Source organism: Gloeocapsopsis crepidinum LEGE 06123 (genome assembly GCF_015207655.1).
Lineage (GTDB): Bacteria > Cyanobacteriota > Cyanobacteriia > Cyanobacteriales > Chroococcidiopsidaceae > Gloeocapsopsis > Gloeocapsopsis crepidinum.
Genome location: NZ_JADEWN010000054.1, coordinates 1 through 43646 on the forward strand (window position 1 = coordinate 1; position 43646 = coordinate 43646).

Sequence of the window (43646 nt, forward strand, 5' to 3'; positions counted from 1 at the left end):
CAGTAATTCCCATTGTTCATCTGTGAGATCGGTACGATATGATTGACCCATGACTCTCGTTCTCTGTCATTTTTTGCTATTGACAGGTTATTGTAACGAGAGCTTTTTTACTTTTCAGACCTCCTCTTAAAATAGAATTTACGTTTAAGCATAGAAACGTGAGGATATGCTTGTTTAGCCAGAAAATAGCTTAGTTAAAGTATTAAGAAGAGATTAATTTTGCGATCGCCTCCTTTAAGCTTCTCTAAATAAACTTAAATTGAGATCATCCTTTTTGGATTTAGTTTCGTATTACCTAATACAGACTGAATTAACGAGTATGTTAAGCCGCAGATGTAGAAAATAAACTCCTACTGTGTTCATATTTTCCATCACATTTTCCTAAAAATTTGTATTTTTGCTAGTACAAATTTAGAAACAATTATTTCATCGGTTTTTCCTATGGAAAGAATTACAACTGCCATTACTAAAATTTCTATCATTGGCTTATTATTAAGTACATTAGTCATTCAAGCTGATGGATTAGATAACTTTAAACTGCGTTACTTCTCTCTTACCAAGCACTTTCATAATCAAAATCAAGAGTTAGATGACCTCCGCAAGCAGAACATTGATCCTACAAAGAATACACGTATTGATTTAACTGAACTTTTAGACGGTGGTCCACCAAAAGATGGTATTCCTAGTATTGATAATCCTCGCTTTGATACTGCCGAAAATACGCCATTTGATCGAGACGAATTAGTTATTGGTGTGGTCATTAATGGTGAAGCCAAAGCCTACCCTTTTGGGATTTTAAACTGGCACGAAATTGTTAATGATACCGTCGGTGGAACTAACCTTACTGTCTCCTATTGTCCATTGTGTGACACTGCGGTTGTTTTTGAGCGAGGAAACACAACTTATGGAGTATCTGGTAAGCTCTATCAAAGTTGCTTGATTATGTATGACCGAGCCGATGATACCCTTTACTCTCAACCTTGGGCTATTGGTATTATTGGTCCGAAAAATAATCGTTCTTTAAACAGATTACCTGGGGTTAAAACAACTTTGGGTGCATGGTTAGCTAAGCATCCTAGCAGCAAAATTCTTTCCACAGTGACTGGTTACAAACGCGACTACCTGCGATATCCCTATGGTAGTTATTACACGAACAATGAGATTCTTTTTCCCGTTCGCAATCAAAACCAGCGTCAACTGCATCCCAAAGCAATTATCAACTATGTGTGGGAACCAGATCATCTAACACTAAAAAATCGTTTTTCTGGTGTTAGCCACCAGTTTTCTCATCAAGAACTAGAGAAAGTTGGTACAAAGGTTGTAGATTTTAATGGTCGCAAAATTAAAGCTATTTGGGATAAAGAATTGAAAACTGTTATTGTAGAAGAAATAGATGGAAAGCCTATTCCTAGCTCAACAGCTTTTGCTTTTGTTTATCCAGCCTTTTTTTAAAGTACAAGTATAAGTATTACTCTGAAATTGAGTAGATTTAAATGGGGAACATAGCTTTTGAATTTGCAAATGACGTAAAAGAAAACTATCAACGTTTACCAAAGCAAAAATCCAAATTTTCTCTAGATGTTAGAAAAAAAGTTGTAGTTATTCTCGAAACTTTAGGATTAGCTTGGTAGGTTAAAGTTGTTACTAGAAATCCGAATTACACGTATTAATTTGATCCTTTTGCCAGTGTCAAAAAGGCTTAATTGAAAAAGGAATACTATGTAGAAGATTTGATTCAAAAAGGAGCAATTACTGTTAGTGTTGAAATTAATCATTGCCGTCCTAAATTTCTCAATATTTCTGAAAAAGAAGAATTTTAGAGAGAAATTGAGCTAAGCAAATAAACTTAAACATCACAATACCGTAGATTAGGTTATTTTTTTATATCCGGTCTACATGATTTTTTATTGATCAATGTCAAAGTATTTAGCTTATGTATATTCTTAACAGAAGTTATTTTGGAGTTTCTATCACAAAAACAATTTTATAAGATATCTAATTTTTTCGCTATTAGATTATTTGAAATAATAATACCTAATTTAATGAATCTATGAAAGATATTAAAATTCTGCGAGGAATTAGACATGACAGATTCCATTCAAGCATCTCAGCAAGGGTTAAATATTGTCGAGCGAGCAAGACGTAAGAAAGGATGGAATAAACTAGCATACATTTGGTGCGATCGCGCGTCTATTTCTCAAGCTACACTACGTCGATTTTGGGCAGGTCAAGCAATCCGTAGTGAAAATTTTTTTTCTATTTGTGACGCTGTTGGTGTGAACTGGGAAGAAGTTGCAGACCAAAGTATTTTCGAGGAAACATCTTTAGCTTCTATAGAGGAGCAATTACTTCTACCTTACCTTGTAGAAGCAGATGATATCAGTAATAACAAAGTGAAAGCCAATATATTTTCATCCAGCTATGTCGAGGAAACAACCAGACTCAAGCAAGTTGTCATACGAGAGAATCACCATTTAGTAGCACTGCTTTGTAACAAAACTGAAATTGAAGCAAAGCAGACTCAAAATATTGAAAATTTTCTGCCTATACAAGAAATTCTACTTGAAATAATTCAGTTGATTTCAAGCGAACAAAAAACAAATTTGCCTAATTTCTTAAATAGTAGAATCTTGCAATTAATTAAGCATTTATCCGTTTCATGCTGTTTGCTAATTTTAGATGATAGTTCCACATCAGACATGACCAAAAATCTCATCGAGCAACTATTTAGTCATCGTGATTGACTTTTCCAAATCTATTTAAGTCACTTTTTTTTCTTGAGATAAACGCCTTGGAATATTAGAGAATTGAAAAAAGTAAAAACACGTAGAGCATTTAACATTTACTAAAGAAAAGTAGCCTAAGGGGGATGATAAAGCCATGTTGTTGCACTTCCATTTCGTTACAGGCTTAGGCTTAGGATATACCAATTTTAAAAGATCCCCTTACAGGTGAGACAATATTCATGCTTTGACCAATCTTTTCTATATAGTTTTGTACTCAACTGAGCAAAACTGAGCAAAAACTGAGCATTTAGAAACTTATATTTCTCGTTAATATACAAATAAGCAGAAACGCATTGAACATTGTGTGATTTTATAGAAAGTCAGTCATAATTCATGAGCTATTGATAATAAACAGTTCATGAGTTAATGAAATAGATATATTTAAAATACATCTGTTCTGGCAAGAAAAATAAAAGTATGCAATCTGTTTAATGCACAATGCTTAAAAAACGATAAAAGCTAGTTTCAAGAGGTATAAAATTATGTCAGAACTAAACATTCACTCCAAGTTATTGACTAATCTAAGCGAAGAGCAACAAGAAGCTCTTTCTGGCGGTATCAGTCTTCAAGATTTAGTTTCTTCTGCCTTCAGTCAAGAGGCGTTAGTACTTGGTAGTACAGCGAAAACTGGTAGAAATGGTAGTGATGTAACACAGGTTCTAGCAGCTGAAGATATTGTCACTGAGGCGCTTAAAGATGTCAATTTGAACATATAATTCGCTATTCTAACTAGGCAAAATTAACGTAATTGCTTAGTTAAGATCCAGCAGTTAGTATTCACTTTGAGAAGGTAACACAAAAGATAGTTCATGCCAGTTTTATTACAACTGGTAAAGTCGGAAGTTAAAGCAAATTGAGTTTTGCGAATCAAATAAGGCTGATTATTAGTCACGAGTTTTATTTACTCGTGACTATACAGACAACACTATATCTGTAAGAAAAGCTCAAGTAAAAGGTTGCAAAATAACAATGAGTTTTAGCTGAACATTAACACCTTTAATTACAAGTTTGAGGTAAAACTATGTCTGATTCCATCATGCAATCCCAGTTTATTATAGAGTTGACTAATGATCAACAAGAATCTCTTGCTGGCGGTATTAGCCTTCGAGATATCGTCTCCTCTACCTTTTCTGAAGAAACACTATTATTTACAACACGCTCATCTTCCAATAGAAATGGTAGCGAGATAACGCAAGTAGTTGGAGCTAGTGATATTTTCACTGGTGCTGGTCAAAACCTCAATTTGACTCTCTAATCTTCTAATAAGATTGGGTAATTAATCTAAGATTAATTACCCAGTTTAGTAAGATGTCATAAAAATTAATTGTGTTTATTAGTTTTTAGTTCTTTGATAAGTTTCTAGGTTTAATAACTATGCTAGGTAATCCCACTCCAGAACAACTTCCTACTATCAGTAGCAATGAATTTCTTCCTCGGATTAATCCTTGGGCAATTACTGGTGGGGGATTCATAGTTGTGATTCTTGGTGGTGGAGTTATCCTTGCATCTGTGCTGGAGTACAATGTTGCTGTCAAAGCACCTGGGGCTATTCGTCCGGCGGGAGAACTGCGTTTAGTTGAAGCTGCATTTGAGGGGACGGTGGAGCAAATTGCAGTAGAAGAAAATCAAGTGGTCAAACGTGGAGATACCATAGTTAGAATTGATGACTCGCGTCTGCAAACTCAGAAAAGTCAATTACAAAGCAGGATTAGGCAAATTCAATTACAACTGAGTAAATTTTATACTCAGATTGAAGAACTCCAGGCACAAGTAGAAGCACAAACTCGCTTAATAAACCGCAATATTGTAGCTGCACAAGCCGAATTAAGAGGTGTCGAACGCAACTATCAAGACCAAACAACTAAGGTACAAGCTGATCTCGCAGAAGCACAAGCCAGCTTGGAGTTAGCTAGAGTGCAGCTAGAACGATTACAGCAGGAAAAAGTTTTGACAGCAACTGTGGAAGAAGCACAAGCTGCTTTACAGGTAGCTAGAGTGCAACGGGATAGATTGTTGCAGGTACTACAATCAGGAGCAATTTCTCGCAATCTATTTGAAGAAAGAGAACAAGCAGTAAAATCTGCTCAAGCAAAACTCGAACAAGCAAAAGCTAGTACTGCGAATCTCTTGGAAGAAAAACAGCAAGATTTAAGACTCGCCCAACTAAAATTAACAAGGTATAAAACAGCAATTAATCCGAGTGATGCACCTATTGTTATAGCAACTGAAAGAATCAAGCAGGAAAGGGCGAAGGGAGAAGCTACTTTAGCTGCTTTAAATAAAGAACTCCAAGTTCTACTGCAACAACAACTTGAACTGCAAACACAACTCAAACATTCTCAAAAAGAATTACAGCAGCTAGAACACGATCTGACTCGAAGTTTAGTCCGCGCCCCTATTTCAGGAACAGTTCTAAAACTCAATCTTCGCAACTCAGAACAGGTTGTGCAACCTGGAGAAGCGATCGCTTATATTGCTCCAGTTAACGCACCTTTGCTAATTAAAGCCCAAGTCCCAATTCCAGATATTGACAAAGTAAAAACAGGACAGAAAGTTCAAATGCAAGTGTCAGCTTGCCCTTATCCTGACTATGGCACTCTCAACGGTGTAGTGAAAACGATAGCACCAGATATTTTGCCAGTGGCAAGTAATCAAGCCAACAGCCCTTCTTTACCTATATACGAAGTTAGCATCGAACCGCAGACTTTGGTGATGGAAAACGGTTCTTCTAGATGTCAATTACAACCAGGAATGAATGGAAACGCGAGCATTATTTCTCGTAAAGAGACAATAATGAAGTTTATTTTCCGTAAAGCTCGGTTTATATCAAATATTTAGTACAAAAACCGAGTTTTTCACTTTCTTTCCAAGAATGTTAATTTCCGTGCTGCAATCAAGCACAAAGCTTATGTCTCTACCACAATTTCGCCGTAATAGTTATCAGTGTGTTTTGCAGTCAAGCGAAGAAGACTGTGGAGCCGCCTGCTTAGCTTCAGTTTGCAAGTATCATGGACGCTTTTTGAGCATGATTCGCAGTCGAGAAGCCGTAGGGACTGGACAACTAGGAACAACAATGTTGGGTCTAAGACGAGGATTTGAACATCTGGGCTTTAAGACACGCGCTGTTAAAGCTTCTTTAGAAATATTAGACCATATCAAAAAAATTCCTTTGCCTAGTGTCATTCATTGGCAAGGTTATCACTGGGTTGTTTTATATGGCAAGCATGGTAAAAACTACATTATTGGCGACCCTGCTGTGGGCATTCGTTATCTCAAGCGTAAAGAGATAGCGGCTGCTTGGGATGGGATTATGCTTGTGCTAGAAATAAATCCAGAGACTTTCTTTCAGCAAGAAAAAGTTGAGAAAGAAGAAGGATTCAATCGCTTTTTACACCGTATTTTACCCTATCGCAATTTAATTTTTGGGGTTTTAGTAGTTAATATCGTTTTAGGTGTACTTTCTCTAGCTAGCCCTTTTTTATTGCAAATACTCACTGATGATGTATTAGTTCGACAAGACACCGAATTGTTGGGCGTTGTGGTCATTGGAGTAGTAATGATGACCTTATTTAGTAGTAGTTTGCAATTGTTGCAAGCAACTATGATTTCTCAATTTAGCCAAAGGTTGCAATTAGGATTAGTTTTAGAATTTGGGCACAAGATTTTACATCTTCCTCTCAATTTTTATGAAACTCGTCGCAGTGGTGAAATTGCCAGCCGACTGCGAGATATTAATGAAATTAATCAGTTACTTTCTCAAGTCGTAGCACTTCTGCCTAGCCAATTATTTGTAGCTCTAATTTCTTTTTGTTTGATGTTGCTTTATAGCTGGAAACTTACTTTGGCAGTGATTTTAATTGGCGTATTGATGGCTGGATTAACGTTTCCTTTACTACCAATACTACGACGTGCTATCCGCAATCTTCTAGTTTTAGCATCAGAAAATCAAGGTGTTTTAGTAGAAACATTTAAAGGTGCATTAGTGGTTAAAGCTACGAGTGCTGCTCCTCAGTTATGGGAGGAATTTCAAGTTCGTTTTGGTCGGCTTGCTAATATCACCTTTAAGACTACTCAAATCAGTATTATCAACGGTACTTTAGCTCAATTTGTTCACCAGATTGGTAGTATCTCTTTACTAGGATTTGGCAGTTTATTAGTTATTGCTCAAGAATTGAGCATTGGTCAACTACTAGCATTTAATGTTATGCAGGCTAATATCCTAGCATTAATCAACTCGTTGATTAGCTTAGTAGATGAATATTTTCGTTCCCAAACAGCAGTTAAGCGGATATTGGAAATAACTGACGCTACGCCAGAAGAAAGCTTTAGTATACAAAAACCTTTTGTTCAAATTCCAGGTGATGCCAACATTGTTTGTAAAGATATTAACTTTCACCATGCTGGTAGAGTTGATTTAATGGAGAACTTTTCTCTGAGTATCCCAGGTGGATGCGCGATCGCACTTATTGGTCAATCTGGCTGTGGTAAAAGTACCTTAGCAAAATTGATAGCTGGTTTATATCAACCCCAGTCCGGTAATATCCGCATTGGCTATTACAACCAGGAAGATTTATGTCTCGATTGTCTTCGACAACAAGTGGTTTATGTACCTCAAGAACCACATTTTTGGAGCCGAAGCATTGTAGAGAACTTTCATTTAGGCACACCTTATATATCTTTTGAACAAATTGTCAAGGCTTGCCAAATTACTGATGCAGACGAATTTATCAGTCAATTACCAAATAAATATCAAACGGTTTTAGGAGAATTTGGTGCTAATATTTCTGGTGGTCAAAGACAAAGACTAGCGATCGCCAGGGGAATTGTCACAGATCCGCCCATTCTCATCTTGGATGAATCTACGGCTGGACTTGATCCAGTTAGCGAATCTCATGTATTAGAGCGACTATTAGAGTTTCGTAAAGGTAAAACTACCATACTAATTACTCACCGCCCCAGCGTTATTGAGCGCTCTGATTGGATTGTACTTTTAGATAAAGGTCAAGTAAAAATACAAGGTTCTTTAGAAAGTTTGCGCAATCAGCACGGAGAACATTTAAAGTTTTTTTCTTTTTGTTAAAAGTAGCAGGTATTATTATGACTTTTGATCGCATATCCGAAACTATCGAATTATTTACAAAACTATCTGACACAGAACAAGAAACTGTAGTAGGTGGTTTGAATGCAGATGGTTTATTTTTCTTTCAAATTACAGCAATAGATTCTTTTACTAGCAATCAAACAGGTATTTCTGGTATCGGTGATGATCTTAGTGTTTCTTCTTCGTCGAATACTGGTTACAGTTTTCGACAAATCACTCTAGCATTTACTTCATCTTTATTGAGTACAGATAGTCAATCTCCATTACTTCTCATGTTTAGTTTGTTTAATTAATATTTCAAACTTGGCGATTGAAGGAAAATCAAATAGCTGTATAGTTATTGAAAATAAAAGTACCAAAATCAAGGAGTTGAGAAAAACTTACTTTTTCAAAGATTAATTATGAGTTTTGAATATTGGTTTATGTTTCCTATTGCTATTGCGATCGCTACCATTGCTTTAGCATCGGGTGTGGAAGGAGCGACATTTTTCACGCCTATATTTATCTTGGGGCTTGGTCTGCCTGCCGAGGTTGCAATTGGTACAGGTTTAATGACTGAAGTGTTTGGCTTTGCCAGTGGACTTTACGCTTATACCCGCAAAGGCTTAATAGATTACAAGCTAGGAGTAATGCTACTATCCATCAGTATTCCCACCGCCTTGTTAGGAACATGGTTAGGGAGAATGATTCCCGCTGATGTTCTTAAAGGAATCTTGAGTGTAGGATTGTTCGCGATCGCCTCTAGTTTTTTGCGTTCTCCCGAACCAGCAACCGTCAAACTTTTAGACAAAGATATCAAATCCCACCACAATGCACCTCAAACTTGCATTACTACTAAAGCTGGAGAAACTTTCTGCTATACCATTGGTAATCGAACAGAAGGGCGACTTTTGATTGGTATTGGTGGGTTGTTTTTAGGAATGGTTTCAACAGGCTTAGGAGAACTCAATGGTTACTTCTTACTACAGCGCTGTCATGTTCCTAGCAAAGTTGCCGTGGCTACCAGTGTTTTTATTGTAGCTATTACTGCCCTCATTGCCTCAGTTGGTCATGCAATTGGGTTTATCCAAGAAGGCGGTGGTGTGCTTAATACAGTTTTAAGCTTAGTAATCTTTACTGCACCTGGTGTTATTATTGGTGCGCAACTCGGCTCTATTGTCGCTAACCGACTGCCACAGAAACTTTTAGAACGGGGTATGGGAATTTTGTTTATTTTAGTGGGCATTTTAGTTTTAGCTGAAGTGGCAGTTCGTAAGACAGATACCTTGGCAAGTTTACTGTTTTCATTACTTTCTCTAATTTTTTGCGAATTGTAATAGCTGTAATAGTAACGGTAGACAAGAATTGTCTATCAGCGATATACTTAATTTTGTCATTTAGAATGAAAACAAATTTAAATTTAATTTTATTCAATTAATTATAATAAAAATCTGCTTTCTACTTGATGTTATGGTTATTTAATAGAACTTGAGATTAATTTTTATGAGTATTTAAAACTGAGCTTTTTCCATTTATTGTTTATAGCAATGTTACAGGAAAAGAACTCGTGAAAAACCTATTTATTCCCGTTATTCTCGGTACAACTCGCCAAGGACGCATGAGCGAACCTGTAGCGAATTTTATTGTTGAACAAGTCAAGCAGTGGAGCAGTGTTGAAACTGAATTGATAGATATCCGCCAACTACATTTTCCTATTGATAATGCTGGGCAAGCAATTAAAGATCCTCAGTTTTCTGCTACCTGCGAACGAGCAGATGGTTTTATCCTTGTTGTTCCAGAGTATAATCATAGTTTTCCTGGTTGGCTTAAGCACGTTCTTGATACTAATCTCGAAGAATATATTCACAAGGCTGTTGGGATTTGTGGTGTTTCTGCAAGTCCATTTGGCGGAACGCGAGTTATTCAAAGTTTACTACCCGTGATGCGCGAGTTGGGGTTAGTTACTACCTTTTACGACCTCAATTTTGGTAATGTTAACAAACTTTTTGATGAGTCAGGCAAAATAACCGAAGCAGAAAAAGATGCCTACATTCGCCGCTTTGAGCGCTCGATGAAAGAGTTGGTTTGGATGTCAACTACACTGCGCTATGGACGCTTGAATATTAGTGTAGAAGTGCAACAAGTGGATGCAACCCCCCCTAACTGTCATGCTAATAAACCTTGTCCAGAAGCAGATACTATCCTGCGAGTGACTTGTAGCAAAGATGAGGTGGAAACAACTACGGCTTGAAAAAAGCAATGATTCCTCTAAACAAAGTCTAAATGATGCGTGGAGTCATTGACATAACTTGCGTTGCATAGTTAAGATGTTCATCGGCTTTATCAACCGTTGCAAGTAGCACCGACTTCTGTCGTAGGATATCTGTAATTCATGCAAGATATTTTTTATTGAGTTCGTCTTGAGTTTATTTATATAAGATATAAAGTACTACTTTAGTTGACATTTGTCTTGCAAATGTGCCTATTTTATTGAACAATATTTGCAAATTGCGGTATATGCTTCCTAAATAGAAGATTTGTGTTGCCAACCTGAAATGACTTTAGCCACAAACTAGTAAAATATTCCTATACGAGTTATTTGAATCTCCCCTGAACGATACACAAGGGAACTCAAACAAATTTAACGAACGTATTATGTACTTTTAACGCAAGTCCATAAGACTAAAGCATGAGACTGTGTCAAGTTATTCATCGCTTTGTTAAGTAATTTGTAACTCTTGTATCGTGTTGTGTGTTCTTTTCCGCAATAACGGATTGATTCGCTATTCTCTTAAAAGTAAAGGAAATCTTAATTTTTCAGCAGAGGTCTTATGACTCCCACAGTCCTGCGTCAGCTTTGGTCTGTAGTTGAAACAACTCAGTCACACACTTTGTTAAGACTTGACGATGCACACTTAATCCAATGGTTACTCAAGCAAACAAAGATGAAAACGTCGCTGAATCAAAATGAACTCGATGTTCTCAGCGACTATATTCGTTCGCGGCTCAACTTAATTCGCGATTTAGCAGAAAATCGACAACCTTCTTGAAAAAAGCTCAACGCTCAGATGACGGTTCAAGCGGAGGAAACGTGGCGGGTGTGGGTTCCGTTTGACTCGAAGATGCAAAGGTGCGAGAAACTAAGGCATAACCTAGATAAGCAGGTAAAGTCATCGCTACCAAGACAGCGATCGCAGCAACCCAATTCCACGGTTGCCATGAAGAACCGTAATGGCTGCGATAAGGTTCGTGCTTGAGATATTCTGATTTAATAATTTCCCGTAAAGCAATTGGTCGCTTAAATCTAACACGGCGATCGTCAAGTTTTTCTAACAAAATCCAGCCTGATTCAGCTTCTTCTTGACACAACTTTTGCAGAACTTGTGAATTGCGGAATACGTTGCGGTTAGCACGGACAATTTTAAATTCCCAGCCGACTAGACGAGGATCTTTAAGTTGTTTAGCAGCACCATTTGGCAGTGGCTCTACTATGGAATTTTCTCTGGTTTCGTATTGCGTCAAGATTTCTTCCTCCTCCTCTTGATTAGCTCTTAAATGTTGTTGCCAGTGCATCCAGCCACCAAGCGCCACAGCCTGCAAACCCAAACTACCGACAAACAAACTGTAAAGTACAATTTCGAGCATATTGAATGTCTATTATTGCAATTAAGGGGAAGATCGCGGCATCAAAAAATTACTTCTTTTGAGGTAAATAACCTTCAACCAAGCAGTCTGAATCTATAGTTTGCCAGCGCACTCGTTCGAGAGCAAGTGCTTGAGTCATATTTGTCAAGCCCAAGTCACCAATAGGTGATGGTGCGTTGCTGCCACCGACAATTTTAGGCGCAATGAACGCCAGAATTTTTTGTACCATGCCTTCAGCGATCGCTTGTGCAGCCAATGTTCCGCCACATTCCCACAAGACTGATGAAAAACCTCGCTCGTACAAGTGTGCCATTGCGCGAGTTGGTGTGAGTGATGGCAATTCTATCACCTCAACATTTTTTTGCCATAGTAGCTGTTGAAAATCGAGATTTGCGCCTTTTTGCGTCAACACCAGCGTGGGAAATTCTGTAGTTTGCCATAAATAAGCTTCAGTAGGTAAATCAAGAGTGCGGCTCATCACAACTCGTAAGGGGTTATGTGCTTCTGCCTGACGACTAGTTAACCGAGGATTATCTTTTCGTACTGTATTCCCGCCTACAATTACCGCATCACACGCTGCTCGGAGTTGATGAACTAAGTTTCGGGCACTTTGGTTACTAATCCAAGCACTATGACCGCTACTTGTTGCAATTTTGCCATCCAGCGTCATAGCGTACTTCAAAATACCAAACGGTCGTTGATAGAGAATGCGATGCACAAAACCTTCATTGAGTTGACGGCAATCGTCTTCTTCCACACCGACAACAACTTCTATTCCAGCATTGCGTAACCGCATAATTCCACCTCCAGCAACGAGTGGGTTCGGATCGACCATTCCAACCACCACTTTTGCCACTCCTGCCGCAACTAAAGCCTCAGAACATGGGGGAGTACGTCCATAATGATTGCAAGGCTCTAAATTGACATAGACAGTAGCACCAAAAGCGCGATCGCCTGCATCTTGTAGAGCAAAAACTTCAGCATGAGGTTGACCTGCACCTGGATGAAATCCTTCACCAACAACTTCTCCTGCTTGAACAATCACAGAACCGACCAACGGATTTGGTGCAGTGCGTCCTAAAGCACGACGCGCTAGCTGCAAACACCGCTGCATCATCACTCGATCGAAATCGGTGATAGCAGTTCCCTCTGGTTGTAAATCTGCTTGGGAGAATGATTTCACCTGTAAGTTATTTTCCTCTCGAATAGTGCTTGCAGTAATTTCATTAAATCGGGCGCGAAAGTATTCAGGATTCTGGGTTTATATTATAAAAAATCAGGAATGCTCTAAATCAATCTTTCATTTTTGTCCACCAACGATTTAGGGGGTAGTATACCACTGGTGCCCATAGGCTACTCACAATCGCAGAAGCTAAGGCAACACGCTGGTAGTATGTCCAGATTCCGCCAAAATGACTGACTATCGCAGTGTATTTTCCTGCGATCGCCGCACTCCAGATGCTAAATTGAGCTGCGGTCATTACTTCAGTGAATGCTGCCATCACAAAGACAATCAAAGCAACCGAAATAAAGTCTTCCTGAAGATAGCGCTGCTTGTGTAAGCGAGCTGTCACAATTCCTACTAAAGCCAAACTTAGAGCATGTGAGGGAACAGGTGCTGTCATGCCATCTTGCAGTAAACCAACAATAACTCCGGCGATCGCTCCCTGAACAGCTGTACGCTTAATGCTCCAAGCAACAACCCAGATTAATAGCCAATTAGGAGCAATCCCCGCTAATTCCATTCCAGGTAAGCGCATTGGTGATAGCAGTAAGCACAGCAAAACTGAGCTAACAGTCACAAGCCAATTGATCGCCTGACGTTTGTACAAATGCTTTAGAGAAATACGGTTCAAGATTTTTATATCTCCTTGTGGCAGATTAGGAGAGATCAGGGATCGGAGGACGCGATTTTCTCAGACCTACGGTTTAGAGATCAGAGAATAACTCTAATTCTCGATTCCTGGTTCCTTCTTCGTTGCAACAACGACCCATTCTAGATGAGGCATTGGTGCAGAAAGGGCAATTAGCGCTTCTGGAGCTGGACTTTTTTTGAGGTCGATCGATTCGACAATTCCTACAGGTATACCTGCGGGAAAAATTTGGCTATAAGGCGATGTTGCGATCGCATCTCCTGGACGGACATCAGGAACTTTATCAAAGAACTGCATAACAGCATAATTTGCAGATTGCCCGCGCAAGAACCCCATAAAGCGGCTACGGCTAATTGTGACACCCAATTGACTTGTCGGATCGCTAATTAGCAATACACGGCTTGTGTGAGGAGAGACACTAGTAACTCTACCAACTAGCCCACCAGGAGCAGTTACAATATCACCAACTTGAATTCCTGCTTGACTGCCGCGTCCTAAAGTGATTTGTTGCCACCACTGATCTGCACTGCGACCAATAACTGGCACTGTAATTGCCTGCTGCGGTGAATTTTTTACATTGTTATTAATCTGATTGACATATCCTAACAACTCTTCAAGCTGTTGGTTTTTATTTTCTAGTTCTACTATGCGTGTTTCCAGTTCTTGCACTCTGGCATCGTATAAGTATATGTCTTGATTGGAACTAGACTGAAATGGACGTGTCAATACTTGATAAACTTCAACAACAACTGCTCCCTGAGTATGGCGAATTGCCCAGGCAGTACCGAAAGACAAACTTACCAGCACTAGTGTTAGAGCATAGCGCTCCCACCAGCGACGAATGATGTACATAGTTTTTGCAGTCAGCTTCTAGCTTGTGATTCAGTTGTATAGCAGTGGTCAGAGGACGCGCTTTACGCAGACCTACGGTTCGGAAGTCAGGGGTAAAAGTTATATCCAATCCGCTTGATTACTGAATTAACATGGTGAGTGAGGGTGACTAGCAACTAACCACTAATGTCCTTACCATATTGACCATTGCTATAGGAAGAAACGCTTTCTGTTATATCCTTTCAGAGTGGCTACTGTGTACACTTTGCTAAAGAAAAGGTCGGAAATTAGGAATCAGGGGTTAGGGTCACAGAAAAATCCGAACCTCCAATATTTCCATTATTTTTTCCCAAAGCTTCATATCAGGGAATTTCCCTGACCTCTGATCTCTGACCCCTCTTAACTTAGATCGTACGCGATCGTGCACTAAATACAGGTTCCATTTGTTTAAATTTTTCTAAAACGCGACCTGTGCCTAAGACAACACAGCTTAAGGGATCAGCTGCAATATGAGTGGCAATACCTGTTTCATGGCTAATTAGTGTATCTATCCCTTTGAGTAAAGCACCACCACCGGCGAGAACAATTCCGCGATCAACAATATCAGCAGCAAGTTCTGGAGGTGTTCGTTCGAGCGTTCGCTTCACTGCTTCAATAATCGTAGACAATGGTTCTGACATACTTTCGCGAATTTCGGGTTCTTTAATTGTCACAGTGCGTGGTAAACCCGATAGCAAGTGCAATCCGCGTACCTCCATGACATTTTCTTCGTCATTCCGCATAGGATATGCCGAACCAATCCGAATTTTAATTTCTTCGGCAGTACGTTCGCCAATGACCAAGTTGTAGATTTTCTTCATGTACTGCACGATCGCTTCATTGAGTTCATCTCCAGCAACTCGTACTGATTCACTCACAACTGTGCCAAAAAGACTTAACACTGCGACTTCAGTTGTTCCCCCACCAATATCGATAATCATGTTACCAACCGCTTCCGTGACAGGAATTCCAGCACCAATTGCAGCGGCTATAGGTTCTTCAATCAAAAACACATCTCTAGCACCTGCTTGAGTAGCTGCATCCATAAGCGCGCGTCGTTCTACACCTGTGACACCTGTAGGAATCCCAATAACCATGCGCGGGGAGACAATGCGACCTTCATGTACGCGTTGGATAAAATGCTTAAGCATCAGTTCAGCCGTATCAAAATCAGCAATGACACCATCGCGTAAAGGGCGCGTTACAGTCACATTTCCAGGTGTACGACCCATCATGCGTTTAGCTTCTTCACCCACTGCTGGAGGCATTTTGCCATTTTTGTCAATCGCGATCACAGAAGGCTCTTGTAAGACAATGCCTTTACCAGATACATATACCAGGGTATTGGCAGTACCAAGGTCAATACCCATATCTTTTGATAATGACAACCGATTAAAAAAACCTAAAAAAGCCACGCCTTTCACTCCCCAACGCGAGATAAATTCTGTATAGCTGAAGTTAAGATGTCTAGTCGTGCAGGATTTTATTACGTCTAGTGTTATGAGTCTAGTCGAAACGAATTCTTTTTACCTCTATTATTAGCTGCTCAGTGCAGAATGTGAGGAAGGACGTGTTTGAATTCGGTCGCGACTGCCTGTAGGAATTGCAGCAATCAGCGATCGCGTATATGTTTCTTTCGGATCGCGATAAATTTCTTCAGCAGCACCTTGTTCAACGATTTGTCCGCGATTCATGACTAAGATGCGATCGCTCATAAATTTGACAACACTCAAGTCGTGCGAAATAAAAATATAGGTAAGATTAAACTCAGCTTGTAGTTCTTTCAATAAATTCAAGACTTGTGCTTGTACCGAGACATCCAATGATGACACCGACTCATCACAAATAATAAACTTGGGATTGAGTGCGAGTGCTCTAGCAACACAAATGCGTTGCCGTTGACCTCCAGAAAATTGGTGTGGATAACGATTCATTTGTTTGGGATCAATGCCGACCCGATCTAATAAATAAGCAGCGCGATCGCGGCGTTGACGAGATGATTGACTTGCAGCATGAATCACGAGTGGTTCCATCACCGCATCACCAATTTTCATGCGCGGATCGAGCGAACTAAAGGGATTTTGAAAAATAATTTGCATCTCCCGCCGGAGTTGTTGCAGAAGACGTCCTTTTAGGTTTGTGACATCCCGTCCTTCAAAGAAAACTTGTCCCCCAATTGGCTCAACAAGCCGCAATAAAGTACGACCAAGCGTTGTTTTACCACAACCCGACTCACCTACTAATCCTAATGTCTCACCAGGGTACACGACAAAAGAAACGCCATTCACAGCAAGAAAGTAGCGTTTAGTTCGACCAAAGACGCCACGAATGGGAAAGCCCACTTGCAAATTCTGAACTTGAAGGAGTGGTGATTGTTGTTTTAAATTTGTCAAGCGTTGCGCTAAGGTTTCTGAACTGACTTGTGGTGGTAGTGTTGGTTCTTTGGCTTGAATTTCGGCGTCACCTTCGCGTGTTAATCCCACACTCATAAAATCTGAGACTGTGAGAAGATACTGCGATCGCTTTTCTAAACTCGGACGACACGCAAGTAAACCTTTGGTGTATGGATGTTGAGGATGTGTAAAAATTTGCTCAGCTAAACCATACTCCACAATTTTGCCTTGGTACATGACAGCAACTGAATCGGCAATTTCAGCAATAATTCCCAAGTCATGAGTAATAAACATCATCGACATTTGACGGCGATCGCGCAATTCCCTAAGCAAGTCTAAAATTGTCGCTTGCACTGTGACATCCAATGCAGTTGTTGGTTCGTCTGCAATTAATAGTGCAGGGTCACAAGAAATTGCCATCGCGATCATTACGCGCTGTAATTGACCGCCAGAAAGTTCGTGCGGATAGCGATCGAGAATTGCCTGCTTTTGCTGTTGAACAAATAACTCGCGCTGACGCTGATTAACACGATGACCTTGCATTGTATCCGTGTACTGCTGACGTAACTCGTCATCACTTGGCAATAATTTGACTTCTTGTAAACCCGCGATCGCTTGTCTTGTTGCTTCTTTTTGGGAAATATTTTGATGTTGTCGCAGTGCTTCTATTAACTGAAACCCGATTGTATAGACTGGGTTAAGCGAACTCATCGGTTCTTGAAAAATCATCGCAATTTTTCCGCCACGATATTGTTGCATGCGTTCGGGTGGCAGTTCCAATAAATTTATTAGTTCACTACTGTGATTGCGATCGCGAAACCAAACTTTGCCACCTGTAATCACGCCTGGAGATGGAATCAACCCCATGACAGCCAAAGATGTAACAGATTTCCCTGAACCCGACTCTCCCACAATTCCTAGTGTCTGACCGCGTTGCACCTGAAACGAAATTCCGTCAACAGCCTTCACTTGCCTTTCATCACCCAGAAATTCAATTTGCAGATTCCGAACATCCAAGACATCATTACTCATAAGATTTACTATGGGAGCTTAACTAAAAATTAACTGGATTTTAACAGGGGTGAGGAGTGGTTAGTGATTAGTAGCTAGTGAGCTGAGAAAATGACCAACAAGATAGAGCGAACCACACAGCACAATGAGCTTGTCAGATGTGGCGATTGCAGATGTTAGGGCAGATTCTACATCTGTATAAGTAGAACACTCTGATAATTGAGGACAGATTTTTTGGGCAAGTCGTGCCAATTGTTCTGGATCGGCTGAACTATGATCGGGAACAGGAACTAACAATAAACGATCGTGCGATCGCAACAAAGCCTCAAATATTTCACTATGATCTTTTGTCGATAGCATTCCCATTACCCAACTCACTGAATCAACAGCAAAAGTATCCACAAATTGCCGTAAAACTTGAGCCGCAGCCGGATTATGCGCTCCATCAATTAATAACTCGCGACCCTGCCAAGTGTACCATTGCAACCGCCCCAACCACTGAGTTTTCGCCATGCCCTGCACGATCGCTTCTGATGATATCTGCCAACCTTTTTTTTGTAAGATTTGTAAAGCAGCGATCGCCAACGCCGAATTCACCAACTGAAACTCCCCCAACAACGGCAAAAGATACTGAACACCCCCATACTCTACACATTCTTGACTCTGCGTCTGTGTGGTTCGTACCTTTGCAGCCTCTACCCACACGTCCACGCACCCCAACTCCTGAATTCTCTTTTGCACCACCGCTTTTGCTTCTAGTGGCAAAGGTCCGACAACTGCTGCACATCCAGGCTTCAAAATTCCTGCCTTTTCCCGCGCAATATCTGTCAAAGTAGGACCTAACTGTTGCCAATGTTCTCGACTAATCGAAGTAATAATACTAACAAGTGGTGTCGCGCAAACATTAGTTGCATCCAAACGCCCCCCCAAACCCACTTCTACCACTGCAACATCGACCTGCTGTTGCGCAAAGTATAGCCAAGCTGCTGCTGTAAAAACTTCAAATTGCGTGGGTGTCTCTTGCTGTAAGGCGATCGCCTGTTGCACCCGCAACAACAATTCTGCTAATTTTTCCTGAGTAATAGGTTTTTCATTAATGCAAATTCGCTCAGTCCAATCAATGAGATGAGGGGAAGTATAGCGCCCCACACAGTAACCAGCTTGAGTCAATACTGAAGATAAGTAAGCACACACCGATCCTTTACCGTTTGTTCCAGCAACATGAATTATCGGTACTCGCTGCTGTGGATTACCTAGATTTGCCAATAATTGCTCAATACGTTCTAATCCCAAGTGAACGCCGAAGCGTTGAAAAGGTTGTAAAAGAGAATCAATGTCCACTGTTTTGACGACTAGCTCCTAGCTTTCAACATACACCGTGTTGAGGAGTATATAATCTCTAGTATGAAGTCCACGCCTTTTATCAGTTCTCAGTTAGTTTTGAGCCTGAGAGAGTCATGAAGTGTTGAGTTAAGAAAACTCTTGATGAATTCAAAACTCTTGATGAATTCAAAACTTTTGCAGTAACCCCTGATTTCAATTCCCTTGATTTGTTTGTGAAGTTAACTCAAAATTCAAAACTCAAAATTCAAAACTTTTGAATAGCGCTAGCAAAAATTATGTCAGCACTTACTCAAACCCCAGCTACTCGCTCCACCGCTGCGGGGCAAAATATCGGTGGCAATGTGCAAAAATATGATTGGATCTGGCAAGGACAAACCTTCACTGTGGTTTATGAAACAAAAGGTGAAGGAACTCCAGTGTTACTTTTGCCAGCGTTTAGCACCGTTTCTACACGGGCAGAAATGCGAGGTTTAGCAGAAAAACTGGCGACTCAGTATCAGGTAGTCGCCCTCGATTGGTTAGGATTTGGGCAATCCGATCGCCCACCGTTAGATTACAAACCGGCAATCTATCATCAGTTGCTGCAAGATTTTGTCCGAGATACATTTTCCCATCCCATCGCAGTCGTTGCTGCGGGTCATGCTGCAGGTTATGTGATGCAATTAGCACAACAACCTGATGTTTGGTCGCGCATTGTATTAGTTGCACCAACCTGGCGGGGTCCTTTTACAGTCATGGGCGCAAGCAAACCTGTGGCGGGAATGGTACGAGAGTTAGTGCGATCGCCACTTCTTGGTCAAGCACTTTACCAAGCCAACACAACTCCGGCATTTCTCCGCTTAATGTACGGTAGGCATGTTTATGTAGATAAAGCCCGCTTAACACCAGAGTTTATTCAGCACAAGCGACAAATTACCCAGCAGCCAGGAGCAAGATTTGCACCAGCAGCATTTGTGACTGGGAGACTCGATCCTGTCTCTAGCCGTACTGATTTCTTACAACTATTTCAAGTATCGCTTCCTATCATGGTGATTGTTGGTAGCCAAGCACCGCCGTCATCAACTGCTGAAATGGAAGCTGTTGCGGCAATTCCTGGAATTCAGACACAAACACTTCCAGGAACTTTAGGTTTGCACGAAGAGTACGCAGCAGAAGTTGCAGAGGTAGTTTTACCGTTTTTGAATTCTTAGTCAGAGGAAGCTAATATCGATGAATTGTCGAAACGTACTAGGCGAAGAGTTAGAAACTTGTTGTACCTCTCCTATGACAGGGTTTTATCGCAACGGAGTGTGCGAAACAGGTCCGCAAGATAGTGGAACGCATGTTGTTTGCGCGCAAGTCACTGAAGAGTTTTTAGCGTTTACTCGTTCTAGAGGTAACGATCTCAGTACGCCTAGACCAACGTTTAATTTTCCTGGACTCAAATCAGGCGATCGCTGGTGTCTTTGTGCCTCGCGTTGGAAAGAAGCACTAGATGCTGGGGTTGCTCCTCCTGTTATTCTATCTGCAACGCATGAAGCAGTTTTGAATTTTGTCTCTCTACAAGACCTCAAACATCGCGCCTTGAATCTGGACTAGCTAGTACTTTCATCACTTCTGAAACCTCATAGTTCTGTACAGGTCATACTCTTTTAGGTAGATGAACTGCTGTTTAGTTGTCAGTACAAATTTAGATAGCAATGTTCAAGGAGGGTGTACATAGATCATGGCAGACAACGGAAATAACACGGCGTTAAGCAATCTGGAGTACGATCTACTGACAGCGTTACAGAATAAAGCAGAAGCTGTCAAAGCTTACGACACTTACATTCAAGATGCTCAGCAAATGCAATCGCAACCTTGTGTTGAGCTATTTCAAAAGCTGCGTCAAGCAGATGTAGAGCAAGCACAGGAGATTCGTCAACATCTGCAAGAAGTTATGCAAAAAGGCAAAATGTAAACTAAGCTACACAAAAATTCAGTAAGTTTGAGAATTAAACGTGTCTTGAGTTTGCGCAGAATTTTTCATAATCTTTAGCGTATTGTGGGGTATTCACTCGAAAGCCCCATTTTTTTTATGACAGTATTAGCTTGAATGTACCTCTTAAGACAGATTAATTAAAAGAAATATAAATTTATTCTGTAGCAGTTGTTACTGAATTCTGTCTTTGTTAGAATATCAGGACATAAATTGCAAATTACAGAGAACAATGATTATGAACAGAAAGCAACAAGCCGCAAAACAAGCAGCGGAAGCCCACCGCATCAATATCCAAAGAAGCTTGCAGCACAGATTAGAAGTTGCAAAATCTCAAGGTGATGAAAAGCTTATCCGACAATTAGAAGCAGAAATCAATTACTTTAACTAAACCAGGAATTAGCTACTAGCTAAACACTAAGTGATAGCTTATATAACGTAATGCGAGGGACATCATTTATGATGTCCCTTAAGTTTTTTGGTGTCCTGATTTACTAATTGACTATGACTGCAAGATAAAAACTTAACACAGATATTTAAACAAAAGTATCTACCATAAGTTTGCTGAAAGTAAACAATGTTTTGTGTAGAATTACCAATCCTTTAGTTGATTTCATACCAAACACAAATTGGGCAATATCTATATTTCTGAGCTAAAACAGAAATATCGCTTACTAGTAATCTAGTCCTTAACAAATAAACAGAGGAACTTTATTTAAGGAAATAGTAATGGTAGAAATGTTTTTAAATAGCCTTCTATACATATTACAGGCTCATAGTCGTTGGATGAGTTGGAATTTATTTTTGGCTTTTACTCCATTAGGATTAAGCGTTTTTTTATTTCGACGTAAAAGTTTAAATCGTTCTCTATCTTGGTGGTTAGGGTTTCTTGTCTTTTTTGCTTTTCTACCAAACGCACCTTATGTTTTAACAGATATTATTCATTTAGTTACATATATTCGTAGAGTTGATTCTATATGGCTAATTACTTTAATTCTATTCCCCTTGTACTTGTTATTTATGTCACTAGGATTTGAAGCATATGTTATATCTTTAATCAACTTAGGTTCCTACCTACATCGCATAGGAAAAACTCGATGGATTACTAGTGCTGAATTAATTACTCATGCTTTGTGTGCTGTAGGAGTGTATTTAGGTCGATTTCAGAGATTTAATAGCTGGGACTTAGTTACGCAATTAGATGTCGTGGCTACTAGTCTAATAGAAGATTTATTAGGTAAACGTCCACTTATTATTATTGCAATCACTTTTATTATAATTACTATTTTATATTGGATTACCAAACAATTGAACCTGGGAATTATTTTACGACAACGCAGTTTTATGAAGTCACGACAGCAAAGTTCAAAACGTGTTTCGCAAACTGAGAATTGATTGCAAGTAAATCTTATAAAAATATAATACTCTTTAAATAGAAAGATTTTTTGAAAAATGAGCTATAGGAAATGCTCAATAAAAAGGTGAAAAGAATTTTCATAAGATGCTTGAAATTGCTATATTGTTCCTAAGTGATTCGTAACTTTAACACCAGCATAAAAAAATAGCTGTTAGCTAATATTCGCGAACAATTAGCAATCTGGAGTGAATGCTCGTAACTCGAATAGAAATACTGTGTATGTTGACATTGCTGACTGACTTTGGATTAACTGATATATATGTGGGTGTAATGAAGGGAATAATAACTCAAATCAACCCTCATATAAATGTCATTGATCTTACACATCAAATTCCTCCTCAAAATATTGCAGCAGCAAGATTTTGCTTAATGAATGCTTATACTTACTTCCCTAGTGGAACTGTTCATCTTGGTGTTGTCGATCCTGGTGTGGGTAGTACGAGACGAGCGATCGCAGTAGAATTTGCCACAGGGTTTTTAGTTGGACCTGATAACGGAATATTTAGTGGTGTATTAAGTCAAACTCCAGCCTTAAGCGCGGTAGAGTTAACTAACTCGGATTACTGGCGAGTTGTCCGAAGTAGTGCAACGTTTCATGGTAGAGATATCTTTGCACCTGTTGCAGCGCATCTTGCTAGTGGAGTTTCGCTTGATGACTTGGGAGGCGTCATTGACGTTGCATCATTGGTAAAGTTGGAAATACCAAACTCCACTGTTATGGACACAAGTATTCAGGGTTGTATTCAATATATTGATGGTTTTGGTAATTCAATTACTAATATTCCTGGCGATGAGATTGTTGGTAAACAGTGGGCTGTTATCGCCGGAGGAGTAGAAATACCAGGAGGTAGGACGTATAGCGAACAACCGCAGGGAAGTGCGATCGCTCTTATTGGTAGTCATGGTTGGATTGAAATTGCAGTTAATGGTGGTAGTGCGCGATCGCAGCTACACTTGGATTATTTAGATCCTGTTCAAGTCTTGTTTTGAGTTAGGGTGGAATTGAACACATCACGGTCGACGACATATGACTCAACATGTATCTGAATCAATCGTTTACCAAGGTCAATTTGGTGAATTCACAATTAATGAGGGCGATCGCACTGGTGTTATTGTCTATCGCACAGGGTTAATGGTAGCTGCATTGAGTTTTGCACTTGGTAGTGCTTTAGTATTACTGAATCACAACGCAGTGAATTTACAAATTTTAACTCCTTTATTTGCTTGTTTTTGCATAGCATTAGGCGTAAGCCTGTTTACAATTCATATTTATTTAGCAGCACTGCATCGATTACTCCAATTTTTTTGGGCAATTGGCACGTTATCTGCTGTGTTTTTTGCAGTTTCTAGTGTTGAACCTTTGGCACTCACAATCTACAATTATCCGACGAGTTTATTTGGTGTTGGTTTCGTTTTCGCTGCTTTGACGGGCATTTACTTTAAAGAAGCCTTTTGTTTTGATCGTTTAGAAACAAAAATTTTAACGCCATTAGTACCCATTTTATTATTGGGTCATATATTACAAGTTTTGCCTGTGCAGTTGGAACAAATAATGCTAGCAGGATGGGCAACACTGTTTGTTGTATTTGCCTTGCGTAAGATAATGCAACCTATCCCTCCAGATATTGGAGATAAATCAGTTTTTGTTTATTTAAAACAACAGCGTTTTAAAAGTTCTGAGTTTTGAGTTAGCCCTGTAGATAAATATATGGGATTGAATTCATAACTTTGTACAGATTGGTAAAGGCTTAAAAATATACCGTACTTTATGAAGCGATCGCAGATATTAACCCACAATGTTTAAAAACAGTATGAAGAAAACAAAAGAATAGTGACAAGGAAATAGAGGCTAGGAAAAGATAGAGAGTAGGAATTTTGAACCTAATTTATTTTAAGCTTCTATCCTTGAGGAATAAAGATTGTTAGCTGAACGTGCTTACTGGCTTGCTTGGTCACAAATTAGTGGAGTTGGTCCAGTTTTGTTGCAACGATTGCAACAGCATTTTGGAACTTTAGCGACAGCATGGGATGCGAAAGAACACGAGTTACAGCAAGTTGAAGGTTTTGGAGTTCAGACAATTGCAGCAGTCAGTGCAGGGCGATCGCATCTTCACCCAGAACAGCTTTTACTCGAACACCAACAACAAAACATCAATTTCTGGACACCTGTTGATACCGATTACCCTCAATTATTGTTAGAAATTCCTAGTCCACCACCAATATTGTACTATCGTGGTAATGTCGAGCTTCAGGAAAATTTTGGGCAAAAATCCCTGATTAGTATTGTCGGTACGCGCAATCCTTCAGAATATGGCAAGCGGTGGACGCGCAAACTGAGTACTGCTTTAGCAAGAAATGGGTTTACAGTTGTTTCCGGTTTAGCAGATGGAATTGATACCGAAGCACATCACAGCTGCTTAGCAGCTGGAGGCAGAACAATTGCGGTATTGGGGACTGGTGTTGATGTTGTGTATCCATCCCGAAATCGCGATCTTTATCAGCAAATTCTCTATCAAGGGTTAGTTGTGAGCGAGTATCCTGCTAAGACACCACCAGATCGCGCTCACTTTCCTCGTCGTAATCGGATTATCGCAGGTCTGACTCGTGCAGTATTAGTTCTAGAAGCACCGACACGTTCAGGTGCATTAATTACTGCACATTATGCAAATGAATTTTGTCGCGATGTTTACGCATTACCAGGTTCTTTAGATAATCCGCGATCGCTTGGCTGCTTGGAATTATTACATAAAGGCGCTGGAGTTATTTTAGGCGAAGATTCTTTACTAGAAATGCTAGGCTCAATGCCACAAATTGATCAGGCACTACCTCCAGCAACACAACTACCAGAATTAGCACCAGAGTTGGAGACAGTCTTTAGAGCAATCGCTGCTGAATCTATGCCATTCGACTTGATTGTACAACAAACTGGTTTCTCGGCGAGTCAAGTTTCGAGCGCACTTCTACAACTAGAACTTGTCGGGCTAGTGTCTCAATTACCTGGAATGCGCTATCAGCAGTGCTAAGGCGTATAAACACTGTATCGATTGCGTCCTTCCCGCTTCGCCTGATATAGCGCTTTATCTGCAAATGCAATTGCAGTCTTCCATGAAGTATCAAGTTGTGGTACGGTGCAGGTAATTCCTAGACTTAAGGTGACGCGATCGCTCACTAATGATTGGTTGTGGGGAATATTGAGGCTGTAAATTTCAGTTACGATTGCTTCTGCAACTTTTTTAGCTCCTTTGATTGAAGTGTAAGGCAATGTGACGGCAAACTCTTCACCTCCATATCGAGCAACTAAGTCTGTGGGGCGGTTTAAGACAGAACTAATTGCTTGAGCAATTTTCCACAAACATTCATCGCCTGCTTGATGTCCATAGTAATCGTTATAAGGCTTGAAGTGATCGACATCAATTAAAATCAGCGCTAAAGATTGCTGTTGGTGTGCCAAAAACTGCCACTGTTGCTGCCAATACTCATCAAAGCGACGGCGGTTGGCAACGAGTGTTAAGTTATCTACAATTGCTAGTCGGAGTAGTTCGCGATTTGCTTCTTCTAAGGCGGCTGTTCGTTGGGCAACCTTCATCTCAAGGGTGTATGTATACTCTTCTAACTGGAGTTTAACTTGCTCTAAGCGATCCAGAGTGTGGGCGAGTTCAAGTTGCTGTTGTTGAATTGTGTTGATGTCTCGGTAAGAACGCAGTGCTGCAATTACTGTTGTTAATAGTTTTTGACGAGTGAGTTCTATTTTGAGTTTATAGTCATTGATATCGTAATTTAAAATAACAGATTCTTCAGGAGCTTCGCCAGGATGTCCTGTGCGCAAAATAATACGGACATGCTGATTTTTGAGTTCTTCGCGAATATACTGAACAACTTGCAATCCAGCATCGTTCGTTTCCATCACTACATCTAGCAAGATTAGCGCAGCATCAGAGTGAGCGATCGCTAGTAATTCTTTCGCCTCTTTACCTGAGTACGCAGACAAAAATGCGAGTTTTCTGTTCTCAAACTGAACGTTATTGAGTGCCAGTTGCGTTGCTCGATGCACATCAGGTTCGTCGTCTACAATGATGACATTCCAACTATTTGGAATTGGCGTCTGCGCCGCTGTCCCAGTTTCATCGCCAAAGCAGATCTCATCATCCTGCAAGAAAATGACATCTTGTTGAGATTGATTCTGCAATTTAGGGTTGGTAGGAAACATCAATGGCTACTATTGTTAAGTTGAAGGCTCAAGTCACTGAAGTAGGAAGTTCAATTGTAAATAGCGTGCCCTTCCCCACCTCGCTTTGAACAGCAATCCTGCCTTGTAATTTTTGAGTAACTAGGTTGTAAGTAATATGCAATCCTAATCCTGATCCTCCTTTCTCTCTGGCAGTTGTAAAAAAGGGTTCAAAGATTTTTTCTAAGATTTGTGTAGGGATACCACAGCCGTCGTCGCGGTACTGAATCACGATTTGGTCGTTATATTTTGTCACATCAAAACGCAAATGACCTTTTGCTTGTTGTGAGTAGCCATGAATCAGTGAATTTGTCATTAAATTAGTCACTACTTGAGCTAATGCACCAGGATAGCTGTGAATCGCGATCGCATCGTTGCCTTCAATTGTTACGGTGTGTAAGTCTTTTCTAAATTGAGGAGAAAGACTGATCGCTACTTCCTCAAGGTAATGCTTAACAGAAAACGTGCGTTGCTCTAGGCTTGATTGATCGACAGCAACTTGTTTGAAGCTTTGCACCAATTCACCCGCACGATTGAGGTTATTTAAAATTAAGTTAGTACTTTCTTTGGCAATATCTAAGTAATTATTTAATGTCGAACGCTTGAGTTGTCCTGTCTTGACTGTCATCATAAGCGATCGCGTTTCATCCATTAAAGTTGAGGCAAGGGTGACGCTAGTTCCGACTGGAGTACTAATTTCATGGGCAACACCTGCAACCAAACTACCTAAAGCAGCCATTTTCTCAGTTTCGACTAGCTTATCTTTCATCTTCGTCAGTTCATTAAATGCTTGTTCTAAATCACTACTCTTTTTTTCGAGAATACTTTGATATTCTTGCAAGTCGCAAATGACACGTTTGAGCAGAAATTCCTTGCTACGATTCGTTGCTTCTAACCTAGCGCGATCGACTTCCGAACGTTCTAACTTCTTTTTAAGAATGCGGATTTCTTTATTTAGTTGTTTAATCTCAAGCTCAAATTTTGGAGACATAAGCTATCATTGGCTGCCAATCAATAAAGTGACAAATGTCGTATTGTGGAAAAAAGTTTGTCCTGTGTCGCTCAGTGGTGCAATCTCTCCATAAGTGTAAAAACCGCACCCTGTTATGACTTGTTTTGAGGAGTGAGCGATCGCTTGGTATTCTTCATTTGCCCGTGTACCTAAAATGTGCCGTCGCCAAGCACACGAGAAAAATATTGCGGCGTCTGGTGCTTGACCAGGATATTTTGCCCATGCTTCTGTAGAAGCCGTTTGTGAAGCCATAACAACATCATCAATAGAAGCATCTGTAATCTGCACAACCGAATGCTCAGGGATATCTCCTGAAACAGTAATGCTACCTCGTTCTAAATCGTGACCTACTGATCCTCTTAAAAAAAATTGCTCTTGACCAGGTGGAAACACAGCAAGTGGGTAAACAGCATCAGGCGCTGAATTGTTTAAATAATAGTGATAGAAATCTAGAGCGGGCTTACCATCAATTTCATAAATAATATTTTTGTTGACTTTCGTAATGAGACTGCGTTTGCCAATAGGACGCCACCCACCCGCCACACCATAGGAAAAGAATAGTTTTCCGGCAACAAGAAGTACAGGAACTGCGTCACTCAAAACCTCTGTGTTGAAGAATTGATAAGTACGTTTGTATTGCCATTGATCTGCAGCAGCGCCACCAAAGATCGGGATTGTTCCTAAAGCTGCTTTTAGCCCTTGCAAAATCGAAACTGTGGAGGTAGTTAAACTCTCTGGCACAGTAATACACAATTGAATAGGTAAAGTGAGGCGGTGTTTTGCCGTTTCAACTGCTTGTCGAGCGATCGCCTCTGGGTTTTGAGACACATTGCGCCCAATAGATGCTCGAAATTCTATATCGTCTGCACAAAAAAGCATCAGTGTCAGCGAGTCTTGCTGAAATTCTAAAACTGAGGAAATTTCACCATCTGTTGTTCCTCCAATCAATTCAATCTTAGGAAAGGCTTCATTAATCTGTTGCAGAATTAAATGATGATCGAAGTCGATTGCAGCAAATAAAAGTCCTGCTTGTGGTGTCTGGTCTGCTAGAGTACTCTGACACTGTTGTATAACTTCCTTGACAGCTTCTAGCGAATCAGGATCGCTACTATGACCAATCGCTACTTTTAACATTGTTAATAAACTGCTGTGATCGCAATGTAAACTTTAGCTATCAAGTAAGTCGAGTAGGGGTAGGTATCTTGCCTGCCCCATAGTGTGTATTTCATTTGTTAACTACTTAGATACCTTCACAAGACTATAGTTCCCCAAAACATTGAGCAGTTATCATTAAGCACACTTGAAATATAGAAAAAATTATCGAAACTTGCGATCGCATCTGATTTTTTACATTAAGAAATTTTGTTATGTCATTTCACGAGATGGCAGCTAACAATAAATTTGTCCCTATTTCTGAAGCTACTTGTTTGTAACCAAATTAAAGTTGAACGATCTCAAGTTAGCGTCCTACTGACAAACATTGTGTGTTTTTTTCGATCAAGTTTTATGGGTACAAAAGACTTCTGATATACAGACTAAAAACTCTTCCTACCCGTTTATAGAAGTCTAAGAATTAGAGTAATGGAAATAAAGTTTAGGACATTCTAGAAGCTTAGAGCCAATACCTCAACTAGCTTTTAGTCCTAACTTCTGACTCCTGCTATAGTTCAAACTACTGAAATAAACAAAAAGGACAGGCAAAACCCGTCCTCAAAGGAGAATTCAATTAAACTCAAGTTTAGAAATTCATTTCTGCTGCTTGGACTTTCTCAACTTGCTTTTTCTTCAGTACTAATAGTACTTGACATAGCATAATTGCGGCTAAAAATGCCATCAACCATTGAATTCTTGCGGCACTTTGGAGCACAATTTCACCGTCGTCTTGACCAAAGCCACCCACGTTCGGGTTATCAGTCAAAGCATCGCCAGCTGCTACTGTTTGTCCTTCAAAGACAATCAGTTTTGGTCCTAGAGGAATTGTCTCAACTACTGTTTCACCTGAATCAGCATTAATGGTGACTTGGTACTGTGTTGTTCCGTTTTCATCAGTGCTTTGAGCAATTTTAGCAATTGTCCCTGCTGCCGAGGCATTGTAGACCGAGTTATTACTTTTCTCGCCTGTCGGATAAACTTGACCTCGTCCGCGATTACCACCTACATGAACAGGATATTTGCCAAAGTGAATATTTTTGTCTGATCTTGGATCAGGTGATAATACTGGAAAGACGATTTCTTGATACTGCTCGCCTGGTAAAGGTCCAACAATGACAATATTGTCTTTATCTTCGCTGTAAGGCTGGAAGTATAGATCGCCGACTTTTTCTTTCATCTCCTCCGAAATGCGTTCAGGAGGGGCAATCTTAAAGCCTTCCGGTAACATCAATACTGCGCCTACATTTAAGCCACCCAGAGAACCGTCGCTGAGTACCTGCTGAGTGTTTGTATCGTAGGGAATTTTCACAACTGCTTCAAATACAGTGTCGGGAAGTACAGATTGCGGTATTTCTACTTCTGTGGTTTTAGCAGCTAGGTGACAGTTAGCACAAACAATTCTCCCTGTAGGTTCGCGAGGAGTTTCAGGATAGGTTTGCTGTGCCCAAAAAGGATAAGCAGCAGCTGACTGGGGAAGCACCAGATCGCTTGCTAGCAGGAAGGTGACAGTAGCGATCGCGATAACTAGCGTATTCACAATCGCTTTTGTTGATAACACTTTTTTCATCAGTAACCAAACACTTAATTTGTGACGAAGGTGCAAATGTATGGATCAGTGGCTAGTATTTAGTGGCTAGTCACTAGAACGCGGCACTTTTTTAAGTCCACCAAGGCGATTCACCAGTACGAAAATCTGTTTCAGTCCAAGGCGTGATGGAAATTTTATCGTCTTCTGGCTTGACATGCACGAGTGCTAACGATAGTGGTGCTGGACCGCGGACAACTTTGCCAGTTTCATCGTACTGCGAGCCATGACAAGGGCACTTAAACTTGTTTTCCGCTGCATTCCAAGGAACAACACAACCGAGGTGGGTGCACACCGCGTTCATTCCATAATCGCCAATTGCTTCTTTACTTTCAACGACTATGTAAGTCGGATCGCCTTTAAGTCCTTGGGCGAGTACGCGATCGCCTGGATTGTGCGTTTCTAAGAAGTTACTGACGCTAATATCGTTACCTAGCGCGTCTTTTGCTTTTACACCACCACCAGCACCACCACTGCTAGGCGGAATAAAGAACTTCACGACCGGATACAATGCTCCTAAAGCTGTTCCGGTGATCGTACCAAAGGTGAGCAAGTTCATGAATTGACGACGCCCCATATCGGGTACGTCCATGGATTTAGACATTTGAGCCATAATTTCTGCGCTTTGCTTGTATCTTTGTTAACAACGCTGAGATTTGCTCCCAGAACCTCACTTATCCTCTGTTGAAGTCGGTCTACCACGACTTACTACAACTTTCAAGTCCCTCTTTTAAGAGTTTTTCCAGCTTTTTTCAGAGGCTCATTACATTTCTTTATATTGGTATCATAACTGAGTTACGCAGCTTTACTTTATAACGAAATGTAAAAGGTCATTGGCAACAAAATGACAGGCAAAGAGTTACGCCAGCTATTGTTGAATAAGTGGGGGCGATCGTACGACGTCCAACTACGACGTGTTCAGGGCAAAGTTTTTTTGCAGGTGATGTGGAAGTACTTAGAACAAGCGTCTTTTCCTCTCACTGAAGCAGAATATCAGGAGCATATGGACGCGATCGCCAATTATCTTCATGCTTTAGGTGGAACGCAGCAAGTCCAACAATTTATTGCCCAAACTCGCGAACGTCCTCGATTAGGTAAAGCCGTGAGTATTCCTCTAGATTTAGACCTGGGCGAACGTGCTTCGGAATGGCTACTGTAGAAGAGGTCGGAGGTCAAGTAAAATTTAGTTGAAGCAATGATTCTGGTTTCCTCTATAACGTCCCAACTATATTGACTGTTACTATATAAAGTCCGTAGGCGAAAAGCTTATGTAGGCATCTTGCCTGCGGCAGGCGAGGGAAGAAATTATAAAACTCTGTCACCAAGAGGAACATTGCGATCGGGCTGAATGAGTACAACTTGCCCATCGTCTAAGACAACGCCCAAAACTAACACTTCTGACATAAAATTTGCAACTTGACGCGCAGGAAAATTGGTGACAGCTAAAACTTGTTTACCTATTAATTCTTCGTGACAATATTTTGTGATTTGAGCGCTAGATTTCTTAACTCCTAACGCGCCAAAATCGATCCACAGTTTATAAGCTGGTTTTTTAGCTTCTGGAAAATCTGCAACTTCTAACACCTTACCAACGCGAATTTCTACTTTCTCAAAATCGCTGTACGTAATTTCTGTCATTTTCCAATTAACTTAACAGCACCAATGCCACCAAAGTAAAGCCCTAATACTGCGCCAGCCAATAAGCTTTGTGTCAGAGGATCAGTTGAGGGTGTTAATACTGCGCCTAAGATGACTCCACCTAAAATAACGTAGCGCCAACCTGACAGCATCTGTTGAGAAGAAACAATGCCTAATGCCCCAAGCAACAGTTGAATCACAGGAATTTGGAAAGCCAAACCAGTGCTAAACAATAGTAGCAGCACGAACTCAAAGTAGCGGTCAATCGACCACAATTGTTCTACAACATCAGCACCATAGTTAATAAAAAACTTCAATGCAGCAGGAATGAGTGCTATGTAAGCAAAAACTAATCCAGCAGCAAACAACACTGTTGAACCTAAAACAATTGGTGCAACTAAGCGGCGTTCGCGACGTGTTAACCCTGGTAAGACAAACTGAATAACCTGATAAAGCACAAATGGGCTAGCTAAGAGTAACCCACTATATCCCGCTACTTTGATAGAGACAAAAAAGTATTCTCCTGGCGCTAGCTGCAGAAACTTCACTCCTTGCGCTGGAACTTCAAGCAACTGCACAATCGGCTTAACAGCTATAAAGCAGCCAATCACACCCAACACTACAGCAATTAACGAATAAAAAATCCGCTGTCGTAATTCCTCTAAGTGATCGAACAGCGACATCTCTACTTCATCAGGCAACTCATTATCGTAGTCTGCCAAATCCTGCTTGTCTATCTCAGGCTGGGTTTCCTGTTCCAAGTCAGTCGTTGGATCGGGCATAGTTGCACTATCTAATTCTGAGGGCGGCGTCATGAGTCAGCTTCATCGCAAGATTTATTGACTATTTTATCTGTCAGACAGAAGTTCGTAGCCACAACCTACAACACGAGTTTGCTTTGTGCGGACAAACTCTGAGTAATTATACTATGACTTGTTTGTGATATAGATGTAGCAATTTCAGGTAATGCTTGATTTTACTGGGGTTGACCGTTCTTATCTAAATAACCCTGTTGCGTCAAAAATGCTTTTAAAGCCGTTGGAAAATTAGGATACTTACCAATCTCTCGATCTTCTTGATAAATCGTCAAGCCCCAATCAGAAGTGCGATCGTAGTTAGCAAGCATAAATTTCCAGCCTTGTTCGTATTCTCCTAGAAGTAACTTTTGTGCTACATATCCAGCTAAAATTCCATTGACTTCATACTGTTCTTTTTTACTTTGTAGAAATGCTTGATACATTTCCCAAGCATGAGACCTGAGGTGCTGAGTATAGCTACGAGTAACATCTTCAAATTTGCCATTTGTAAACGTATAAATTTGAGATGGCGGAAAAGAGCCAGCATAAGAACTGAAGGCATAAAGAAAAGAATTATCTACACTCACAAATTCAAAATTTCCATCTCTATTTAAATCTTGAAAGCTTCCTCCACGACTATCGAGAAAACCTGTTTCTGACTTAACGAGTTGATTATTTTGTTGTGTGTAAATGATATAATTAGTACAACAATGAGCGCCACCACTAAATGTTCTAACGATGACCTCAGGTGTTCCATTACCATCTAAATCTTTCAGAAAAACACCACCAGTAAATTGAGTAAAAACACTAGAGCTTAATTGAGAAACACCATTGTATGAAATTTGATAGTGTAAATTATCAATTTCATCAAATTCTTCTTTTTTGTTATAGCTAACAGTAACTTCTAGCTTGTCTAAGCTTAACTTTTCATTTTTGAAGGAAGTAGTATCATAGTCTATATCAATTGCAGTTTTAGCAATTACTGGATTTGTCGTAAATAATAAAGTTAAGAAAATAAAATAACTACTTATTTGCTTAATCAGGCTATTCATAAAGGCGCAAAGCAGAACTATATAAATAATAGTTATTCAAAGATATTTCAAAGTTGGATAATCGTCAGCTGTACAATTACATAATTGATAAAAGTCCTCCTGCATGAATTATAGATGCCCTCCGACTGAAGTCGGGGCTATTCAAACTAAGTGTACCTTCGTGCACGACAATAAGACTTTTAAAAGTAAGTCCACAGAGGTAGACCTTATTTGTTTAGCTGCGAATTCATTCACCTAGCATTCTTGATATGTTGATATTGACTAGCGATCGCCTCAAGCTTCACTTTTTCTGACTCTGCTTTGACTTACTTTGTGGAGGAGTTCTATGTGCGCCAAAATATTTTTCACTGCGGTAACGCAGCCAAACTCTTAATACTTGGGGAATTTGGTCTTTTTGCTCTGGTGTTAGAGTGTTGTAGAGTTGCAAAGCGCGATCGCGTTCGTGACGACAAGCTGCATTGTTGTGTGCATCCCAATAACTCCTCGCTACACGAATCCGACGACAAACTTCTTTAATCAGTGCTTCTTGAGTAAGGGGAGTCTCTTTATCTTTTTTAGTAGGCATTGATGTCAACGCTTAAGCATACATATTCATCTTATGATGGTGATTGAAATTGCAGCTATGCAATCGTCAATTTATGGCGTTTTTCTCACTGCTGCCAAAATAAACTCAATTGCTGCTTGAGTATGCTGTTCTACCATTTCTGAACTCAGGCGATCGACCTCTGGAGTCAAGTGCTTCCAGTTTTCTTGCACTGTGAAGTAGAAAATACAAACACTTAAGATATGAGTCAGTGCTAGAAAGGGATCGAGTGTCCGAAAACACCCTTCTACCATGCCACGTTCGAGAATATTAAGTAAATACTTGTGCAAACTCGATACGTTAGCTTGCTTGAAATACAAACCCTGATTTTGACTTGCTTCTTGAAACCACAACATTTGGCGGTGCAGATTCTTAGCTTCATAGGCGATCGCAGTACGAATGACTTGTTTGAGGGCATCTTTTGGTGGCAAATAATCGAGTTCCAGTTGATTCACCATCGAGTGAACTTCATCAATCGGACGCTGCAAAACTGCTTTATACAATCCCTCTTTGTTATCAAAGTAGTAGTGAATCATTGCAGTTGTAATCTTGGCACGAGTTGCGATCGCACTCAATCGCGCACCGTGTAAACCATGCTTAGCAAACTCAACTTCTGCTGCATCAAGAATTTGTTGCTGTGTTACTTCAGCATCCCGTATCTGACGAACAGATTTAGTAACACGCTTAGTTCTAGGTGACTGCGCCACAGCATCACATCCGTAATTTGCTTGTTTATGATAGCAAGAGAGTAGTTTGTTGTTGAGAATATCCCAATTGACTCAGTTATGTCTTTAGTTATAAACTAATTAAAAAATTAATTAGTAATAAGCTATATATGACCATGCTGCAAGGCGCACCCTGGCTATTAGCACATCGCTCCATGCTTAAGCCAAATCAGCCAATGAAGGTTTCGCTCTATGGCAACGATTATGTTCTCTGGCAAGATAGTTTAGGTACAGTAAGTTGTTTACCAAATGCCTGTCCGCATATGGGAGCAATGCTGTCAGAAGGATGGTGTATTGCCAAATCTGATGGTAGTGGTACAGTAGCTTGTCCGTTTCATGCGTTAGAGTTCGATAGTACAGGCTGTACAGTTTTACCAGGTGCTAACAAGCCAACAAAACCTTTGCTGCAGCCACTAGAGTTAATTATTCAAGAAAACTTTATTTGGACATACGGTGGACAAGAGCCAAAAATTCCTATTCCAATTGTCCTGAATCAGATAGCAGGTGAATTTGAATTAATTGGCTATACAGGAGAGTTTAGTGTTAAAACAAACCTCCTCAGTATGCTGCTCAATATGCACGATTACAATCATCAAAACGGTACACATCGCCCATTATTTGAGATCGAAGAAGTACAGTTTAAGCAGTTTCTTGACAACGGACATCACTCTCACGCTTACTTTGATATGCCTCGGACTCAACCTAAACTGCGCGATCTTCTCAAAAAGCCTACACTTCTGGTGTTGCCAAAAGTCCTTCAAGTTCACTTGGAAAACTGTTTCCCTTGTTTAGTCATTGTTCACGTAGAAAGTCCAATTGCAAGTATCAGAGAGTGTCACGTATTTGTTCCCGAAGCCTCAAGCGTGACTCGCACTTACGTTCTCATGTTTGCAAAAATTCATCATCCTTTGGCGTATCTCATCAAGAAGAAATTTCTACCATTGGCTGAAATCGTTGTCAGGCAGGATGCTGACATTTTAGAAAAGCTTTATACCAACACAGCACAGCATATTAAGCTTAACAATGAAGTAGGAATAGATTGGGTACGCAGAAATTTTGAGAGTTTTCCTCAAGTAGTAGAGCCAAATCTATCGCGATGCTGAACTGATTAGAAGCAAAAACGGCAGAGATGAATCACTTCGCCGCTTGTACTGTAAATTCTGGTTAACTAATTGTAGAAAAAATCTAACTTACTGACTCAACAACTAAACAGGTTCTCTAACCCGTGGTGATTCTTCTACAACTGATTCACTAAAAACAGTCAGATAAAGCCAGCCAGCAAGTAACGCTCCCAAAATAGGAGCAACCCAGAATAACCATGCTTGACCAAGAAGCGCTCGACCAGCAAAGATAGCTGGCCCTAAGCTGCGTGCGGGGTTAACTGAGGTATTAGTCACTGGAATGCTAATCAGGTGAATGAGTGTCAAGCCAAAACCAATTGCTATAGGTGCGAGTGCTTTAGGGGCGCGGTTATCAGTTGCACCCAAGATAATCATTAAAAACATGAAAGTCATCACAACTTCGGTGATAAAAGCTGCCCATAGATTATAGCCACCTGGCGAATGCACGCCGAATCCATTTGTTGCTAGTGGATTAGAACCTGTAAGTGTAAAGTTTGAGTTACCAGTAGCAATTAAATAAACAACTCCTGCTCCGACAATCGCTCCAAATACCTGCGCAATAATGTATGGCAGTAATTCAGAGCCAGGAAAGCGCTTACTTGCCCACAATCCAAACGAAACCGCTGGATTGAGATGACAACCTGAAATATGACCGATCGCATACGCCATCGTCAATACAGTCAAACCAAATGCAAGCGATACTCCCACAAAGCCAATTCCTAGTGGAAAAGCTGTGTTGACACCAATTGTAGAACTATCAGCCGTGTAAGCTGCAGAAAGTACTGCACTACCACAACCGCCTAGTACAAGCCAAAAAGTGCCTATAAATTCAGCAATACAACGTTTTGTCAGATTCATTTAGTAGAACTCCTTTAATCGACCAAAGAAGGCAATATAAGAATGGCAGCATTTACTATAGGAAAGTTAAGAAGTCTGTCTAATGCAGTGTTAAAAATTGCACCATTCGTATAGGTTGAATATTCTTTTAGCTAGGTAAATTAATCAAAATAAACATAAGATATAGTATGGACTAGGCAAGATGCCTAGCCGAAACTAACTTTACATTTTATTCAATTAACTTACTTAACTCAAGTTTGACATGTCTTTAGTTTGCTTCAGATTAAATCGGAAAGATAAGCAAGTTATAAGGCATTTATAAGAAAAAAATTTAATATTCTAAAAGAAAAATACTGCTCAGCTTTTAGTCAGTACGTACAATAATCAACGCTTTTGAGACTTAAATTCTTCTTTTTAAAGAAGTTGTAGTATAAACGGCAACGCAGTGTTGCACAATCACCTTCCAATCTTACAATTCCTAAACTTTCTAGCTTGTAGGCAACGCTAGAATCAACAACAATTGCCTCTTGAGAGTTTATCAATTGCTCGATAGTTAATAGTAATGAACTGTCTGCTTGAAGAGCTAGCCAAATATATCGTAAATGATTCTGATAAGTTCCTGCTAGTGTTGTTGCTTCTCTTAGCAATTGTTGTACTTGGTAAGTGAAAACCTCATCTGTTGACGCTGAAGGAATAGAAGTCGCAAGGTGATAAAAAGCAAGTTGGATAAGAAAGGGATGTCCCCCCACCCAATCCATAAGTTGTTCAACGAGAGAGGAATTTTCCCAAGGCAATTGATAGGATAAAGCCAGCCTTTGCACTTCCTCAAGACTAAATTCAGAAAGACGAAGTGTAAGTCCTGTATTCAATCGTAACTGGTGGTGGAAATTGAGAGATACACAAGTATCTGTTGAGGATACTAGAACCAACCGCAAGTTTTGTAAAACTTGATCGTACCTAGCCTCTTCATTTAGCGATCGCAGCAAAGGTAAGAACTCGCGATAAACATCAGGATATTCAAATAAGCAATTAATTTCGTTCAAAGACAAAACCAACGGCTGATTAATTTGCTCTAAAAGATGATGCAAGTAAATAATAAAACTAACTTTACAACCAAGTTCGCAGTCCCAGTAACGCTCAAAACAGCATTCAGTTTGCAACTGCAAACTGATAGTTTTACACATCCAACGCAACAACCTGTCTAAATTTGACAGAATACTTTGATCGGCTTGTTGAAAATCAAGGTGTACTGTATGATAACCGAGTTGCTTAGCTTGATGCAGAATCCGTAATAATAGAGAACTTTTACCCATTTTGTGGGGGGCTTTAATCCAGATTAAACTTCCAGGCTGGCGCAGTTCTGCATAAGCTTGAGTTTGGATAGCTAAACGCTCAATATAGAATTTAGAGTCCAAAGGAAGTGGACTACCTGGATACTGAGGTACATCAATTTTGGATCTTACTTGTCGCACGTCTCTGCAGCGATCGCGATCAATCGAATTAGACAAAAATACTCCTGTGCCATCCAAAATCTGTTGGTGCTTGATGGCAACAGGTGTAGCCTGATGGTGATGAAAAAGGCTAAAGTCTAAAGGCTCTAGTGTTAAATTCAGGGCTTGAAAAACTAAACGAAGCGATTCTTGATCTACACCAATTTGCGCTTGCAAGATTTTGCGCACGGTAGCAGCATTTAATCCTTGAGGTTCGATGAGTTGCGTTTTTTCGGCAATTCGGCGCGGCGTTATCTTTTCGCCATCTTCAGTAGTAAGCTGCTCAATTTGAGCGTATAGCTTCTGTAGTCCTGTATGTGTGAGGACTGTCCCTCGATATCGTTTAGGTTTGTGCAATTTTTGCTTCCAGATAAAGATAAAATTTCGAGTCAGAAGATAAGGCTAGTGAAATGCTCGTGGTTAGTTATAATTTATTTTTCAGCTTTATTATTAGGATTTCCAGTTAAATTAAGTAAATTGACTTAGGCAAAGTTACTACTAAAGATTATTAAACTAGAAAAAAATAAAAACTTTATAAGAAAAAAATCTGAAAAGGGTAAGTGAAATGACTAGATGACAGCACATACTCTCCTCTAGTGACTCAGTAGCAGTTATGACAGAATCAAAAAATAAAGATCAACAGCATCCGCTCTATAACCAAGACCGTGCCCTGATTAGTTCTTTACTGACTGCGGCGCCAAGTGATTTGAATTTAGCGGAACTTTCACGAATGCGCATTCGTTATAACGGTTTTCCTGGGGCGCGAGATCTCCAAGCTGATTTGGATCAAGTTATGCAAAGATGGAATCTAACCGAAGTAGAACTTTTTGAAAAGACTCGTCAGCTTCATGCCACTCAGTCAGTGTACGTTAGTCGTGGCAATAAAAGCGAGACAGAAGACTGGAGTTAAGTAGGTGGGCATCATTAGACTACTCTATTGACAAGTCAAGCGAACTTTCGAGCGAATCAAAATTCTGTGGATTAGGTAAAGCTTGTGTACCTGCTGTTGTTGCAGCATCAGGCGATCGATCTAATAAATCCTCAAGCCTTTGTAAAGCTGTCACAGTTGAACGATCAACCCGAACAGTTTCATTTTTTGTCGGATCGGGATTTTTGAGGTTTGCGTTTTTCACAGTGTTGGATACAGAGTCTAAAGTTTGGGCGACTTCGATTTGCTGTTGTAGTTGATCGCTAGAAGACACCAAACCACTCAACCCGTTAATAAGCCGCCGCACATTCTCACGAAATGCTGGATCTCCTGTTAGTTCATCTAAATCAGAAGTAATTTTCTGTGCATTCTGAAACGTTACTCTAGCAGAATCTAAAGTTTGTTGGAGTACGAGAACATTGGTAGGAGTATTCAGAGCATCAGAGATATCACGTAAATTTGCGGATGCTTGTGCTGCATTCGCTGATAATGTTTCCAAATTTTGAATGAGTTCTCCTTGCGTGAAGCGATCAACGGTAGGTGAAAGCGCACCAACAGTAAGACGTAGTTGTTCGCTACTTTGGTCAATATTTTCTAAAACTCTCACCAGTGTTGTGCGGTTAGTTGTAACTAAATCATCAAGATTAGTAACGAGGCGATTTACTTGAGTTGTCGTTAAGCGAATTTGGTCGGCAGTTGCACCAAACTGTGCAGCAGTTCTTGTTGTGGAAGCTGTGATTTCATCTGCTGCTCGTTGTACCGAGTTGGCTGTGGCTGATAAACTGCCAATTTGTTGTTGTGTTGCGCGTGTCAAGCTAGAAAGTTCGCGTGTCAGTTGTGCAACTCCTGCTGCTGCTTCTGAAGCATTTTTGGTTGCTTCGTTAACAGTATTAACGAAATTAGGATCGCTGTAAGCCGTTGTAAAGCGGGTAGTAGCAGAGATCAGTTGATCGAGACTAATACCAATTTCACCTTGTAAACGAGCACCATGACAAACAATTAACGTGCGATCGCAATTGGGATCGAGGGGTAACGCACTAACTGCGCCGGTTGGCAGTGTTTTTTGTGGTGTAATATCAACGCTGACTTCACTAATCAAACCTGATTGATTAGCAGCAATTTGGACATCACGTGGAATAATCAAGTTAGCTGGAGTAATTTCTACACTGACTTCGACACCATTAGGACCAGGACGAATCGCAGAAATGTTACCAACGCTGACGCCACGATAGCGCACAACTGCGCCTTCTTGCATCCCACCAACATTTGCAAACTCAATTATTGCACTGTAGCTGCGTCTACCGAGGGTAACTCCTCGTAGCCACAAAACCAATCCAATAAATAAACCTACTCCTAGGAGTAATAACAACCCTACAGAACCTTCTCGAACTGAACGCGATCGCTGCATCTTTTTATCCCCCTGCCCTTACTGTAAACTGCGTTACACAATTTTGAATTCTAGGTTTTAAATTTGAAACACTGTCTGAGATCGAGTCCGGTTCATGAGTTTCTAATTTCCGAATTTATGTACAAAGCCTTAGAATTCCTCTACTCCTGAGTATGAGTGGCTCTCTGCAAAGCAGGAAAGCTTTTGATAGAGAAAAAGCTGTGTTTGACAAGGATTATAGGTCATTAATATATGGCAGGGATGAATCTAATGCCAATTTTCTCAAATGAGGCAACAGAGGTTATCAGAAGTAAAGTGTGTTCACGCGCAAGAGATTCAATAGAGTGAAGACGACTTCTTTTGAGCAGCTTGCATGAATCAGTCACGCAGCGGCAGTTTAAATCTGTGGGAATGTGAGAGAAGTTAAAGGGCGATCGCATCTAGTTGGTCAAGCGGTCAGGCGCAAGGAATTTAAGAGTGTTTCCAGTTTTGCTCGGTTGCCTCATCTGCTGGAAATAAACACTCAATTCGTAGTTCCTGAAGGGTGATGTCGTAGGGAGTACCCAACGTTGCGATCGTCGAGAAAAATTGCCAACTGAGATCGTTTTGTTTGAGGTGAATGGTGAGGAGCAAAGTATTCTGTGCGGCTCGGTTTGAGGTGTGCCAAATCTCAGAGACACCAGGATAACTCATCAGTTCGTCGAACAGCAAAGTGGACTGTTCGCTCTCGCCGACTGAGTTTGCCTCTCGATGCATCCGCCCAAGTAAATGTCCTGCAAATTCTTGCCAGTTGGCGATAAATGGACGTAGCCCCTGTGAATGAAATACCACCCGCATCAAATTGATTTTTCCGTCAATGCAGAAAAGGGTTTGTAATCTGCTTGGGTTAATAAAAGTAGTGAGGAGTCGATTGGCTCCATTGTTGGTCAGTAGTAAATTCCAGTAGCGATCAACCACGATCGCAGGTAATGGTTCTTGCTGTACCAGCAAGAAATCGAGTGCTTTGCGAATTGAGGTCATTTCGGGAGCGGATAGATCAGTTTCTGTGTGAATGGGAGCAAATCCCGCCACCGTCAACATTAGATTTTGCTGCCTTAAGGGAATTTCTAAAACAGTCGCTAATTCTAGAACCATCTCCCGACTGGGTTTAGCTCGACCCGATTCAAGAAAACTGATATGCCTCTGCGATACTTCACTTTCTAAAGCTAAATCGAGCTGACTGAACCCTCGTTGAGCGCGCCATTGTTTGAGAAGTGTTCCAAACGAGTGAGCTTCGCTGGAATTAGAAACCATTGAACGTCGTTGCATAGTAGGAATAGCTTGAGACAATGGATTTGATTACCTTAGAAGTAATTGTTTTTATTATCTCCCTTTGACACGATCGTGACATACGTACTCACAGGGAAGAAACATGATTCAGTCAATTGATCGATCGGCAAAAACAGTTTTACCTAGTTTATTTAACCTGCGATGCGATGATGGCACTCGTTTATTCTACAAAGACTGGGGTACAGGTAAGCCCGTTATCTTTATTCATGGTTGGGCACTTAATGCCGATATTTGGGAGTATCAGATGACCGAATTGGTCAACCGAAATCTGCGCTGCATCGCTTACGACAGGCGTGGTTGTGGACGCTCTAGCCAGCCTGGAGGAGGCTACGATTTTGATAGACTTGCTGACGATCTGGCAGCACTAATCGAACAGCTTGACTTACACAAGGTGACATTAATTGCTCACTCGATGGGAGGTGGCGAAATCGCTCGCTATCTGTCGCGTCACGGTGACGATCGCATTGATCGCGTTGTGTTCGTTGCTGCGACCACTCCTTTCCTCTTGAAGACGGCAGATAATCCAGATGGAATAGACAAGAGCTTTTACGATAACATGATTGCCGAGGTGAACAAAGATCGTCCGCACTATCTTGCTACCGTTGCACCCACATTTTTCGGTGTAGACCTGCCGAATTCTGTTTCGTCTGAAATGATGCAATGGGCAGTAGGACTGGCACTTCAAGCTTCCCCAAAAGCTTCAATTGACATGATTCGTGCGCTTTCGGAAACCGATTTTCGAGCTGATCTGCGTAACGTCACCGTACCGACGTTGATTATTCATGGCGATCGCGATAAGTACGTACCCATCGAAGTTTCTGGATATAAGACCGCGCAGTTAATACCGAATAGTCAACTCAAATTTTATGAAGGTGCAGCACACGGTTTGTTCATTACCCATAAGGATCGTTTCAATCTCGATTTACTGACATTTATTCAAGGCTAGTTGGTTCGTGTCAATTCTACAAAATTGTCATACCAATTCACAAAAAAACATGATGTTGCAGTCAAATAATGTTCCTGAAACAAACTCATTCAAACTGATGAAGCCCTTGTATTTACTACTCACGATGACTGGATGGTTGAGAGTTTCTCTGTTGTGGATGTTCGTCTACATTGGATTGACCTATTGAAATGAACTGTCACCATATTGATCTGATATATCAGCTATTCTCAGAAGCGGACAAGGTTGGTCTGCCTTTATGGCTGCAAGGTGGTTGGGCTATAGATGCAAAATTAAATCTTATAACGCGCGAGCATGATGATATTGATATTGCCTATCTCACATCTTGCACCTATCAGGAAAACCACTAATACATGAATAAGTAGTGTAAGAAAGTGACAGCAGAAGCGGAAATTCGCTTTTGTGGCAGAGAGTAATTCAGAAAACTTGATTTGTAGAGAAATT

General features: G+C 40.5%; 45 protein-coding genes. 24 read left to right on the plus strand and 21 right to left on the minus strand.

The features are described 5' to 3' along the window. The first annotated feature begins 441 nt into the window (after positions 1 to 441). The 11 genes from IQ230_RS18970 to IQ230_RS19020 all read left to right on the plus strand — a co-directional run bounded on the left by IQ230_RS18970 (position 442) and on the right by IQ230_RS19020 (position 10916). Positions 442 to 1452, plus strand: a complete 1011-nt coding sequence (locus IQ230_RS18970) for a DUF3179 domain-containing protein (RefSeq protein ID WP_193933820.1) — start codon at positions 442 to 444, stop codon at positions 1450 to 1452. Positions 1453 to 1703: 251 nt separating this feature from the next. After that, complete coding sequence (locus IQ230_RS18975) at positions 1704 to 1820, plus strand: DUF1816 domain-containing protein (protein ID WP_193933821.1); 117 nt, start codon at positions 1704 to 1706, stop codon at positions 1818 to 1820. Between the two features lie 264 nt (positions 1821 to 2084). Continuing rightward, complete coding sequence (locus tag IQ230_RS18980; RefSeq protein ID WP_193933822.1) at positions 2085 to 2744, plus strand: hypothetical protein; 660 nt, start codon at positions 2085 to 2087, stop codon at positions 2742 to 2744. 524 nt (positions 2745 to 3268) lie between these two features. Continuing rightward, positions 3269 to 3502 carry a CTB family bacteriocin gene (locus tag IQ230_RS18985; RefSeq protein ID WP_193933823.1) on the plus strand — a complete coding sequence of 78 codons (234 nt, stop codon included), beginning with the start codon at positions 3269 to 3271 and terminating at the stop codon, positions 3500 to 3502. Positions 3503 to 3807: 305 nt separating this feature from the next. Continuing rightward, on the plus strand, positions 3808 to 4041 hold the full coding sequence (locus IQ230_RS18990; RefSeq protein ID WP_193933824.1) for a CTB family bacteriocin: 234 nt from the start codon (positions 3808 to 3810) through the stop codon (positions 4039 to 4041). A 119-nt stretch (positions 4042 to 4160) separates the two neighbouring features. Beyond that, positions 4161 to 5624 (plus strand): HlyD family efflux transporter periplasmic adaptor subunit, encoded by a 1464-nt coding sequence (locus IQ230_RS18995; RefSeq protein WP_193933825.1) that lies wholly within the window; start codon positions 4161 to 4163, stop codon positions 5622 to 5624. Positions 5625 to 5694: 70 nt separating this feature from the next. Then, entirely contained in the window at positions 5695 to 7866 is a 2172-nt protein-coding gene (locus IQ230_RS19000) for a peptidase domain-containing ABC transporter (protein WP_193933826.1), read from the plus strand. Between the two features lie 17 nt (positions 7867 to 7883). Beyond that, complete coding sequence (locus IQ230_RS19005) at positions 7884 to 8180, plus strand: hypothetical protein (protein WP_193933827.1); 297 nt, start codon at positions 7884 to 7886, stop codon at positions 8178 to 8180. A 108-nt stretch (positions 8181 to 8288) separates the two neighbouring features. After that, positions 8289 to 9203: a sulfite exporter TauE/SafE family protein gene (locus tag IQ230_RS19010; protein WP_193933828.1), complete on the plus strand. Its 915-nt coding sequence runs from the start codon at positions 8289 to 8291 to the stop codon at positions 9201 to 9203. A gap of 230 nt (positions 9204 to 9433) precedes the next feature. Next, the gene (locus tag IQ230_RS19015) at positions 9434 to 10117 is read left to right on the plus strand and encodes an NADPH-dependent FMN reductase (protein WP_193933829.1); all 684 of its coding nucleotides are present in this window, start codon (positions 9434 to 9436) and stop codon (positions 10115 to 10117) included. A 580-nt stretch (positions 10118 to 10697) separates the two neighbouring features. Further along, the gene (locus IQ230_RS19020) at positions 10698 to 10916 is read left to right on the plus strand and encodes a hypothetical protein (RefSeq protein ID WP_099703336.1); all 219 of its coding nucleotides are present in this window, start codon (positions 10698 to 10700) and stop codon (positions 10914 to 10916) included. A 7-nt stretch (positions 10917 to 10923) separates the two neighbouring features. Here the strand turns inward: IQ230_RS19020 and IQ230_RS19025 are convergent, their stop codons facing one another. The 7 genes from IQ230_RS19025 to IQ230_RS19055 form a co-directional block, all read right to left on the minus strand. Continuing rightward, positions 10924 to 11511 carry a hypothetical protein gene (locus tag IQ230_RS19025; RefSeq protein WP_193933830.1) on the minus strand — a complete coding sequence of 196 codons (588 nt, stop codon included), beginning with the start codon at positions 11509 to 11511 and terminating at the stop codon, positions 10924 to 10926. 49 nt (positions 11512 to 11560) lie between these two features. Next, positions 11561 to 12628 carry a bifunctional diaminohydroxyphosphoribosylaminopyrimidine deaminase/5-amino-6-(5-phosphoribosylamino)uracil reductase RibD gene (gene ribD, locus IQ230_RS19030; RefSeq protein WP_193933859.1) on the minus strand — a complete coding sequence of 356 codons (1068 nt, stop codon included), beginning with the start codon at positions 12626 to 12628 and terminating at the stop codon, positions 11561 to 11563. Between the two features lie 175 nt (positions 12629 to 12803). Next, positions 12804 to 13367, minus strand: a complete 564-nt coding sequence (gene mreD / locus IQ230_RS19035) for a rod shape-determining protein MreD (protein ID WP_193933831.1) — start codon at positions 13365 to 13367, stop codon at positions 12804 to 12806. Positions 13368 to 13460: 93 nt separating this feature from the next. Continuing rightward, complete coding sequence (gene mreC / locus IQ230_RS19040; protein ID WP_193933832.1) at positions 13461 to 14237, minus strand: rod shape-determining protein MreC; 777 nt, start codon at positions 14235 to 14237, stop codon at positions 13461 to 13463. A gap of 383 nt (positions 14238 to 14620) precedes the next feature. Beyond that, positions 14621 to 15625, minus strand: a complete 1005-nt coding sequence (locus tag IQ230_RS19045; RefSeq protein WP_099703339.1) for a rod shape-determining protein — start codon at positions 15623 to 15625, stop codon at positions 14621 to 14623. A gap of 168 nt (positions 15626 to 15793) precedes the next feature. Next, complete coding sequence (locus IQ230_RS19050) at positions 15794 to 17680, minus strand: ABC transporter ATP-binding protein (RefSeq protein ID WP_193933833.1); 1887 nt, start codon at positions 17678 to 17680, stop codon at positions 15794 to 15796. 60 nt (positions 17681 to 17740) lie between these two features. Further along, positions 17741 to 19000: a bifunctional folylpolyglutamate synthase/dihydrofolate synthase gene (locus tag IQ230_RS19055; RefSeq protein WP_193933834.1), complete on the minus strand. Its 1260-nt coding sequence runs from the start codon at positions 18998 to 19000 to the stop codon at positions 17741 to 17743. Positions 19001 to 19278: 278 nt separating this feature from the next. Here IQ230_RS19055 and IQ230_RS19060 point away from each other — a divergent pair, with 278 nt between their 5' ends. From IQ230_RS19060 to dprA, 8 genes are all read left to right on the plus strand, one after another. Next, positions 19279 to 20193 carry an alpha/beta fold hydrolase gene (locus IQ230_RS19060; protein ID WP_193933835.1) on the plus strand — a complete coding sequence of 305 codons (915 nt, stop codon included), beginning with the start codon at positions 19279 to 19281 and terminating at the stop codon, positions 20191 to 20193. A gap of 19 nt (positions 20194 to 20212) precedes the next feature. Continuing rightward, positions 20213 to 20581, plus strand: coding sequence for a DUF2237 family protein (locus IQ230_RS19065; protein ID WP_193933836.1), 369 nt, complete (start codon positions 20213 to 20215; stop codon positions 20579 to 20581). A 127-nt stretch (positions 20582 to 20708) separates the two neighbouring features. Next, a complete protein-coding gene (locus IQ230_RS19070) occupies positions 20709 to 20942 on the plus strand; it encodes a hypothetical protein (RefSeq protein ID WP_099703344.1) in 234 nt (77 codons plus the stop codon). A gap of 256 nt (positions 20943 to 21198) precedes the next feature. Beyond that, complete coding sequence (pirA, locus tag IQ230_RS19075; protein ID WP_193933837.1) at positions 21199 to 21351, plus strand: arginine synthesis PII-interacting regulator PirA; 153 nt, start codon at positions 21199 to 21201, stop codon at positions 21349 to 21351. Between the two features lie 338 nt (positions 21352 to 21689). After that, the gene (locus tag IQ230_RS19080) at positions 21690 to 22355 is read left to right on the plus strand and encodes a DUF1361 domain-containing protein (RefSeq protein ID WP_193933838.1); all 666 of its coding nucleotides are present in this window, start codon (positions 21690 to 21692) and stop codon (positions 22353 to 22355) included. Between the two features lie 241 nt (positions 22356 to 22596). Beyond that, positions 22597 to 23367: an SAM hydrolase/SAM-dependent halogenase family protein gene (locus IQ230_RS19085; protein ID WP_228055138.1), complete on the plus strand. Its 771-nt coding sequence runs from the start codon at positions 22597 to 22599 to the stop codon at positions 23365 to 23367. A gap of 37 nt (positions 23368 to 23404) precedes the next feature. Further along, on the plus strand, positions 23405 to 24064 hold the full coding sequence (locus IQ230_RS19090; RefSeq protein ID WP_193933840.1) for a DUF2301 domain-containing membrane protein: 660 nt from the start codon (positions 23405 to 23407) through the stop codon (positions 24062 to 24064). 232 nt (positions 24065 to 24296) lie between these two features. Then, on the plus strand, positions 24297 to 25400 hold the full coding sequence (dprA, locus tag IQ230_RS19095) for a DNA-processing protein DprA (protein ID WP_193933841.1): 1104 nt from the start codon (positions 24297 to 24299) through the stop codon (positions 25398 to 25400). On the opposite strand, the gene IQ230_RS19100 is transcribed toward dprA, so the two are convergent. The 5 genes from IQ230_RS19100 to petC all read right to left on the minus strand — a co-directional run bounded on the left by IQ230_RS19100 (position 25397) and on the right by petC (position 30964). After that, entirely contained in the window at positions 25397 to 26584 is a 1188-nt protein-coding gene (locus IQ230_RS19100; protein WP_193933842.1) for a diguanylate cyclase domain-containing protein, read from the minus strand. The two genes, dprA and IQ230_RS19100, sit on opposite strands and share 4 nt — an antisense overlap. A gap of 28 nt (positions 26585 to 26612) precedes the next feature. Next, positions 26613 to 27593 carry a sensor histidine kinase gene (locus IQ230_RS19105; protein WP_193933843.1) on the minus strand — a complete coding sequence of 327 codons (981 nt, stop codon included), beginning with the start codon at positions 27591 to 27593 and terminating at the stop codon, positions 26613 to 26615. Between the two features lie 6 nt (positions 27594 to 27599). Further along, entirely contained in the window at positions 27600 to 28748 is a 1149-nt protein-coding gene (locus tag IQ230_RS19110) for an FIST signal transduction protein (protein WP_193933844.1), read from the minus strand. A 604-nt stretch (positions 28749 to 29352) separates the two neighbouring features. Further along, positions 29353 to 30333, minus strand: coding sequence for a cytochrome f (gene petA / locus IQ230_RS19115; protein WP_193933845.1), 981 nt, complete (start codon positions 30331 to 30333; stop codon positions 29353 to 29355). A gap of 91 nt (positions 30334 to 30424) precedes the next feature. Next, positions 30425 to 30964, minus strand: a complete 540-nt coding sequence (petC, locus tag IQ230_RS19120; protein ID WP_193933846.1) for a cytochrome b6-f complex iron-sulfur subunit — start codon at positions 30962 to 30964, stop codon at positions 30425 to 30427. 231 nt (positions 30965 to 31195) lie between these two features. Here petC and IQ230_RS19125 point away from each other — a divergent pair, with 231 nt between their 5' ends. Next, positions 31196 to 31510 carry a DUF3067 family protein gene (locus IQ230_RS19125; RefSeq protein ID WP_193933847.1) on the plus strand — a complete coding sequence of 105 codons (315 nt, stop codon included), beginning with the start codon at positions 31196 to 31198 and terminating at the stop codon, positions 31508 to 31510. Positions 31511 to 31656: 146 nt separating this feature from the next. Here the strand turns inward: IQ230_RS19125 and IQ230_RS19130 are convergent, their stop codons facing one another. The 5 genes from IQ230_RS19130 to IQ230_RS27745 all read right to left on the minus strand — a co-directional run bounded on the left by IQ230_RS19130 (position 31657) and on the right by IQ230_RS27745 (position 35128). Next, the gene (locus IQ230_RS19130; protein WP_193933848.1) at positions 31657 to 31989 is read right to left on the minus strand and encodes a tRNA-binding protein; all 333 of its coding nucleotides are present in this window, start codon (positions 31987 to 31989) and stop codon (positions 31657 to 31659) included. Next, positions 31986 to 32804 (minus strand): twin-arginine translocase subunit TatC, encoded by an 819-nt coding sequence (gene tatC, locus IQ230_RS19135; RefSeq protein ID WP_193933849.1) that lies wholly within the window; start codon positions 32802 to 32804, stop codon positions 31986 to 31988. The genes IQ230_RS19130 and tatC overlap by 4 nt, the downstream gene beginning before the upstream one ends. A 161-nt stretch (positions 32805 to 32965) precedes the next feature. After that, positions 32966 to 33838 carry a hypothetical protein gene (locus IQ230_RS19140; protein ID WP_193933850.1) on the minus strand — a complete coding sequence of 291 codons (873 nt, stop codon included), beginning with the start codon at positions 33836 to 33838 and terminating at the stop codon, positions 32966 to 32968. 280 nt (positions 33839 to 34118) lie between these two features. Further along, positions 34119 to 34403 (minus strand): Precorrin-3B methylase, encoded by a 285-nt coding sequence (locus IQ230_RS19145; protein ID WP_193933851.1) that lies wholly within the window; start codon positions 34401 to 34403, stop codon positions 34119 to 34121. Positions 34404 to 34474: 71 nt separating this feature from the next. Continuing rightward, the gene (locus IQ230_RS27745; RefSeq protein WP_193933852.1) at positions 34475 to 35128 is read right to left on the minus strand and encodes a TetR/AcrR family transcriptional regulator; all 654 of its coding nucleotides are present in this window, start codon (positions 35126 to 35128) and stop codon (positions 34475 to 34477) included. 128 nt (positions 35129 to 35256) lie between these two features. On the opposite strand from IQ230_RS27745, the gene IQ230_RS19155 reads away from it, so the two are divergent. Continuing rightward, the gene (locus tag IQ230_RS19155; protein WP_228055139.1) at positions 35257 to 36249 is read left to right on the plus strand and encodes a Rieske 2Fe-2S domain-containing protein; all 993 of its coding nucleotides are present in this window, start codon (positions 35257 to 35259) and stop codon (positions 36247 to 36249) included. A 102-nt stretch (positions 36250 to 36351) separates the two neighbouring features. Here the strand turns inward: IQ230_RS19155 and aqpZ are convergent, their stop codons facing one another. Next, positions 36352 to 37125 carry an aquaporin Z gene (aqpZ, locus tag IQ230_RS19160; protein WP_193933853.1) on the minus strand — a complete coding sequence of 258 codons (774 nt, stop codon included), beginning with the start codon at positions 37123 to 37125 and terminating at the stop codon, positions 36352 to 36354. A 347-nt stretch (positions 37126 to 37472) separates the two neighbouring features. Then, positions 37473 to 38951, minus strand: coding sequence for an AAA-like domain-containing protein (locus tag IQ230_RS19165; RefSeq protein WP_193933854.1), 1479 nt, complete (start codon positions 38949 to 38951; stop codon positions 37473 to 37475). Positions 38952 to 39207: 256 nt separating this feature from the next. On the opposite strand from IQ230_RS19165, the gene IQ230_RS19170 reads away from it, so the two are divergent. Continuing rightward, a complete protein-coding gene (locus IQ230_RS19170; protein WP_193933855.1) occupies positions 39208 to 39504 on the plus strand; it encodes a DUF3288 family protein in 297 nt (98 codons plus the stop codon). Between the two features lie 19 nt (positions 39505 to 39523). Here the strand turns inward: IQ230_RS19170 and IQ230_RS19175 are convergent, their stop codons facing one another. Together IQ230_RS19175 and IQ230_RS19180 are read right to left on the minus strand one after the other, a co-directional pair. Continuing rightward, positions 39524 to 40930 carry an MlaD family protein gene (locus tag IQ230_RS19175; protein ID WP_193933856.1) on the minus strand — a complete coding sequence of 469 codons (1407 nt, stop codon included), beginning with the start codon at positions 40928 to 40930 and terminating at the stop codon, positions 39524 to 39526. A gap of 450 nt (positions 40931 to 41380) precedes the next feature. Next, positions 41381 to 42238, minus strand: a complete 858-nt coding sequence (locus IQ230_RS19180; RefSeq protein ID WP_228055140.1) for a helix-turn-helix domain-containing protein — start codon at positions 42236 to 42238, stop codon at positions 41381 to 41383. An 82-nt stretch (positions 42239 to 42320) separates the two neighbouring features. Here IQ230_RS19180 and IQ230_RS19185 point away from each other — a divergent pair, with 82 nt between their 5' ends. Both IQ230_RS19185 and IQ230_RS27965 read left to right on the plus strand, forming a co-directional pair. After that, positions 42321 to 43184: an alpha/beta fold hydrolase gene (locus IQ230_RS19185; protein WP_193933857.1), complete on the plus strand. Its 864-nt coding sequence runs from the start codon at positions 42321 to 42323 to the stop codon at positions 43182 to 43184. A 188-nt stretch (positions 43185 to 43372) separates the two neighbouring features. Then, a complete protein-coding gene (locus IQ230_RS27965) occupies positions 43373 to 43552 on the plus strand; it encodes a nucleotidyltransferase domain-containing protein (protein WP_193933858.1) in 180 nt (59 codons plus the stop codon). Positions 43553 to 43646 lie beyond the last annotated feature (94 nt).

Coding starts and splice junctions, on each gene's coding strand:
- IQ230_RS19130 (WP_193933848.1), bottom strand. CDS start 31,989: ATGACAGAAATTACGTACAGCGATTTTGAGAAAGTAGAAATTCGCGTT.
- IQ230_RS19175 (WP_193933856.1), bottom strand. CDS start 40,930: ATGCAGCGATCGCGTTCAGTTCGAGAAGGTTCTGTAGGGTTGTTATTA.
- IQ230_RS19020 (WP_099703336.1), top strand. CDS start 10,698: ATGACTCCCACAGTCCTGCGTCAGCTTTGGTCTGTAGTTGAAACAACT.
- ribD (WP_193933859.1), bottom strand. CDS start 12,628: ATGATGCAGCGGTGTTTGCAGCTAGCGCGTCGTGCTTTAGGACGCACT.
- petA (WP_193933845.1), bottom strand. CDS start 30,333: ATGAAAAAAGTGTTATCAACAAAAGCGATTGTGAATACGCTAGTTATC.
- IQ230_RS19105 (WP_193933843.1), bottom strand. CDS start 27,593: ATGTCTCCAAAATTTGAGCTTGAGATTAAACAACTAAATAAAGAAATC.
- IQ230_RS19070 (WP_099703344.1), top strand. CDS start 20,709: ATGGCAGACAACGGAAATAACACGGCGTTAAGCAATCTGGAGTACGAT.
- IQ230_RS18990 (WP_193933824.1), top strand. CDS start 3,808: ATGTCTGATTCCATCATGCAATCCCAGTTTATTATAGAGTTGACTAAT.
- IQ230_RS27965 (WP_193933858.1), top strand. CDS start 43,373: ATGAACTGTCACCATATTGATCTGATATATCAGCTATTCTCAGAAGCG.
- IQ230_RS18995 (WP_193933825.1), top strand. CDS start 4,161: ATGCTAGGTAATCCCACTCCAGAACAACTTCCTACTATCAGTAGCAAT.
- IQ230_RS19170 (WP_193933855.1), top strand. CDS start 39,208: ATGACAGAATCAAAAAATAAAGATCAACAGCATCCGCTCTATAACCAA.
- IQ230_RS19090 (WP_193933840.1), top strand. CDS start 23,405: ATGACTCAACATGTATCTGAATCAATCGTTTACCAAGGTCAATTTGGT.
- IQ230_RS18980 (WP_193933822.1), top strand. CDS start 2,085: ATGACAGATTCCATTCAAGCATCTCAGCAAGGGTTAAATATTGTCGAG.
- IQ230_RS19065 (WP_193933836.1), top strand. CDS start 20,213: ATGAATTGTCGAAACGTACTAGGCGAAGAGTTAGAAACTTGTTGTACC.
- tatC (WP_193933849.1), bottom strand. CDS start 32,804: ATGACGCCGCCCTCAGAATTAGATAGTGCAACTATGCCCGATCCAACG.
- IQ230_RS19045 (WP_099703339.1), bottom strand. CDS start 15,625: ATGGGTATTGACCTTGGTACTGCCAATACCCTGGTATATGTATCTGGT.
- IQ230_RS18985 (WP_193933823.1), top strand. CDS start 3,269: ATGTCAGAACTAAACATTCACTCCAAGTTATTGACTAATCTAAGCGAA.
- aqpZ (WP_193933853.1), bottom strand. CDS start 37,125: ATGAATCTGACAAAACGTTGTATTGCTGAATTTATAGGCACTTTTTGG.
- IQ230_RS19110 (WP_193933844.1), bottom strand. CDS start 28,748: ATGTTAAAAGTAGCGATTGGTCATAGTAGCGATCCTGATTCGCTAGAA.
- IQ230_RS19185 (WP_193933857.1), top strand. CDS start 42,321: ATGATTCAGTCAATTGATCGATCGGCAAAAACAGTTTTACCTAGTTTA.
- IQ230_RS19145 (WP_193933851.1), bottom strand. CDS start 34,403: ATGCCTACTAAAAAAGATAAAGAGACTCCCCTTACTCAAGAAGCACTG.
- IQ230_RS19050 (WP_193933833.1), bottom strand. CDS start 17,680: ATGAGTAATGATGTCTTGGATGTTCGGAATCTGCAAATTGAATTTCTG.
- IQ230_RS18970 (WP_193933820.1), top strand. CDS start 442: ATGGAAAGAATTACAACTGCCATTACTAAAATTTCTATCATTGGCTTA.
- IQ230_RS19155 (WP_228055139.1), top strand. CDS start 35,257: ATGACCATGCTGCAAGGCGCACCCTGGCTATTAGCACATCGCTCCATG.
- IQ230_RS19125 (WP_193933847.1), top strand. CDS start 31,196: ATGACAGGCAAAGAGTTACGCCAGCTATTGTTGAATAAGTGGGGGCGA.
- IQ230_RS19000 (WP_193933826.1), top strand. CDS start 5,695: ATGTCTCTACCACAATTTCGCCGTAATAGTTATCAGTGTGTTTTGCAG.
- pirA (WP_193933837.1), top strand. CDS start 21,199: ATGAACAGAAAGCAACAAGCCGCAAAACAAGCAGCGGAAGCCCACCGC.
- IQ230_RS19100 (WP_193933842.1), bottom strand. CDS start 26,584: ATGTTTCCTACCAACCCTAAATTGCAGAATCAATCTCAACAAGATGTC.
- petC (WP_193933846.1), bottom strand. CDS start 30,964: ATGGCTCAAATGTCTAAATCCATGGACGTACCCGATATGGGGCGTCGT.
- IQ230_RS19080 (WP_193933838.1), top strand. CDS start 21,690: ATGGTAGAAATGTTTTTAAATAGCCTTCTATACATATTACAGGCTCAT.
- IQ230_RS19060 (WP_193933835.1), top strand. CDS start 19,279: ATGTCAGCACTTACTCAAACCCCAGCTACTCGCTCCACCGCTGCGGGG.
- mreC (WP_193933832.1), bottom strand. CDS start 14,237: ATGTACATCATTCGTCGCTGGTGGGAGCGCTATGCTCTAACACTAGTG.
- IQ230_RS19005 (WP_193933827.1), top strand. CDS start 7,884: ATGACTTTTGATCGCATATCCGAAACTATCGAATTATTTACAAAACTA.
- IQ230_RS19085 (WP_228055138.1), top strand. CDS start 22,597: ATGTTGACATTGCTGACTGACTTTGGATTAACTGATATATATGTGGGT.
- IQ230_RS19140 (WP_193933850.1), bottom strand. CDS start 33,838: ATGAATAGCCTGATTAAGCAAATAAGTAGTTATTTTATTTTCTTAACT.
- IQ230_RS19010 (WP_193933828.1), top strand. CDS start 8,289: ATGAGTTTTGAATATTGGTTTATGTTTCCTATTGCTATTGCGATCGCT.
- IQ230_RS19025 (WP_193933830.1), bottom strand. CDS start 11,511: ATGCTCGAAATTGTACTTTACAGTTTGTTTGTCGGTAGTTTGGGTTTG.